Origin of the sequence: Streptomyces wedmorensis, assembly GCF_000716445.1 — a bacterium.
GTDB lineage: Bacteria > Actinomycetota > Actinomycetes > Streptomycetales > Streptomycetaceae > Streptomyces > Streptomyces wedmorensis.
This window is the reverse complement of sequence record NZ_JNWK01000022.1, coordinates 56,950-101,912: the sequence shown is the minus strand read 5'-3', so window position 1 is coordinate 101,912 and position 44,963 is coordinate 56,950. Positions and strand designations below refer to the sequence as shown.

Genomic DNA, 44,963 nt, shown 5'->3' with positions numbered 1-44,963 from the left:
GGGTGGGGGTCAGTGGGCGGCGGAGTCCCAGTCGGGGCCGATGCCGACGGAGACGTCGAGGGGGGCACGGAGGTCGGCGGCGGCGGACATCTGGTGGCGGACGAGGGTCTCGACCTGGTCGCGCTCGCCGGGGGCGAGTTCGAGGACGATTTCGTCGTGGACCTGGAGGAGCATCCGGGAGGTGAGGCCTGCCTCGGTCAGCGCGCGGTCGACGTTGAGCATGGCGACCTTCACGATGTCGGCCGCGGTGCCCTGGATCGGCGCGTTGAGCGCCATCCGCTCGGCGGCCTCGCGGCGCTGGCGGTTGTCGCTGTTGAGGTCGGGCAGGTAGCGGCGGCGGCCGAGCATCGTCTCCGTGTACCCCGTGGCGCGGGCCTCGTCGACGACCCGGCGGAGGTAGTCGCGCACCCCGCCGAAGCGCTCGAAGTAGGTGTCCATCAGACCGCGGGCCTCGCCCGGGTCGATGTTCAGCTGCTGGGAGAGGCCGAAGGCGGACAGGCCGTAGGCCAGGCCGTACGACATGGCCTTGATCTTGCGGCGCATCTCGGCGTCGACGGCGGACCGTTCGACGCCGAAGACCTGGGAGGCGACCGTGGTGTGGAGGTCCTCTCCGGAGGCGAAGGCCTCGATGAGCCCCTCGTCCTCGGAGAGGTGGGCCATGACGCGCAGCTCGATCTGGCTGTAGTCGGCGGTCATGAGGGCCTCGAAGCCCTCGCCGACGACGAAGCCGTGCCGGATGGCGCGACCCTCGTCGGTCCGCACCGGCACGTTCTGCAGGTTCGGGTCGGTGGAGGAGAGACGGCCGGTGGCGGCGACGGTCTGGCTGAAGGTGGTGTGGATGCGGCCGTCGGCGGCGACCGTCTTGATCAGGCCTTCGACGGTGGAACGGAGGCGGGCCTGCTCGCGGTGACGGAGCATGATCACGGGCAGTTCGTGCTCGGTCTGGCCGGCCAGCCAGGCGAGCGCGTCGGCGTCCGTCGTGTACCCGGTCTTGGTCTTCTTGGTCTTCGGCAGGTTGAGCTCGCCGAAGAAGACCTCCTGGAGCTGCTTGGGCGAGCCGAGGTTGAACTCGTGGCCGACGGAGGCGTGCGCCTCCTTCACTGCCTGCTGGACGGCTCCGGCGAACTGCTGCTCCATGGCCTCCAGGTGGTCGCGGTCGGCGGCGATGCCGTGCCGCTCCAGGCGGGCGAGGAGTGCGGAGGTGGGCAGTTCGACGTCGTGGAGGAGCCCGCGGGCGCCGACCTCGCCGAGCCGCTCGTCGAAGGCGTCGCCGAGGTCGAGGACGGCACGGGCCTGGGTCATGAGGGCTTCGGCCTCGGCGGTGTCGTCGGCGCCGAAGGCGAGCTGGCCGTCGGCGGCGGCGGCCGGGGCGAGCTCGCGGCCGAGGTACTCGACCGAGAGCGCGTCGAGGGCGAAGGAGCGCCGGCCGGGCTTGACGAGGTAGGCGGCGAGGGCGGTGTCCATGGTGACGCCCGCGATGCTCCAGCCGTGCTCGGGGAAGACCCGCATGGCGCCCTTGGCGTTGTGCATGACCTTGGGGCGGGCGGGGTCGGAGATCCACGCGGCCCAGGCCTGCTCGTCGGCTTCGTCGAGGGCGCTGGGCTCGAACCAGGCGGCGGCTCCGCCGGCGGCGGCGAGGGCGATCTCGCTGACGTTGCCCGTACCGAGGGACCAGCTGTCGACGGTGGCGATGCCGAGCGGCTCGGTGCCGTGCTCGGCGAGCCAGGGGGCGAGCTCGCCGGCGCCGAGGACGCTGCCGTCGAGCTCGACGCCCGCGGCGGGGGCGGGCGCGGTGTCCTCGGCGGCGCCCGGGTCGACGGCGAGGAGCCGCTCGCGCAGCGAGGGGTTGCGGATCTCCAGGGTGTCGAGGACGAGGGCGACGGCCGCGCGGTCGTACGGCTCGCGGGCGAGGTCCGTCACCGTCTTCGACAGTTCGACGTCCCGGACCATCTCGGTGAGGCGGCGGTTGAGCCGGACCGAGTCCAGGTGGTCGCGGAAGTTCTGCCCGGCCTTGCCCTTGACCTCGTCGGCGCGCTCGACGAGCTCGGCGAAGGAGCCGAACTGGTTGATCCACTTGGCGGCGGTCTTCTCGCCGACGCCGGGGATGCCGGGGAGGTTGTCGGACGGGTCGCCGCGCAGGGCCGCGAAGTCGGGGTACTGGGAGGGGCTCAGGCCGTACTTCTCCTGGACCTTCTCCGGGGTGAAGCGGGTGAGCTCGGAGACGCCCTTGGTGGGGTAGAGCACGGTGGTGCGGTCGGTGACCAGCTGGAAGGAGTCGCGGTCGCCGGTGACGATCAGGACGTCGAAGCCCTCGGCCTCGGCCTGGGTGGCGAGGGTCGCGATGACGTCGTCGGCCTCGAAGCCGTCGACGGCGAAGCGCGGGGCGTGCATGGCGTCGAGGAGCTCGCCGATCAGCTCGACCTGCCCCTTGAACTCGTCGGGGGTCTTGGAGCGGTTCGCCTTGTACTCGGGGAACTCCTCGGACCGCCAGGTCTTGCGGGACACGTCGAACGCGACGGCGAAGTGCGTGGGCGCCTCGTCGCGCAGGGTGTTCGCCAGCATCGAGGCGAACCCGTAGATGGCGTTCGTCGGCTGCCCGGTCGCGGTGGTGAAGTTCTCCGCGGGCAGCGCGAAGAACGCGCGGTACGCCAGGGAGTGCCCGTCCATGAGGAGGAGTCGCGGGCGGTCCGCTTCGGTCTTCTCGGTCTTCTTCGATGCTGTCTCGGCCACGGAACGATCCTCCCACGGCCCACTGACATTCCCGGTCGCCCCGGCTCCTCCGCGCCGCCCGGCCGACCACGCCGTCGGTGGGGCGTGACAGGATCGGAGACGTACTCCACAGGTCTACCGCTCAAGGGAGAGCGCGATGGTCAGCAAGCCGCCTGCCGGTGACCCGGTCCAGGACGCACCGCAGGTCACGCCGCCGCAGCACGCCGCAGCCGGCCTGCCCGCCATCGGGCACACCCTGCGGATCGCGCGCGAGCAGATGGGTCTCGGCCGCACCGCGCGGACCCTGCTCAAGGTCAACCAGAAGGACGGTTTCGACTGTCCGGGCTGCGCCTGGCCGGAGGAGGACAAGCGGCACGTCGCGGAGTTCTGCGAGAACGGCGCGAAGGCCGTCGCCGAGGAGGCGACGCTGCGCCGGGTGACCCCGGAGTTCTTCGCCGCGCACCCGGTGGCGGACCTGGCGACCCGCAGCGGGTACTGGCTGGGTCAGCAGGGCCGCATCACCGAGCCGATGCTCCTCGCGGAGGGCGGCGAGCGGTACGAGCCGGTGACCTGGGAGCGGGCCTTCGCGGTCATCGCCGAGGAGCTGCGGGCCCTGGCCTCCCCCGACGAGGCGCTCTTCTACACGTCGGGCCGGACCAGCAACGAGGCCGCGTTCCTGCTCCAGCTCTTCGCGCGCGAGTTCGGCACGAACAACCTGCCGGACTGCTCCAACATGTGCCACGAGTCCTCGGGTTCGGCGCTGACCGAGACGATCGGGATCGGCAAGGGCAGCGTCTCCCTCGAGGACCTGCACCGGGCCGACCTGATCATCGTGGCCGGGCAGAACCCGGGCACGAACCACCCGCGGATGCTGTCGGCCCTGGAGAAGGCCAAGGCGGCCGGGGCGCGGATCATCTCGGTGAACCCGCTGCCGGAGGCCGGTCTGGAGCGGTTCAAGAACCCGCAGACCCCGCAGGGCATGCTCAGGGGCGCGGCGCTCACGGACCTCTTCCTCCAGATCCGGATCGGCGGCGACCAGGCCCTCTTCCGGCTGCTGAACAGGCTGGTCCTGGAGACGGCCGGGGCGGTCGACGAGGAGTTCGTACGGGAGCACACGCACGGTTACGAGGAGTTCGCCGCGGCGGCCCGGGCGGCGGACTGGGACGAGACGCTCGCGGCGACCGGTCTCGACCGTTCGGAGATCGAGCGGGCCCTGGAGATGGTGCTCGCCTCGGAGCGGACGATCGTGTGCTGGGCGATGGGTCTCACCCAGCACAAGCACTCGGTGCCGACCATCCGCGAGGTGGTCAACCTGCTGCTGCTGCGCGGCAACATCGGGCGGCCGGGCGCGGGCGTGTGCCCGGTGCGCGGCCATTCGAACGTGCAGGGCGACCGGACGATGGGGATCTTCGAGCGGCCCGCTGCCGCCTTCCTTGACGCCCTGGACAAGGAGTTCGGGATCGTCTCGCCGCGCCACCACGGGTTCGACGTGGTCCGGTCGATCCAGGCGCTGCGCGACGGCGAGGCGAAGGTGTTCTTCGCGATGGGCGGCAACTTCGTGGGGGCGACGCCCGACACGGAGGTGACGGAGGCGGCCATGCGGAACGCGCGGCTGACGGTCCACGTGTCGACGAAGCTGAACCGCTCACACGCGGTGACGGGCCGGCGCGCGCTGATCCTGCCCACGCTCGGCCGCACCGACAAGGACGTGCAGAAGAGCGGCAGGCAGGTCGTGACCGTCGAGGACTCGATGAGTCTGGTGCACGCCTCGCGGGGCAACCTGTCGCCGGCGAGTCCGCACCTGCTGTCCGAGCCGGCGATCGTGGCCCGGATGGCGCGGGCCGTCCTGGGCGAGGAGTCGGCCACGCCCTGGGAGGCGTTCGAGGCCGACTACGCCACGATCCGTGACCGCATCGCGCGCGTGGTGCCCGGCTTCGAGGACTTCAACGCCCGGCTCGCGGCGAACCCCGGCGGTTTCGCGCTGCCGCACGGCCCGCGTGACGAGCGCCGCTTCCCCACGGCGACCGGCAAGGCCAACTTCACGGCCGCGCCCGTCGAGTACCCGAGGGTGCCGGAGGGCCGGCTGCTGCTCCAGACGCTCCGCTCGCACGACCAGTACAACACCACGATCTACGGTCTCGACGACCGCTACCGGGGCATCAAGGGCGGTCGCCGGGTCGTCCTCGTGCACCCGGAGGACGCGGCGGCGTTCGGCCTCGCCGACGGGGCGTACGCGGATCTGGTGAGCGAGTGGACGGACGGCACCGAGCGGCGTGCCCCCGGCTTCCGGGTGGTGCACTACCCGACGTCCCGCGGGTGCGCGGCGGCCTACTACCCGGAGACGAACGTCCTGGTGCCGCTGGAGTCGACGGCCGACGTCAGCAACACCCCCGCGAGCAAGTCCGTCATCGTCCGTCTGGAACAATCGCCTTCCGCCTAAGCGTTTGCTCAGGCGGAGTCGCGCGATCACGCGACGCGCGACCACGCGATCAGAGCCGTACGAAGACGAACGGAGCCGCACCATGGGTGAGCAGCAGCACGTGAAGTTCCCGCAGGAGGTCGTGGACGAGTACGCGGCGCTGGGCGTCGACCTCCCGGCGCTCTTCTCGGCCGGTCACCTCGGGAACCGGATGGGCGTCCAGATCGTGGAGGCCTCGGCCGAGCGGGTCGTCGGCACCATGCCCGTGGAGGGGAACACCCAGCCGTACGGCCTGCTGCACGGCGGCGCGTCGGCGGTCCTCGCCGAGACGCTGGGCTCCATCGGCTCGATGCTGCACGGCGGCGTCTCGAAGATCGCGGTCGGCGTCGACCTGAACTGCACGCACCACCGTGGCGCGCGCAGCGGTCTGGTGACCGGCGTGGCGACCCCGGTGCACCGCGGGCGGTCCACCGCCACGTACGAGATCGTGATCACCGACGAGCAGGGCAAGCGGGTCTGCTCCGCGCGCCTGACCTGCATGCTGCGCGACATCAACCCGCAGGACGCGGGCAACCTGCCGCACTCGGGTCGGCCGAACGGCGCCTGAGGTTGGGCGGACGGGCCCCGGGACGCCCGGGGAACGCACCACGAAGGGGGCGGAACGCGATCGCGTTCCGCCCCCTTCGTCCTCTTGTCGCACGCGGGCACAGCCGCTTCACTGGCGAGCCTCCCCCACAGGAGAACACCGATCTTCCGATCCGTTCACACACCGAGGGGTTCTTCGTGACCGCCGTTCGCACCACCACCGCGATGACCGCCGTCACCGCCGCCGCCTGCGCCGCCGTGCTCGCCACCGCGATCCCGTCGTCGGCGATCAACTCGTACAACGCGGCGCCCGCCCCGGAGCGCACCGAGGTCGGCGCGCTCGTCGCGACCTGGGACGCCGACGCCGACCCGGCGACGCCCGACCGGGTCGACTGGGTCTGCTCCGGCACCATGATCGACGCGGACACCTTCCTCACGGCCGCGCACTGCACCACGGACTGGTCGGAGAACGTGCGGTTCTACGTGTCGCTCGACCAGGACGTGCAGTCCGGTCTGGACCGGGCCGCCGCCGAGCACCCGGGCGACCCCGCCGCCGTTGCACGGAGCGTGGCCGTCGAGGGCACCGCGATCAGCCACCCCGCCTATCCCGGCCCGGCCTCCGACACCCATGACATCTCCGTGATCGAACTCCCGGCGAAGGCCGTGAAGGCCCGCTGGTCCTTCACCCCGGCGGCGCTCCCGAAGGCGGGCTCGCTGTCCGCCCTCGGTCCGCAGGGGCTGAACTCCACCTCGTTCCTCGTCGCCGGTTACGGCACCCAGGAGGCGGAGCGCGGACCGGGCGGCCACACCCACCCGGGCGGCGGGGTCCGCATGAAGGCACCGGTGTCGTTCGACGCGCTCAACGGCGCCTGGATCCGGCTCGCCATGACCGCGCCCCAGGGCAACGGCGGTGCCTGCTACGGCGATTCGGGCGGCCCCAACTTCGCGACGCTGGACGGCAGGCTGACCCTGGTCGCCACCACGATCACGGGTGACACCCCCTGCTACGCCACCAACGTCACGTACCGCCTGGACACCTCCGGCGCACGTGAATTCCTGAAGCCGTACGTCCGACTCCCGTGACCTCCAGGCGATTTCGCCCGGTCGGGGCCGCGCTCGCCGCGGTCCTGGCCGGGTGCGCCCTGGCGCTCGCCGCGGGCGACGGCCGGGCGCCGGGGCCTGCGCCCGCACCCCGCGCCAGTACACCCGCGGACGTCTGCACGAGCCTGGTGTCGTACTGGGTGAAGGAGGCCCTCAGGGGCAGTGTGTGGGCCGGGCTCGACTGGGAGCAGAAGGGGCTCTCCAACGAGCAGTACGAGATCCACGACGACGTGCTCACGGCGGCCCGGGCCGAGGAACGGCGCGCCGGCCGCGAGGCGGCGGTCGTGTTCGCCGACCGGGAGTCGCGGCGGCGCTGCGAGGCGGCGAAGGGGGCCACCGGGAGTTCGGAGAACTGGCGCCCACCGGAGGAACGGACGACTCCCCCGGCCTCTCCGAGTGGCTGATACCAGCCGCGCCGGTCATCACACTGCGTAACACCCGTGCAATGTTCCGGGCCGGGAGACGCCGCCGGGCGGTGTCGGATCTTCGTCCGCTCAGATCAGAGGCCTTGTCCGATATCCGGAGACCCTCACAGGGTCGCGGTCAGGACCGTGATCCACTCAAGCCCCTTAGCGGAACTGGGGATTCTCACGATGTGAACACTGCCCAACCGACCGGTGTGTCCGAGTTTGCCCACCCGCTGCACACCGTCTCCACCCGTCGGCATAACAAGACAGTCACATCCTGACCTCGGCGCTCCCCGACCCTCCCCACCTGCGCCTAGAGTCACGGCCAGTCACCGCGCCGCCGGGCGCTTCCACTGCACGGCCTGCTCGACCCAGTACGGCCCGGCATCGAAAACGGCACCTCTAGCTACACAGCTTCACGGCACCGCCTCAGCTTGAGGGGGCCGCGCCAGGGAAAGGATTCTTCGTGCGACACCGTTCTTTGCTCATCCTCACCAGCGTGCTCACCACGGGAGCGCTCACTCTCACCGCATGCGGTTCGCGTGACGACAAGGGCGGCAGCGACAACAACGCCGACGGTGGCGGCGTGACCGTCGTCATCGGCGTCGACGCACCGCTGACCGGCTCCCTCTCCGCGCTCGGCCAGGGCATCAAGAACTCCGTGGACCTGGCGGTCAAGACCGCCAACAAGAACAAGGAAGTCCCGGGCGTCACCTTCAAGATCGAGGGTCTGGACGACCAGGCCGTCCCCGCCTCGGGTCAGGCCAACGCCACCAAGCTCGTCGGCAACAAGGACGTCCTCGGCGTCGTCGGCCCGCTGAACTCCGGCGTCTCCCAGCAGATGCAGGGCGTCTTCGCCGCCGCCAACCTGGCCCAGGTCTCCCCGGCCAACACGAACCCGGCGCTGAGCCAGGGCGACAACTGGGGCAAGGGCGAGTTCAAGCGCCCCTTCCCGACCTACTTCCGCACCGCCGCCACCGACGTGGTCCAGGGCAAGTTCGCCGCCCAGTACCTCTTCAAGGACGCCGGCAAGAAGAAGGTCTTCGTCGTCGACGACAAGCAGACCTACGGTGCGGGCCTCGCCGCGATCTTCTCCGACGAGTTCAAGCGTCTCGGCGGCCAGGTCGTCGACACCGACCACGTCACCGTGAAGGAGACCGACTTCTCCTCCACCGCCGACAAGGTCAAGGCCTCCGGCGCCGACTCCGTCTACTTCGGCGGCCAGTACCCCGAGGGCGGTCTGCTCTCCGACCAGATCAAGAAGACCGGCGCCAAGATCCCCGTCATGGGTGGCGACGGCATCTACGACCCGGCCTTCATCAGCGCCTCCGCCGAGGCCAACGACGGTGACCTGGCCACCTCGATCGGCTACCCGGTCGAGAAGCTCGACACCGCCAAGAAGTTCATCGCGGACTACAACGCGGGCGGCTACAAGGACCCGTACGCGGCCTACGGCGGCTACTCCTACGACGCCGGCTGGGCCATCATCCAGGCCGTCAAGGCCGTCGTCGCCGCCAACAACGGCAAGCTGCCGTCCGACGCCCGCGCCAAGGTCACCGAGGCCCTGGGCAAGGTCTCCTTCGACGGCGTGACCGGCAAGGTCTCCTTCGACGAGTTCGGCGACACCACGAACAAGCAGCTCACGGTCTACAAGGTCGAGGGCGGCAAGTGGATCGACGTCAAGAGCGACACCTTCAACCAGTAGTCGCCATCCCGGTACCCCTCCGGGAACCCCGCACCACTTGAACCATGCCGCGCGAGGGCGCAAACAGCGCCCTCGCGCGGAGTCTTATCCGACAAGCTCATCGGAGGCCTGCGGTGAACGAACTGCCGCAACAGCTGGTCAACGGCCTGTCCATGGGAGCCCTTTACGGCCTCGTAGCCATCGGCTACACCATGGTGTACGGCATCGTCCAGCTCATCAACTTCGCCCACGGCGAGATCTTCATGATCGGCGGCTTCGGCGCCCTCACCACCTACCTGGCGCTCCCCGGCGGGACGCCTCTCTGGGTGGCGATACCGCTCATGATCATCGGTGGCGCGATCGCCTCCGTGGCCGTCGCGACCGCCGCCGAACGGTTCGCGTACCGCCCGCTGCGCAACGCCCCCAAGCTCGCTCCGCTGATCACGGCCATCGGCCTGTCGATCGCCCTCCAGCAGCTCGTCTGGGGCTTCTACCCGAACGCCAAGGACAAGCGCAGCTTCCCCGAGTTCACCGGCGAGGCCTTCAAGATCACCGAAAGCCTGCAGATCCAGCGCGCCGACCTCTTCATCCTGGTCCTCGCCCCGCTCTGCATGATGGCCCTGGGCGTCTTCGTCTCCAAGAGCCGCAGCGGCCGCGCCATGCAGGCCACCGCGCAGGACCCGGACACCGCCAAGCTGATGGGCATCAACACCGACCGCATCATCGTGATGGCCTTCGCCATCGGTGCCGCGTTCGCCGCCGTCGCCGCCGTCGCCTACGGCCTGGAGCGCGGCCAGATCGGCTTCGAGATGGGCTTCGTCCTCGGCCTCAAGGCCTTCACCGCGGCCGTCCTCGGCGGCATCGGCAACATCTACGGCGCCATGGTCGGCGGCGTGGTCCTCGGCCTCGCCGAGTCCCTGTCCATCGCCTACATCGAGGACATCCCCGGCATGCAGCAGCTCGGCGGCGGTGCCTGGTCCAACGTGTGGGCCTTCGTCCTCCTCATCCTCGTACTCCTCGTGCGGCCCCAGGGCCTGCTCGGCGAGCGCGTAGCGGACAGGGCGTGAGCACCATGACCGAGACCCTCACCAAGACCCAGGCCGCGCCGAAGCGCGCCGCGCTGCTCTGGGCGGCCGTCGGCGGCGCCGTCGCCACGGCCGCCAGCACCTTCCTCGCCTGGACGTGGACCACCGACTTCCCGGGCAACCTCACGATCTACGGCAACCCCGCGCCGCTCCAGCTCCTCACCCTGGTCGGAGCGGTCCTCACCGCTCTGCACGCGCTCTCCGCGCTCGGTGTGAAGGGCCTCGGCTGGCTGACCCCGGCCGGCGCCCGCAAGGCGCTGTGGATCATGGCCCTCGGCACCTTCGCCACCACCCTCTTCACCACGCTCGCGATCGTCGTGGAGCTCGGTGCCCTGGTGGACCTGGAGCCCGGTGCCGGTGTCGCCGTCGTCGCCGCCGCCGTCCCGGCGATCGCCGCGTACCTCCTGCCGGACGACACCCGCAAGGCCGCCCCGGCCAAGCAGCTGGCGTCCTGGGTCGAGATCCTGATCATCGTCGCGGTCTTCGCGCTCGGGCTGTTCGTCGTGACGTTCGGCATCGACACCGACGACTCGGAGCCGCAGCTCTTCATCGCGTACCTGATCATCGTCGGCTTCTCCGCCGTCGCGCTGATCAAGTCCGGTCTGACCCAGCGGCTCTCCGCGATCACCGCGCGGAACCGTCAGGTGGCCGTGACCTCGTCGCTGGTCGCCGCGATCGCCTTCCCGTTCCTCCAGCAGAGCGGCGACACGTACACGCTGATCGCGGTCAACATCCTGATCTTCGCGACGGTCGCGCTCGGCCTGAACATCGTCGTCGGCCTCGCCGGTCTGCTCGACCTCGGTTACGTCGCCTTCCTCGGCGTCGGCGCGTACACCGCGGCCCTCGTCTCCGGCGCCACCTCCTCCGCCTTCGGCGTGCAGTTCCCCTTCTGGGCGGCGGCGCTGACCGGCATGGCGGCCTCGCTGGTCTTCGGTGTCGTCATCGGCGCGCCGACCCTGCGGCTGCGCGGCGACTACCTCGCCATCGTGACCCTCGGCTTCGGAGAGATCTTCCGCATCGCCATGGGCAACCTCGACGGCACCTCGGGCCCGAAGATCACCAACGGCCCGAACGGCATCCCGAACATCCCGCACCTCGAGTTCTTCGGCTACAACTTCGGCAAGCCGCACACCGTCCTCGGTGTCGAGCTGGGCGCGTACGCCAACTACTACCTGCTCATGATCCTGATCATGGCGCTGGTCGTGCTGGTCTTCGCCCGCGCGAGCAACAGCCGCATCGGCCGCGCCTGGGTCGCGATCCGCGAGGACGAGACCGCCGCCACCGCCATGGGCATCAACGGCTTCCGGGTCAAGCTCATCGCCTTCGCTCTCGGCGCCGCCCTGGCGGGCCTCGCGGGCACGGTGCAGGCGCACGTCAACACGACGGTGGTCCCGGAGAACTACGTGTTCGCCGGCCCCGTCCCGCCGAACTCCGCGTTCCTGCTCGCGGCCGTCATCCTCGGCGGCATGGGCACGATCAGCGGCCCGATCGTCGGTTCCGCGCTGCTCTTCCTGATCCCGGCCAAGCTGCAGTTCATGCAGGACTACCAGCTGCTCGGCTTCGGCCTCGCGCTGATCCTGCTGATGCGCTTCCGCCCGGAGGGCCTCATCGCCAACAAGCGGGCGCAGCTGGAATTCCACGAGAACGACGACCAGGTCGACGTACCGGAACAGCGACAGTCCGAGGACGAGGGCGCGGGCGTCGGCACGGCGAAGGCAGGGGCGTGAAAGCCATGACGACCACCACCACGGAAACCGCCACCGGCACCATCACGGCCGCACCGGTCCTGGAAGCGAGCGGCGTCACCATGCGGTTCGGCGGCCTGACCGCCGTCCGCGATGTCGACCTGACCGTCCGCGAGGGCGAGATCGTCGGTCTGATCGGCCCGAACGGCGCCGGCAAGACGACCTTCTTCAACTGCCTGACCGGTCTGTACGTCCCGACCGAGGGCCAGGTCAGCTACAAGGGAACGGTTCTGCCGCCGAAGCCGCACCTGGTCACCCAGGCCGGCATCGCGCGTACCTTCCAGAACATCCGCCTCTTCTCCAACATGACGGTCCTGGAGAACGTCCTCGTCGGGCGTCACACCCGGACCAAGGAGGGCCTCTGGTCCGCGCTGCTGCGCGGTCCCGGCTTCAAGCGGGCGGAGGCCGCGTCCCGCGAACGGGCCATGGAGCTCCTGGAGTTCGTGGGTCTGGGCAAGAAGGCGGACCACCTGGCGCGCAACCTGCCGTACGGCGAGCAGCGCAAGCTGGAGATCGCACGCGCGCTCGCCAGCGACCCCGGTCTGCTGCTGCTCGACGAGCCGACGGCCGGCATGAACCAGAGCGAGACCCGCACCACCGAGGAGCTGGTCTTCGCGATCCGCGACCGCGGCATCGCGGTCCTGGTCATCGAGCACGACATGAAGTTCATCTTCAAGCTCTGTGACCGGGTGGCCGTCCTCGTCCAGGGCGAGAAGCTCGTCGAGGGCACCTCCGAGGTCGTCCAGGGCGACGAGCGCGTCGTCGCCGCGTACCTGGGCACCCCGTACGAGGGCGCGCCCGGCGCGGAGGAGGCGGCCGAGGTCGAGGCCGCCGAGGTGGCGGCGGAAGCCGAGGCCGCGGTGGCCGGGGCGGAGGAGTCCGCCACCGAGGACGCGGTGACCGAGACGGCCGACGAGGCCGCCGAAGAGGCTGCGGACGAGGCTCCGGAGGCGACCGACGAGGCCGCCGACGAGGCTCCCGAGGCGACCGACGAGGCCGCGGACGACGCCGCCGACGAGGCGCCCGAGGCCGACGACACCCCCGCGGACGCGGCTCCGGCCGCCGACGCGGACAGCACCACCGAAGGAGACTCCAAGTGACCGCACTTCTGGAGGTCGAGGACCTCAGGGTCGCCTACGGCAAGATCGAGGCCGTCAAGGGCATCTCCTTCTCCGTCGAGGCGGGCCAGGTCGTCGCCCTGATCGGCACCAACGGCGCCGGCAAGACCACGACCCTGCGCACCCTGTCGGGTCTGCTCAAGCCGACCGGCGGCACGGTAACCTTCGACGGCCAGGTGCTCAACGGCATCCCGGCCCACAAGGTGGTGTCGCTCGGTCTCGCGCACTCCCCCGAGGGCCGGCACATCTTCCCCCGGCTCTCCATCGAGGAGAACCTCCAGCTCGGCGCCTTCCTCCGCAGCGACAAGGCCGGCATCGAGAAGGACATCCAGAAGGCCTACGACCTCTTCCCGATCCTGGGCGAGCGTCGCAAGCAGGCCGCGGGCACCCTCTCCGGCGGTGAGCAGCAGATGCTGGCGATGGGCCGGGCGCTGATGTCCCAGCCCAAGCTGCTGATGCTGGACGAGCCCTCGATGGGCCTCTCCCCGATCATGATGCAGAAGATCATGGAGACCATCGCGGCGCTGAAGTCCGAGGGCATGACGATCCTGCTCATCGAGCAGAACGCGCAGGCCGCGCTCTCCCTCGCGGACTACGGGTACGTGATGGAGGTCGGCACGGTGAAGCTGTCCGGCACCGGTCAGGACCTGCTGGTCGACGACGAGGTGCGCAAGACGTACCTCGGCGAGGACTGATCCGCTCGGTCCGCTCGGTCCGCTCATGACGGAAGGCCCGCCCCACAGTGCTGTGGGGCGGGCCTTCTTCCGTGCGGCGGTACGAGGAGTGCGGCAGGTCTACTGCTGCTCGCGGGCCGCCTTCTTCTCCTCGGCGTCCTCGATGACGGCCTCGGCGACCTGCTGCATCGACATGCGGCGGTCCATCGAGGTCTTCTGGATCCAGCGGAACGCGGCCGGCTCGGTCAGGCCGTACTGGGTCTGGAGGACGGACTTGGCGCGGTCCACCAGCTTGCGGGTCTCCAGTCGCTGGGAGAGGTCGGCGACCTCCTTCTCCAGGGCGCGCAGCTCGGCGAAGCGGGAGACGGCCATCTCGATGGCCGGCACCACGTCGCTCTTGCTGAACGGCTTCACCAGGTACGCCATGGCGCCGGCGTCCCGGGCCCGCTCGACGAGCTCCCGCTGCGAGAAGGCGGTGAGCATGAGGACCGGGGCGATGGACTCGCCGGCGATCTTCTCGGCGGCCGAGATGCCGTCGAGGACGGGCATCTTGACGTCGAGGATGACGAGGTCGGGGCGGTGCTCGCGGGCGAGCTCGACGGCCGTGGCGCCGTCCCCGGCCTCACCGACGACCGTGTAGCCCTCTTCTTCCAGCATCTCTTTGAGGTCGAGGCGGATGAGGGCTTCGTCCTCGGCGATGACGACGCGGGTCGTCAGCGGCGGGACGTGCGACGCCTCGGCGTCGTCGGCGGGCTGGGGCGACTCGGGGGCGGTCACGCGGGCTCCTCGTTCGATGGCCTCGTTTCCGAGGCGGATACAGCTCCCCATGAGCCTACCTACCTCCTGTAAGGTAGGGACACGGCGGGTGATCACCGACCTTCGTTTCGAAGGATGCCCCGGTAGCCCAGCGGAAGAGGCAGTGGTCTCAAACACCATACAGCGTGGGTTCGAATCCCACCCGGGGCACTTTACCTTTCATTCCAAGGTTTGAGACGGAAGAGTTCACGCTCGGCCGGACGGCCTACGTCAGAGGGTCTCCGATGTGGTGGACCCGGACGAGGTTCGTCGAGCCGGCGACGCCCGGCGGGGAGCCCGCCGTGATGACCACGATGTCGCCCTTCCGGCAGCGCCCGATCCGCAGCAGCTCCTCGTCGACCTGGGCCACCATCGCGTCCGTGGAGTCGACGTGCGGGCCGAGGAAGGTCTCGACGCCCCAGGTGAGGTTGAGCTGGGAGCGGGTGGCCGGGTCCGGGGTGAAGGCCAGCAGCGGGATGGGCGAGCGGTAGCGGGAGAGCCGCTTGACCGTGTCGCCGGACTGGGTGAAGGCCACCAGGAACTTGGCCCCGAGGAAGTCGCCCATCTCGGCGGCGGCGCGGGCGACGGCGCCGCCCTGGGTCCGGGGCTTGTTGCGCTCGGTGAGCGGCGGCAGGCCCTTGGCGAGGACGTCCTCCTCCGCGGCCTCGACGATCCGGCTCATGGTGCGGACGGTCTCGATCGGGTAGCGGCCGACGCTGGTCTCGCCGGAGAGCATGACGGCGTCGGTGCCGTCGATGACGGCGTTGGCGACGTCGGAGGCCTCGGCGCGGGTCGGCCGGGAGCTGTCGATCATCGAGTCGAGCATCTGGGTCGCGACGATGACCGGCTTGGCGTTGCGCTTGGCCAGCTTGACCGCCCGCTTCTGGACGATCGGCACCTGCTCCAGGGGCATTTCGACGCCCAGGTCGCCGCGGGCGACCATGATCCCGTCGAAGGCCGCGACGATCTCCTCGATGTTCTCGACGGCCTGCGGCTTCTCGATCTTGGCGATGACGGGAAGCCGGCGACCCTCCTCGTCCATGATCCGGTGGACGTCCTCGATGTCCCGGGCGCTGCGGACGAAGGACAGGGCGATGACGTCGGCGCCGATGCGCAGCGCCCAGCGGAGGTCCTCGACGTCCTTCTCGGACAGGGCCGGGACCGAGACGGCGACGCCGGGCAGGTTGAGGCCCTTGTGGTCGGAGACCATGCCGCCCTCGACGACGACGGTGTTCACCCGGGGGCCGTCGACGGAGGTGACCTCCAGGGTGACGCGGCCGTCGTCGACGAGGATGCGCTCACCGGCGGTCACGTCCGCGGCGAGGCCCGGATAGGTCGTGCCGCAGCAGTGGCGGTCGCCCTCCGCCGGCTCGACGGTGATGGTGAACTCGTCGCCGCGTTCAAGCAGTACGGGACCTTCGCGGAACCGGCCGAGACGGATCTTCGGGCCTTGAAGGTCGGCGAGGACACCGACGCTGCGACCGGTCTCGTCGGCGGCCTCGCGAACGTGCTGGTAACGCTTCTCATGGTCGGCATAGCCGCCGTGGCTGAGGTTGAAGCGGGCCACGTCCATTCCGGCCTCGACCAACGCCTTGATCTGGTCGTATGTTTCGGTGGCGGGCCCAAGGGTACAAACGATTTTCGCTCGGCGCATGAGTCGAGCCTAGGGCCTACCCATCAGTAGGAAGTTGGCTGGGCATGACTACTCAACAACCTTTCCGTGAAAGCTTGTTGACAAGTCTTGAATCTGTGCACAGGGGTGCTCCGATGAGCGATTTCCGCATCCCCGGAGCCCTCGTCTCAGAGTGCGGGCGGTCGCATCGTGAAGCGCGCCACGACCTCGGCAGTGACCGTCTGCCGCTGCGGTTCGAGGTCCAGCGGCGGGGCCTCGTCGGCCCCTTCCGCGGCGAACGCGACCGGTGCGCCGGCGAAGCCTGCGGTCCTCGGCATCGCGGGCCCGGCGAGCCCGGCGTCCGACAGTTCGAGGAGTGAGGAGAGGGAGGTCCCCAGCGCCTCCGCGTACGCGCGGGCCCGCCGCACCGCCTCCGTCACGGCGAGCCGCCGCGCCTCCGCGTACGCCGGGGAGTCCGGCCGCAGCGCCCACCAGGGTCCGTCGACGCCCGTCATCTCCAGGTCGGCGAGGCGGGTCACCAGCTCCCCCAGCGCCGTGAAATCGGTCAGCTCGGCCGTGACGCGCACCCGGCCCGTGTAGGCGTGCACCCGCTCGCCGCGGCCGCGCCTGCCGAGCTCCGGCGCGATCGTCAGCCTCCCCGTCTCCAGCTTCTCGACCGCCTCCCCCGCCGCCTTGACCAGGTCGATCACCTGCGCGTTGCGGCGGGTCAGGTCCGCGAGCGTCGCCGCCCGGTCCGTACCGCGCGCGGAGACGGTCAGCCAGATCCTGGCGAGCTCCGGGTCGACGTCGAGGCGCCCCTCGCCGCGGACCGTCACCTGCGGGGCTTCCGGGGTCGCGTGTTCCTGCGTCACGTCCTGATCCTCCGTGTTCGGTCACGATCGTCCACCGAACACTTTCCCACTCCGTAACCCGAAAGGTCTGTTGTCGACGCAGGCGTCTGGGCCAGAATCTACGCGCGTTGTGCGCCGCGTTCGGCGCGGACGCCACAGAACCAAAGGGGAGAAACACATGCCGCTGAACCGCAGGACGTTCCTGGAGCGCTCGGCCGCCGCCGGGGCCGGAGTGGCCATCGCCGGAGCCGTCGCCGCCCCCGCCGAGGCCCACGGCACCGACCGCCCGCGTCCGCAGAAGCGGTACTCCTTCACCGTGATGGGCACCACCGACCTGCACGGCAACGTCTTCAACTGGGACTACTTCACGGACAAGGAGTTCGACGACAAGGCCCACAACGACGTCGGCCTCGCCAAGATCTCCACCCTCGTCGAGCAGGTCCGCGCCGCCAAGGGCCGCCGCAACACCCTCCTCATCGACGCCGGTGACACCATCCAGGGCACCCAGCTGTCCTACTACTACGCCAAGGTCGACCCGATCACCCAGACCGGCGGCCCGGTCCACCCCATGGCCCAGGCCATGAACGCCATCGGCTACGACGCCGCCGCGCTCGGCAACCACGAGTTCAACTACGGCATCCCGGTGCTGCGGAAGTTCGAGGAGCAGTGCGACTTCCCGCTGCTCGGCGCCAACGCGCTCGACGCCAAGACCCTGCGCCCCGCGTTCGCCCCGTACAGCATGCACCGCCTGCGCACCCCGCACGGCAAGGACGTCAAGGTCGCGATACTCGGCCTGACGAACCCGGGCATCGCCATCTGGGACAAGGCGAACGTCACCGGCAAGATGGTCTTCCCCGGCCTCGAGGAGCAGGCCGCGAAGTGGGTGCCGAAGCTGCGCTCGATGGGCGCCGACGTGGTCGTCGTCTCGGCGCACTCCGGCTCCAGCGGCACCTCCTCGTACGGTGACCAGCTGCCGTACATCGAGAACGCGGCCGGGCTCGTCGCCGAGCAGGTCCCGGGCATCGACGCCATCCTCGTCGGCCACGCGCACACCGAGATCCCCGAGTACCGCGTCACGAACAAGGAGACCGGCAAGCAGGTCGTGCTCTCCGAGCCGCTGAAGTGGGGCCAGCGCCTCACCCTCTTCGACTTCGACCTGGTGTGGGAGAAGGGCCGCTGGACCGTCGAGAAGGTCGGCGCGCAGGTCCTCAACTCCAACACGGTGGCGGAGGACCCGGAGATCACCGGGCTGCTCGCGGACGAGCACAAGAAGGTCGTCGCGTACGTCAACCAGGTCATCGGCACCTCGACCGCGGTCATGACCACGGCCGACGCGCCGTGGAAGGACGAGCCGATCATCGACCTGATCAACGTCGTCCAGGCCGACACCGTGAAGGCGGCCCTCGCCGGCGGCGCGTACGCCGGTCTGCCCGTCCTCTCGCAGGCCTCCTGCTTCTCCCGCACGGCCCGGATCCCGGCCGGTCGGATCAGCATCAAGGACGCCGCCGGCCTGTACCCCTTCGAGAACACCCTGGAGGCGCGTCTCCTGACGGGCGCCCAGCTGAAGGACTACCTGGAGTACTCGGCGAAGTACTACGTCCAGACCGCGGCCGGCGCGCCGGTGGACACCGCGGCCCTGACCAACGCGGGCGGGACGCCGGACTACAACTACGACGCCGTGTCGGGCCTGACGTACGAGATCGACATCGCCAAGCCGGCCGGCTCGCGGATCGTGAACCTGTCCTTCGAGGGCAAGCCGCTCGACCCGGCCGCGAAGTTCGTCCTCGCGGTCAACAACTACCGGGCGAGCGGCGGCGGCGCGTTCCCGCACATCGCCGGCTCCCAGCAGCTGTGGGCCAACTCGGACGAGATCCGCAACACCATCATCCAGTGGGTGAAGGCGAAGGGGACCGTCGACCCGGGCACCTTCGCGACGGTCGGCTGGAAGCTGACCCGGGACGGCGTGCCGGTGTTCTCGTAGCAGGCCCGCCCGACGACGGGTCCGCGTGCCGCGTCTTCGGAGACCGCTCCGACGACGCGGTCTTCCGCGCGGACCCGCCGCCGGGGCGGAACCGGCCCGGCACGTCACGGCCGCCGCCCCGCCCGGAAAGGTCGCCACATTCCCGACGGCGACCGCTCTGCCCCAGCCGGGCGGGATTCGACCGAGACCGGGTAGAGACCCGGGGTTCATACGCTCCAACTCGCTTGACCGGACATCACTCAGCGAGGAACGGAGACAAACCAGCCGTGTCCGAACCGGACGAATTCCGCAGTGACCCCACCGTCCTGATGTGTCACCAGGCGCTCGACGAGTTCCTCACCGTCGCCGTCGGCCAGTACCAGCTCATCACCCCCGACGCCCCCCTTCCCTGCTTCGCGCTCCTCCTCGGCAACGCCGAAGGGGCCACGCTCCACGTCGAGCAGGTCGCCTTCGGCCGCAACGCGCGCACCTCGGACCCGGCGGCCCGCAGCGAGTTCAGCGAGGCGATCGTGCCCCAGTTCGGGTCCGCCTACGAGAACGAGCACCGGGGCTGGTGGGTCGACTCCTCCGATCTGCTCAGGATCTCGAAGAAGGCCGACGCCCTGGGACTCGACTTACTCGGTTCCATCCACATGCACCCGGACTGGCACCGCATAGGCCCGCCCGGAGAGCGCGGCTGCGTCCTCAGCGAGCAGCCGACCCCCATGGACCAGTACGTCTTCGGCAACACCGCCTGGCCCATCAACATCATCTGCTACCTCGAACGCCGCGGCGACGAGTTCTACCACGCCCTCGCGGCCTGGGCCCCACCGGAAGCGGGGCACCGATGTACCGAGATACCGCTGCGTGTCCGCACCCGAACCCCCGTGGGGATGTGATCCACCATGACCACCCATGACGACGACTCCCGCATCCGGGCCCTGTGGGCCGACATGACCCGCGGCTGGGCGGCGGGCGACGCCGCGCTCTTCGCGGCGGGCTTCGCGGAGGACTGCGACTTCACCACCGTGCGAGGAGACAAGCCGGCCGGCCGCGCAGGCATCGAAGCCGGTCACGACCGGCTCTTCCGGACGTCGTACGCGGCGACCCTCCTCGACGCCCGGGTCCGCGCCATCCGGTACCTGCGGCCCGACGTGGCGACCGTCGAGGCCGAGTCCACGATCCTCGGCGCCGACGACGCGGTGCTCGCCACCACCCACGCCCTGGCCGTCGTCGAGCGGACCGACGAAGGCGACGGCCCCGCCTGGCGGATCATCGCCTTCCACAACATGATCCCGGCGGCCGCCAGATGAAGGTGGTGGGCGCCCTCCTGGAGGCGGCCTGGTAGCGCTCCAGGGGTGCCCTCCCCGTCCGGCACGGAGGTCCGTCGCCGGACGGAGTCGCGGTTCCCCCCGTCACACGTTCTGTGTGAGAGGCGTCAGCTTCCGGTCCTGGGCCGGGATGCTCGGCGCCTCTCGCGTCTCCAGGCCGAAGCTGGTGAAGGCGGTGCGGCGCGGCAGCGGGTACGGCTCCTTGCCGCTGACCGCGTTGAGGATCGTCGCGCTGCGCCAGGCCGCGAGGCCCAGGTCCGGGGCGCCGACGCCGTGCGTGTGCTTCTCGGCGTTCTGGACGAAGACGGAGCCGGTCACGGACGGGTCGAGGACCAGCCGGTACCGCTCGTCGACCCGGGCGCGCCCGGCCGAGTCGTGACGCAGGTACGGATCGAGGCCGGCGAGCATCCGGTCCACCGGGCGCTCCCGGTAGCCGGTCGCGAGGACGACGGCGTCGGTGGTGAGCCGGGAGCGGGTGCCCTGCTGGAGGTGCTCCAGGTGGAGTTCGACCTGGGTGGTGGCCACCCGGCCGGCCGTGCGGACCCGGACGCCGGGGGTGAGGACGGCGTCGGGCCATCCGCCGTGCAGGGTGCGGCGGTACAGCTCGTCGTGGATGGCGGCGATGGTGTCGGCGTCGATGCCCTTGTGCAGCTGCCACTGCCGGGGCACGAGGTCGCCGCGCACCGGCTCCGGCAGGGCGTGGAAGTAGCGGGTGTAGTCGGGGGTGAAGTGCTCCAGGCCGAGCTTGGAGTACTCCATCGGGGCGAAGGCCTCGGTACGGGCGAGCCAGTGGATGCGCTCCGCGCCGGCCGGCCGTGACCGCAGCAGGTCGAGGAAGACCTCGGCGCCGGACTGCCCCGAGCCGATGACGGTGACGTGCCCGGCGGCGAGGAGCGTCTCGCGGTGGGCGAGGTAGTCGGCGGAGTGGAAGACGGGGACGCCGGGCGCGTCGGCGAGCGGCTTGAGCGGCTCGGGGACATAGGGCTCGGTACCGACGCCGAGGACGACGTTCCGGGTGTAGGCGCGGCCCAGGGCCTCGGCCTCGCCGTCCGGGTCGACCTGGGTGAAGTCGACCTCGAACAGGCGGCGCTCGGGGTTCCAGCGGACCGAGTCGACCTGGTGGCCGAAGTGGAGGCCGGGGAGCCGTTCGCTGACCCAGCGGCAGTAGGCGTCGTACTCGGCGCGCTGGATGTGGAACTTCTCGGCGAAGTAGAAGGGGAAGAGGCGCTCGCGGCTCTTCAGGTAGTTGAGGAACGTCCAGGGGCTGGCCGGGTCGGCGAGGGTCACCAGGTCCGCGAGGAACGGGACCTGGAGGGTGGCGCCCTCGATGAGGAGGCCGGGGTGCCACTGGAAGGCCGGCTTCTGCTCGTAGAACGTGGCGGCGAGACCACCGGGTACGCCGTGCGCGAGGGCGGCGAGCGAGAGGTTGAAGGGGCCGATGCCGACGCCCACCAGGTCGTGGGGCTGGTCGAGGTCCTGCTGAGGGGTGCTGCCGGTCATCGGTGCGTGCTGCCTTCCACGAGAGTGATGAGTCGAGCCAGGTCGCCGGGGGTGGCGTGGGGGTTGAGCAGGGTGGCCTTCAGCCAGAGGCGGCCGTCCGCGCCGGCGCGGCCGAGGACGGCGTGGCCCTCGGCGAGGAGGGTGCGGCGGATCGCGGCGAGGTCCTCGTCCGTGGAGGTGGCGCCGTCGGTGGGTTCGGCGGAGGTGGCGCCGTCGGTGGGTTCGGCGACGGTGGCGCCGTCGGTGGGTTCGGCGGCGGTGACGGGTCGGAAGAGGACCGTGGTGAGGGTGGGGCGGGCGCGGAGTTGCAGGCCCGGGGACTTCTCCACGAGGTCGGCGAGGTCCTGGGCACGCTCCATGCAGGCGTCGACGAGCGCGCCGAGTCCGGCGCGGCCGAGCGCGCGGAGCGTGACGGCGGTCTTCAGGACGTCGGGGCGGCGGGTGGTGCGCAGGGAGCGGCCGAGGAGGTCGGGCAGGCCGGCCTCGGTGTCGTCGTCGGCGTTGAGGTAGTCGGCGGTGTGACCGAGCACGTTCAGGTCGGCCGCGTCCCGTACGGCGAGGAGTCCCGCGGCGGCCGGCTGCCAGCCGAGCTTGTGCAGGTCCACGGTGACGGTACGGGCCCGGTCGAGGCCGTCGAGGAGGTGGCGGTGCGTCCGGCTGAAGAGGACGGGGCCCCCGTAGGCGGCGTCGACGTGGAGTTCGGCTCCGTGGGCCGCGCACACGTCCGCGAGGGCCGGGATCGGGTCGATCAGCCCCTCGTCGGTGGTGCCGGCGGTGGCGGCGACGAGGACGGGGCCGTCCAGGCCCTTCAGGGCCCCGGCGAGGGCGGCGGGGTCCAGGGTGCCGTCCGGGGTGGGCACGGTGACCGGTTCGGGCAGGCCGAGGAGCCAGGCGGCGCGGTGGAAGGAGTGGTGGGCGTTGGCCCCGACGACGGTCCGGACCCGGCCGTGCCGCTCCCGGGCCAGGAGCAGGGCGAGTTGGTTGGACTCGGTGCCGCCGGTGGTGACCAGCGCGTCGGGGCGCCCGGCCGCCGGGTAGACCTCGGCGGCCAGCGCGGCCGTGACCTCCGCTTCGAGGGCGGAGGCCGCGGGTGCCTGGTCCCAGGAGTCCATCGACGGGTTGAGCGCGGACGCCGCCAGGTCGGCGGCGACGGCGAGCGCGAGGGGCGGGGTGTGCAGATGGGCGGCGCAGAGCGGGTGGGCGGGGTCGGCCGCGCCTTCCGCGACGGCGTGGACGAGGGTGCGCAGGGCCTCGTGCGGGTCGGTGCCGTGCTCGGGGAGTACGGCGCCGAGGGCCGCCACCCGTGCCGCGACGGCCTCCGGGCCGCCGGGCGGGAGGGGGCCGCCCCTGGCCCGCGCTCCGTCGTGGAGGGCGTCGAGGACGGTGTCCAGGAGGGGGCGGAGGGCCTCCGCGCCGGAGGTTCCTCCGGCGAGTGGTGGGGGTGCGGCACGCATGGACGACAGCGTGGCGGGCGCTGGTGGGGCCTGTCCGGGGAGTCGGCGGTTGTGACCCGAACGGGGGACACGGCGCCGGCGCGTGGAGCGCGTACCCCCTGGTCGGGGGTGGCGTGATCGTTCAAGACCGCTGAGGCGCGGGCCGGGCCGCCGAGGCGGTGCTCGACGGCGTCCGGGGTGACCGGCAGGAGGTCGGTGCCGGGAGGACGGAGCTCCTGCGGCTGCTCGTGCGGCTGTCCCCGGCGCTCGGCACCGTGCCGTGCGCCGGGGGTGAGGCGACCTCAGGCCGTGCGGACCGCCAGGGCCCGGCGCAGGTCGTCGAGCTGGTCGACGAGCTTGCGGTGCAGGGCGGGGATCACCGCGTCGTCGTCGAGGTGGGACTCGCCGAGGGCCAGGGACTCCGCGTCGACCGCGTGGAACGGGAAGGCGTAGCGGCCGGCCGCCTCGGCCATGGCGGGGCCACGGCGGGCGCCGAGCGCGGTGGCGTCGGCGTAGAAGCGGGGCACGTACTCGCGGACGAGTTCGGCCTGCTCGGGCTGCCAGAAGCCCTGGGCGGTGGCGGTGAAGAGGTAGTTGGACAGGTCGTCCGTGTCGAAGAGGGCCGACCAGGCCGCGGCCTTGGCCGCCGGGTCCGGGAGGGCGGCGCGGCAGCGGGCGGCGCCTTCCTCGCCGGTGGCGCTCGGGTCCCTCTCCAGTTCGGCGGCGATGGCGGCCTCGTCGGTGGCGCCGAGGACGGCGAGCCGGGAGAGGATGCGCCAGCGCAGCTCGGGGTCGAGCTCGGGCCCGCCGTGGACGGTGCCCTCTTCGAGCCAGGAGGCGATCTTCTCGGGGGTGGTGGCGCTGTCGATGAAGGTCCGCACGGCGGTGAGGCGGAGGCCGGGGGACTCGCCGTCCTCGGTGCGGCGCAGCAGGGCGCGGGCGATCTCGCCGATCTTCGCGAGGGCGGCGGGGCGCTCGTCCTCGGAGACGTACCGGTCGGCGATCTGGGTGCGCGCGAAGCCGAGGACGCCCTGGAGGAGGGCGAGTTCGGTCTCCTCGGGCAGGTGCGCGAGGGCGGTGTCCAGGTACGTGGCGGGGGCGAGGTCGCCGTCGCGGACCATGTCGCGCAGGGCGTTCCAGATGACGGCGCGGGTCAGCGCGTCGGGAATGCGGGAGAGGCCGCGCAGGGCGGACTCCTCGGACACGTCGTCGAAGCGGAGCTTGGCGTAGGTGAGGTCCTCGCCGTTGAGGACGACGAGGGCGGGGCGCGGGCCGGTCAGTTCGGCGGGCGCCTCCTGCGGTACGTCGATCTCGCGGCGCTCGCGCGGCACGAGGTCGCCGGAGGGGTCCCGGTCGTAGACGCCGACGGCGATGCGGTGCGGGCGGCTGCCGGTGCGGTCGACGGTGAGCTGCCAGCTGGTTCCGGCGCCGTCGAGGCGGGGGGTGAGGGTGTCGACGCCGGTGGTGCGGAGCCACTGCTCGGCCCAGCCGTGGACGTCGCGGTCGGTGGCGGCGGCGAGGTTGTCGATGAAGTCGGCGAGGGTGGCGTTGCCGAACTTGTGGCGCTTGAAGTGGATGTTGATGCCGGCGAGGAAGTCCTTCTCGCCGAGCCAGGTGACGAGCTGGCGGAGGGCGGAGGCGCCCTTGGCGTAGGAGATGCCGTCGAAGTTGAGGAGGGCGGAGGCGGTGTCGGGGACGGCCTCCGGGTCGGGGGCGACGGGGTGGGTGGAGGGCCGCTGGTCGGCCTCGTAGCCCCAGGCCTTGCGGGCGATGCCGAAGTCGACCCAGGTGTCGGGGAAGAGGTCGGAGCAGGCCTCGTTGACGGTCTGGAAGCCCATGTACTCGGCGAAGGACTCGTTCAGCCAGATGTCGTCCCACCAGCGGAGGGTGACGAGGTCGCCGAACCACATGTGGGCCATCTCGTGGGCGATGACCATGGCGCGGGTCTGCCGCTCGGTGACGGTGACGGCGGAGCGGAAGACGAACTCGTCGCGAAAGGTGACGAGTCCGGGGTTCTCCATGGCGCCCGCGTTGAACTCGGGGACGAAGGCCTGGTCGTACGAGTCGAACGGGTAGGGCTCGTCGAACTTCTCGTGGTAACGGTCGTAGCAGGCCTTGGTGACGGCGAGGATCTCGTCGGCGTCGGCGTCGAGGTGGGCGGCGAGGGAGCGCCGGCAGTGGATGCCGAACGGGAGCCCGGCGTGCTCGATGCGGACGCTGTGCCAGGGACCGGCCGCGACGCAGACGAAGTAGGTGGAGAGCAGCGGGGTGGCGGCGGCCTCCCAGCGGCCGTCGGCCTGCTGCTCGGTGATGCCGTTGGAGAGGACGGTCCAGCCCTCGGGGGCGGTGACGCCGATCTCGAAGACGGCCTTCAGGTCGGGCTGGTCGAAGGCGGCGAAGACGCGCTGGACGTCCTCCATGAAGAGCTGGGTGTAGACGTACGACTCGCCGTCCGTCGGGTCCTTGAAGCGGTGCATGCCCTCGCCGGTGCGGGAGTACCGCATGGTGGTGGCGACGCTCAGGGTGTGCTCGCCCTCGGTGAGGCTCAGCGGGAGCCGGTTTCCGTCGAGGGCGGCGACGTCGAGGGGCTCGCCGTCGAGGAGGGCGGAGTGGAGGGTTTCCGGCTTGAGCTCGACGAACGTGTCCCCCGCGGCGCGGGCCGTGAAGCGGATGAGGCTCTGTGACCCGAAGGTCTCGTCGCCGGTGGTGAGGTCGAGGTCCACCCGGTAGTGGTGGACGTCGAGGAGCTGGGCACGGGTCTGCGCTTCGTCGCGCGTCAGTACGGACATGGGCCCTATGCTGCCCGATGCCCAGCGCCCGGGGCAGGGGTGGTGCGCTATTCGGCCATCAGGCGCGTCACGGACCGTTGGTGCTGATGCGCGGTGGCGGCGCGACGGCGGCGGCAGGCCTCAGGCGAGCCCCGTGCCGTTCAGGTGGGTGAAGGCCGCGGTGATGCGCGGGCGGTCGTAGCCGGCGGGGCCGGCCGCGCCGCTGGAGAGCAGGGCGTGGAGCAGGATGCGGGCCTTGGCGGGGTCGAGGGGGCCGGCCGGGATCAGGCCGTGGTGCAGCAGGTCGTACTCGGAGCCGGGGCTGCGGTAGGTGTGCGACAGGGTCGTGCCGCCGCCCGTACGGGACGCGAGGACGACCGGGATGCGGCGGGCGATGTCGGCGAGCGGGTCGACGAGCCAGGCGGGGGCGTGGCCGGCGCCGAAGGCGGCGACGACGAGGCCCTGGAAGCGGTCGTCGACGGCTTCGAGGAGTTCGCCGCGGTCGCCCTGGGAGAGCGTCACGAGGGCCACCCGTACCGACGGGTCGAACCGCAGCGGGCAGAGCGCGGCGGGGACGGCGGGGCGGAGCAGGATGCGGGGCTCGCCCTCGACGACGGTGCCGACCGGTCCCGCTCCGGGCGAGGCGAACGTGGCGACGGAGGTGGTGTGGGTCTTGCGGGCGTGGCGGGCGGCGTGGATCTCGTCGGCGAGGACGACGAGGACGCCGAGGCCGCGGCAGGCGGGGTCGGCGGCGACGGCGAGCGCGGCGGCGAGGTTGGCGGGCCCGTCGGCACCGGGCAGGTCGGGACGGCGCATGGCGCCGGTGACGGCGATCGGCTGCTCGGTGGTGCAGAGCAGGTCGAGGAGGAAGGCGGTCTCCTCCAGGGTGTCGGTGCCCTGGACGACGACGACGCCGGAGCCGTCGGCGACGGTCTTGCGCACCTCCTCCGCGAGGGCGGCGAGGTCCTCGTGGGTGACGGAGGAGCTGGGGACGCGGCGGAAGTCACGGAGGACGACGTCCTCGGGCGCGCCGAGTTCGCCGAGGACCTCCTGGCCGGTCATCCGGGCCGCGTCACCGCCGCGTGCCGAGATGGTCCCGCCGAGGGTGAAGACCGTGACCCGGGCCATCAGCGTGCTCCGTCCGCAATCGTCTCGTGGTGGCGGATGACCTCGGCGATGATGAAGTTGAGGAGCTTCTCCGCGAAGGCCGGGTCCAGTTTGGCGCTCTCGGCGAGTTCCCGCAGCCGGGCGATCTGGCGGGCCTCGCGGGCGGGGTCGGCGGGCGGCAGCTGGTGCTCGGCCTTGAGGACGCCGACCTGCTGGGTGCACTTGAAGCGCTCGGCGAGCATGTGCACGACCGCCGCGTCGATGTTGTCGATGCTCTCGCGCAGCCGGGTCAGCTCGGCGGTGACGGTCGGGTCGATCTCGCTGGTGTCGCTCATGATCTGCGAGCTTAGACGGATCTCGGCAGGATCGTGGGCGGGTGTTCGGGATCCGGAACGCGGTCGCTCCAGCCGCCGTGCACGGAGCGCCCCTGCTGCTCGCGGAACCGGATGGGCGCGGTGCCGACCCGGCGGGTGAAGAGCCGGGAGAAGTAGGCGGGGTCGTCGTATCCGACGCGCCGGGCGACGGCGGCGACGGGCAGCTCGGTGGCGGCGAGGAGCTCCTTGGCGCGGCCGAGGCGGACGGTGAGCAGGTAGTCCTTGGGGCTGCATCCGGCGGCGCGGCGGACGGCGGTGCGCAGCTCGGCGGGGGTCATGCCGTGGCGGGCGGCGTGGCCGGCGACGGAGAGGGGCTGGAAGGCGTCGCGGGCGAGGGCGGCGAGGACGGGGTCGCCGTCGGCGTTGGTGTCGGCGCGGGCGCGCCGCAGGGCGACGAGGAGTTCGTGGACGGCGGCGCCGGTCTCGACCTCCAGGAGGGGGTTGCCGGGGCGGGCGGCGCGGGCGATCCGGCCGATGGCGGCGCGGGCGGGGGCGGCGTCGGAGAGGGGCACGACGGGCCGGTCGGGTTCGATGTAGCCGAGTTCGGTGTAGGTGGCGGCGGCGGGTCCCGAGAAGTCGACGAAGGCCTCGTCCCAGCCGGTGCCCGGGTCGGCGCCGTAGTGGTGGGGGACGCCGGGGGTGAGCCAGAGCAGGGCGGGGGCGGTGACGGTGGCGCGGCGGCCGTCGGAGCCCCGGTACCAGCCGCCGCCCGCGGAGACGACGACGGCGACGTGGTGGTCGAGGGTGCGCGGACCGACGGTGGGCAGGGTGCCGTGCTGGAGTCCGACGCCGAGGCAGACCAGGCCGAGCCGTTGGTGGACGGGGCCGGGCGTGAAGTAGCGCATCCAGGTGTGGTACATCGCCGTGCCTCCGTAACGTCCAAACTGCGACGATCTTTGTCCATGGACCGGCTCGCCGCCAGGGGGCGAGGGTGAGGCCATGAGCACGTTCGCTGTGGGTGACGAGGACTTTCTGCTCGACGGGCGGCCGGTGCGGCTGCTCTCGGGGGCGCTGCACTACTTCCGGGTCCACGAGGGGCACTGGGAGCACCGGCTCGGGATGCTGCGGGCGATGGGCCTCAACTGCGTCGAGACGTACGTCCCCTGGAACCTGTACGAGCCGGAGCCCGGCCGGTACGGGGACGTGGCGGAGCTCGGCCGGTTCCTGGACGCGGTGCGGCGGGCCGGGCTGTGGGCGATCGTGCGCCCGGGACCGTACATCTGCGCCGAGTGGGAGAACGGCGGTCTGCCGCACTGGCTGACCGGTCCGCTCGGGCGGCGGGTGCGGACCCTGGACCCGGAGTTCCTGGCGCCGGTGGAGTCCTGGTTCCGGCGGCTGCTCCCGCAGGTGGTGGAGCGGCAGGTCGACCGGGGCGGTCCGGTGATCCTGGTCCAGGTGGAGAACGAGTACGGGAGCTACGGCAGCGACCGGGACTATCTGGAGTGGGTGGCGCGGCTGCTGCGGGACTGCGGGGTCGGTGTGCCGCTGTTCACCTCGGACGGGCCCGAGGACCACATGCTGACGGGCGGCTCGGTGCCGGGGGTGCTCGCGACGGCGAACTTCGGTTCGGGGGCGCGGGAGGGCTTCGCGACGCTGCGGCGCCATCAGCCGTCGGGGCCGCTGATGTGCATGGAGTTCTGGTGCGGCTGGTTCGACCACTGGGGTACGGAGCACACGGTGCGGGACGCGGCGGACGCGGCGGCCGAGCTGCGGGAGATCCTGGAGTGCGGGGCCTCGGTCAACCTGTACATGGCGCACGGCGGCACGAACTTCGCCGGCTGGGCGGGCGCGAACCGGACCGGCGGGCTGCACGACGGGGTGCTGCGGCCGACGGTGACCTCGTACGACTACGACGCGCCGATCGACGAGGCGGGCCGGCCGACGGAGAAGTACCGCCGCTTCCGCGAGGTGCTCTCCGCGTACGCGGACGGGCCGCTGCCGGAGGTCCCGGAGCCGCCGGCCCGGCTGGCCGCCCCCGCGCTCGGCCGCTTCGACGACTGGGCGCCGCTGGACGGGGTCCTGGAGGTCCTCGGCGGCGAGGAGTCGCTCACCCCGGTGCCGCCGACCTTCGAGGAGCTGGGGGTGGACCGAGGTCTGGTCCGCTACCGGGTGTCCGTACCGGGGCCCCGGCAGCCGTATCCGCTGGGCGTCACCGGGCTGCGGGACCGGGCCGTCGTGTACGTCGACGGGGTCCCCGCCGGCGTGCTCGACAGCGAGGACGCGCGGCTGGCCGAACCGGTCGCGGGTCCGGCGGTCGTCGACCTGTGGGTGGAGTCCCTCGGCCGGGTCAACTACGGGCCCCGGCTCGCCGAACCGAAGGGGATCACGGGCGGCGTCCGGCACGAGCGGCAGTACCTGCACGGAGTACGGGCGCGGGGCCTGCGCCTCGACGCCTTCGAGGCGGCGGCGGTCGACAAGGTGCCCTTCGGGCCGCTGCCGGCCGCCCCGGGTCCCGGCCTGTACCGCGCGGCGCTCGGGGTCTCGGGCGCCGGGGACGCCGAGCTGCGGCTGCCGGGCGCCACCCGCGGCTTCGTCTGGGTGAACGGCTTCTGCCTGGGCCGCTACTGGTCGGCGGGCCCGCAGGACGCCCTGTTCGTACCGGGCCCGGTCCTTCGGGAGGGCGCGAACGAGGTGTGGGTCCTGGAGGTCGAGGGGACGGCCCCGTCGGTGGAGCTGTCGGCTGTGTCGGCTGTGTCGGCTGTGTCGGTCTGAGCGGGACGCGGGCCGGACGCGGGGAATGCCCGGGCCGGACGCGGGCCGGACGCGGGCCGGACGCGGGCCGGACGCGGGGAGTGCCCCGGGGCGGGGTCGCCCCGGGGCACTCCCGTGTCGGGCTACAGCGTGGCCGCGGCCGACTTGATCGCGGCGGCGAAGGTCGAGACCTCCGTGTAGACGCCGGGGTAGCCGGCCCGCGCGCAGCCCTCGCCCCAGCTCACGATGCCGACCTGGATCCAGGCACCGGTGTTGTCCTTGCGGAACATGGGGCCGCCGGAGTCACCCTGGCAGGTGTCGACGCCGCCCTCGTTGTAGCCGGCACAGATCTCCTCGCCGGGGACGAGGGAGCTGCCGTACGCGGCCTGGCACTCGGCGTCCGAGACGAACGGGACGGTCGCCTTGCGCAGGTAGCGCTGCTGGCTGCCGCCCTCGCGGGTGGCGCCCCAGCCGGCCACGGTGAACGTGCCGCTGTTGTACGCGGTCGTCTCGGCGATCTTCAGGTTGGGCAGCGAGGTGATCGGCGAGGCGAGCTTGATGAGGGCCCAGTCCTTGCCCGTGCCGTTGTAGCCGGGGGCCTGGTAGACCTTGGTGGACTTGACCTTGATGGCGCTGCTCGACTGGAGGTCGACGACCCCGGCGGTGGCGGTGATGCCGGTGTTGTTGCCCGATCCGCTCACGCAGTGGGCGGCGGTGAGGACGACCTGGGGGGTGATCAGGGAGCCGCCGCAGCCCATGGACAGCCTGACCATCCAGGGGAACTCGCCCTGGGCGGCGCGCGTGCCGCCGACGACGGGCGCGGGTGCGGCGGAGGCGGACGTGGTGGGCTGGAGGCTGACGGCCGCCAGGACGACGGCGCCGGCCGCGGCCAGCTTCTGGAGCGTGCGAACCACGCGGTTCTGCTTCATGTGCCTGCCTTCTCTCGTGGGGGGTTGCACCTGACGGGTAGTGACATGCGCCCGTCAAGGCACGTCCGGATTATGGACAGCGCCCAACTGCCGCCACAAGGAAGCCTTTTCGGCCAATACCGGTGGAGGGAACGTACAGTGGAAGGAAGGGGGAATCCGGTATGCCGAACCGTCACGAGGCCGACCGTGTCATCCGCGGCTTCCCGCACCGCGCCACCGTCCGCGCCTCGCTCACCGCGCTCTACCGCCGCCTCTCCCCCGACGGCGTACACCGCTACCCGACGAGCGTCCCCGCCGCCGCCGTCGCCCTCGGCGACGACGAGGACCTGCACCTCGGCACCCAGCGGGTGGCCCACGCCCTCGTCCGCCACCTGCGGCTGCCCGAGGCGCGCATGGTGGTGAGCTTCCGGCCCATGGAGCACGCGGCGACCGTCGAACTCACCGCCGGACCCGAGTACTTCGTGGAGCTCAACGACCGCTTCCGGACCCGCCGCCGGGACATCGGCGCAGCCCTCGCCCACGAGATCACCCACGTCCTGCTGCACCGCCTCGACCTCGGCTTCCCCGGCACCGCCGACAACGAGGTCCTCACCGACGTCGTCACCGCCTACCTCGGCGCCGGCTGGCTCCTGCTCGACGCCTACCGTCGCGACGGCGTCGAGAGCCAGAAGCTCGGCTACCTGACCCCGGAGGAGTTCGGCTACGTCATCGCCAAACGCGCCGAGGTCTTCACCGAGGACCCGTCCCCCTGGTTCACCAGCGCCGTCGCCTACGACGCGTGGGTACGGGGCCGGGCGGAGGCGCACCGCGAGCGCACCCCGCCCCCGCTCGCCGGCGCCCGCTGGGCCGACCGCCGGCGCTACGAGTGGGAGCGCCGGCGCGGCCGGGCCTCCCCGGACGCCCCCTACGCCTTCGACGGCGGCACCGCGCCCGCCACCGCCGTCTCCTTCCCCTGCCCGGTCTGCTGCCAGCGGCTGCGCATCCCGGCGGGCAGGACCCTGCGAGCCCGGTGCGGGGTGTGCCGCACCGTGCTCGACTGCGTGACATGACGCTTCGTCATGGTTATTGCCGTCATGGTCAGAACGGGTACAGCCGCTTCACCGCCTTCAGGAGGGTGTTCATCGTGGTGCGCGCGGCCGTCCGGCGGTAGGCGTGGCGCGACCAGATCGTCGGCAGCACCACCCCCACGAACACCAGCAGGGCCGCCACGAGCACCAGCAGGCCCACGGGCCCGAGGAGTGCGAGCACCTCGCTCAGCAGGGACACGCCCGTCTCGGTCCGGGTCTCGGTCGACATCGGGTACTCCATTCGTTCGTCCATCGCCGCGGATTACGGGGAGCACCCTGCGCCACACTCCGAAGCGGCGGTGAGAACCGGGGGAAAGCGGCGGACCCACCCCCGTCACCGCAGGCCACGGCATAGCCTGGGGCCGGAATCCGGGGTGATCCGGGGTGACTTGGGGTGCGCCGGGACACCGCGGCGCCCACTCGTCGTGTCGCCACCGGGAGGGCGCGTCTTGGACCAGGGGAACGAGGCTCGGCAGCGGTTCGCCGCATGGCTGCGCGAGGTGCACACCGCCGCGGGAGCCCCCAGCGCCGACGATCTGGAGAAGGCCAGCCTCCAGGCCGGCGACGGACGCCGCCCCCTCAGCAGCTCAGGAGTGCAGCGCCTGCTCAGGGCCAACTTCGTCCGACCGCCCGACTGGCGGCTCGTGACGGCCTTCCTGGACACCTGCGCCCACTGCGCCCCGCCCTCCGCACCCGTACCCCGCGCCCTGCTGGACAGGGACATGTGGCGGACCAGGTACGAGCAGCTCGTCACCCTCTGCGAAGCCGCGAAGGACCAGGCGCGGAACCAGACCGGGAAAGAGGACGAGCCCGCCGTCACCCACGCCCTGCAGACGTACGCCCGGCGGGTCCGCGAGTCGTACGGACGGCTGGACCTGGAGGTGCTGACCCCGGACAACGACCAGAACGTGCAGCAGAAGGTCGAACTGCGCGAGGTCTTCGTCGTCCCCACCGTGCGGGCCGACCCCCCGCCCGTGGAACTCTCCCGCGAACTCATGGTGAAGCTCCTGGAAGGCGAGGAGCTCATGTCGGACGGCGACCTGCCGCCCGGACTCGACCTGGAGATGCTCGACGCCCTCGTGGAGGCCTACCGGCAGCGCCCCGCGGAGCCCGTCCTCGACGTGCTCGCCCGGGAGGAGAGCCGCCGCGTCGTCCTCCTCGGCGACCCCGGAGCCGGCAAGTCGACCCTGGCGCACTACCTCGCCCTGAGCCTGGTCGGCAGCCCCGACCCCGGCGAGCACCTGGCCCGGCTCGCCGGCAGCGTGCCGCTCGTCGTCGAACTACGGCACTACGCCCAGCCCGCCTGGCGCCAGAAGACGTTCGAGGAGTTCCTCGACCACCTGAGCACCACCGAGGGCATGGCGCTGCCGAGACCCGTCCTGCAGCGACTGCTCGACGAAGGCCGCGCCCTCCTCGTCTTCGACGGACTCGACGAGATCTTCGACCCCGAGTTCCGCGCCGAGACCGCCCGCCGCATCGCCGGCTTCGCCGCCCGGCACGAGCGCTGCCGCGTCGTCGTCACGTCCCGCGTCGTCGGCTACCAGCGGCGGACCCTGGACGGCGCGGACTTCGCCCACTACATGATCCAGGACCTGGACACCCCGCGGATCCACGCCTTCGCACGGCGCTGGTTCGACACCGCGTGCCCCGGCCAACCGGCCCAGGCGGAACAACTCTTCACCCGCTTCAAGGACGCCATCGCCCACTCCGCGTCCGTCCGCGAACTCGCCGGCAACCCCCTCCTGCTGACCATCCTCGCCATCCTCGGCCGCCGCCAGACCCTCCCCCGCGACCGCCACAGCGTCTACCAGCACGCCGTCACCGTCCTCGTCGCCCGCTGGGACCGGGACGCCAAACACCTCACCACCCACTTGTCCGGCCCCGTCGCCGACGCCCTCGACGTCCTCGGCCAGGTCGAACGCCTGGAGATGCTCCGGCTCCTCGCCCGCCGCATGCAGGAAGGCGCGGGCGGCATCTCCGGCAACTACATCCCCGAACACGACATCGAGGACGTCTTCCGCCAGTACCTGCAACTCTGCGACATCCCCCCGGACGTCGCCCGCCGCACCGCCCGCGCCATGGTCCAGCAACTCCGCGAACGCAACTTCATCCTCGCCCGCTACGGCGGCGGCGCCTGGGGCTTCGTCCACCGCACCTTCCTCGAATACCTCGCCGCCGCCGACATCGTCCACCGCTACGAACACGAGCGCGAATGGTCCCCCGACGCGCTCGTCCACGACGTCCTCCTCCCCCGCGCCGAGGACACCACCTGGCACGAGGTGATCCTGCTGCTCGCCGGGCAGCTGCGCGAGCGGGACACGGGGACGCTGGTGGACGGGCTGGTGGGACCGGCCCCCACCCCGTACCGGCACGACAGGCTCACCCTGGCGCTGCGCGCACTGTCCGAGGTCAAGAAGATCGGCGTGCTCGCCGCGCAGAGCGTCGCGGTGGTGGAGGCGATCGCGCTGCTGCTCAGCGAGGGGATCGGGCAGTACCAGGGCTACTTCGACCGGCGTCCCTCCCCCATGGTGGTGGGCGCCGCCGCGGCGATGGCCTCCTTCAGCGAGCACTGGGCGGGGCGCGGCCGGTACCTGAGCTGGTTCCACGTCTGGGGCCAGTTCCTGGACGGCCGCACCGCCACCGAACTCGCCTGTGCGCTGCAGCGTGACGCCCCCGCCGTGATCGCGTACGCACGCTTCGCCTGGTCGGCCGACAGCCGGATCGCGGCCCTCGCCGTCCTGCGTGAGCGGTGGCAGGACGACCCCTCCGTCACCGAGGCGATCAAGACCAGTGCCGCGCATGACGAGCACGTGGCCGTACGCGAAGCCGCTCTGAACGCCTTGACGCTCCGGCCGACCGCAGACCTGCGCTCGTTCGCAGAGGACCGGGCCGTGCGCGATCCGGCGCCGGGTGTACGCAACGCAGCCTTGACGTTGCTGCTGCACGCCTACCGCGACGAACGGAGCCGTCGCTTCTTCGAGGAACGGGCGGTCCGTGACCGCTTCGAGGCTGTACGCGCCCGGGCGGAACAACTCGTGGACCAGATGGCCGCCGGCTTCGACCCCATCAACGAGGTGGGGCCGCTGCCCGACGGGCTCCTCGGCCCTTCCTCGACGTACATCGACGAAGAGGAACTCGTCGGTGTCGATGAAGACACCGGCCGCTTTGTGGCGGAGGCCCTCGCGGCCTGGCGATCCGAACGCTTCGCTCCCTTCCTCCTACTCCTGAACCGGTACCTCGTCCCGGTCGAGCAGGCGACGATCACTGCCTGGTTGCAGATCCACCCGGAAGACGTCCGGATGCTGATGCGCGATGTCCGACGCTTCTCGGACAGGACGTTGACGCTCGAGGCTTCCGACCCTCGCTATTCACGGCGATATTTGACCCCAGTCGGCGCTCAGCAGGCCGCGCTGAGGGCCATCGCGCGCGTCCCCACCGACGAGACGCGCGAGTTCCTCATCGGCTGTGCGCAGGACCTCCCCGATGACGCACCACGGGAGACCGCCGCGCTCCTCCTCGTCACGCTGTGGAGCAACGACCCCTCGGTGACGACGCTGCTGCTCGACATCGCGCAGCACGACTCCGCCCCTTCCCTCCGCCTGAGGGTCATCCGCGAGCTCTCCCTCGTCTGCGCCCGCGATCCCGCCGTCCGCGAGACCATCTACCGGATGGCCGCCGGCGACCCCGACACTGGCGTACGGCTCTTCGCCCTGCGCTGGATGGGGCAGTGGTGGCCGGACCACCCGGAACGGGCAAGCCTGTTCGACACGGAGCCCCAGGCCGACACCCCGCCCACCTCCCGGGAACGGCTCGTGAGGCTCCAGGCACTCGCTTCCGGCTCGGACCGCACGGAGTGGGAGCGGCAGTCAGCCGAGGAGACCGACGCGGAAGTCCGCGCGCAGATGCGCCGCGTCCGCCTCCTCCGGGGCTCTCCAGAGCGTGCGGCGCACGCGGTGTTCCACGACCGCCTGTCGTTCGGGCTCCGTCGGCTGCTCAAGGCGAGGAGGCGGGCGGGCTGCGGTCCCGCGGAGTGAGGGAAAGGATTTGCGTCGGGCGCCGACGGCGGGTCAGGGTCGGGGCATGAGCACGTTGTTCGACGCCATTCGGGACGGGGACGAGGACGGGGCGGTGCGGGCCCTGCGGGGCGGGGCCGATCCGGAGGGCAGGGAGGACGGGGAGACGGCGCTGTACCGGGCGGCGCTCGACGACGAGCCGGGGATCGTGCGGCTGTTGCTCGGCGCCGGGGCCGATCCGGGGCGGCACAGTGGCGAGGACGGCGGTGACCTGCCGTTGTGCGGGGCCGCGTGCGGTGGGCACACCGAGGTGGTGCGGGCACTGCTCGCGGCGGGGGCCGAGCCGGATCAGGAGGAGTCGTACGGGTTCACGGCCCTGACGTGGGCGCTGCGGCTCGGGCACGCGGACACGGCACGGGTGTTGCTGGAGCACGGGGCGGATCCCGATCGGCGCGGCCCCGACGGGCTGGTCCCGCTGGTGGCGGCGGCGAGGCGCGGCTCGTCCGGCTGTGTGCGGGCGCTCCTCGACCACGGGGCGCAGTCGCGGGAGGCGGCGCTGCGGGAGGCGCGGCGGTGGATCGGCGTCGACATGGCGGCCGAGTTGCGGCGGGGGCTGGTCGCGGGGAACGAGGGCGGGGAGACGTACGAGGCGGTCGTCCGGCGGGTGCGGGAGGACGGCGGGGTGACGGTTTGCGTGGAGTTGCTGCGGGAGGACGGCGCGCCGGGGCGGGGGGACGACCGGCAAACCGGGCATGCGGCGATCGCGACGCTGATCGAAGCGGCGCTGGGTCTGCGTACTCCGCACGAGGAGTTGGCGGCGCGGGCGCTGCGCTGTGGCGATCCGGAGCTGGACGACTGGACGACGGCGGTGGCGGAGCTGGCGGGGCGGGCCGACGAGGAGACGTTCGTGGCGGCGGCGGGCTGGTGCGCGTACCGCGATCCGTTGCGCCGGGCGCTCGGCGCGCGGGTGCTCGGTGCGCTGCCCGGCTTCGGTGCGAGCGCGGTCCCGGTGTTGCGGCGGCTCGCGGCGGAGGCCGTGCCGCCGGCCCGTGAGCCCGTGCTCTCGGCGGTCCTGTCGCTCGGCGCGTGTGGGGATCCGGCCGCCGTGCCGGAGCTGCTCGTGGCGGCCGGGCATCCCGGCGCCGCCGTGCGGCGGGCGGCCGCGGCGGGGCTCGCCGGGATCGTTCCCGCCGGGCATGTCGAGGCGGTCGGCGTGTTGCTCGCGCTGAGCCGGGACGACGACGCCCGCGTGCGGGACTGGGCGACGCTGGCGCTCGCGGAGTTGCCGGACGACACCCCGCTCGTACGGGAGGGGCTGGCGGAGCGGCTCGGCGACGACGATCCGGAGACGGCGGCGGAGGCGGCCCGGGGCCTGGCGATCCGTCAGGATCCGCGTGCCGTCGACGCGCTGTCGTCGATCCTCGCGGACGGCGCCTCCGACGGCGCGGCGCGCGAGACGGCCCTGGCCGCCCTGGAGTACGTCCACGATCCGCGGGTCAGGACGCGCCTGGAGTGGACCACGCCTCGGCGGGGATGACGGCTGGGCGGGGGTGACGGCTCGGCGGGGGGGGGTGACAACTCGGCGGGGGGGGTGACGACTCGGCGGGGATGCGCCTTGGCAAGGATGACGCCTCGGCGGGGACGGCCGGCGCGGTGCGCTTCGGTCGGAATAGCGCTGTTCGGCGACCGGTTGGACCGGTACATGCGACCTGATCCGGAACAGCCCGGCGGCCTCCATCCCCTTCTGGCGGAACGATTCAGCCCCTATCGGTTCGACCCGTCGGCCGCCGTCGACGACCGTGCCCTGGGTCTGCTGCTCGAAGCGGCGCGGTGGGCGCCGTCCGCGGGGAACTCCCAGCCGTGGGGCTTCTTCGCGAGTCGGCCCGGTGAGCCGGAGCATGAGCGGGTGGTGCCGCACCTCGCGCCGAGTTCGGCGCGGTGGGCGAGGGACGCGGGTCTGCTCGTCGTGACGCTGGCACGTCGTCATGTCGACGACACGGAGCTGCAGTACTCCGAGTTCGCCGACTACGACCTCGGCCAGGCGATGGCACACATGACGGTCCAGGCCCAGGCGATGGGGCTGGCCGCCCACCAGTTCCGGGCCTTCGACATGGAGGGACTCACCAAGGAGCTGGACCCGAACCCGGGATGGGCGATCGTCTCCATGATCGCCCTGGGCAGGGCCGCCGGGGAGCCGCCGGCGGGCCGTGAGCGGCGCAGCGTCGCCGATCTGCTGTCCGCCCCGTGGTCACCCTCGGTGTAGCCCGGGCCCGGGGCCGGGGTGGTCCGTCACTCCGCCTCGGTGACCGCCGTGCGAGGGAGCCGGAGGCTGAGTACGGCGGACAGGGCGTAGGCCGCGAGGACCCAGGGCATGGCGGCCTCGAGGGAGAGGTCGGCGAACCAGGCGGTGCCGATGGCGGCGGCGCCGAGGGCGCCGCCGAACTGCTGGGCGGTGGTGAAGACGCCCGAGGCGCCGCCGGCGAGTTCGGCGGGGGCGGCCGAGAGGACGATGCCGACGAGGGGGACGACGAGGAGGCCGAGGCCGGCGCCCGCGACGACGAGGCCGGGGGCCAGTGGCCAGGCGCCGGTGTGGAGGGGTGCGGCGGTCTCCATGGCGTACCAGACCCAGCCGTATCCGGCCGCCATGAGGAGGGCGCCCGCGGTCGGCACGTACCGGCCGAGTTTGACGGCGAGCGGCTCGGCGGCCGGTGCCGTGAGGAAGCCGCCGGCGGAGAAGGCGGCCATCAGGACGCCCGCCTGGGTCGGGGTGTAGCCCTGGCCGCCCTGGAGCCAGATCGCGAGGACCAGGAAGAAGCCCTGCATGCCGAAGGCGAAGAGGAGCTGGACGGCGAGGCCGTACGAGAAGGCCGGGACGGTGAGGATCCGCCGGGGCAGCACCGAGCCGCGTACGGCGACCCCGCTCACCGCGGCCGCTCCGGCGGCGAGGAGGGCCCAGCCCCAGAGCGGCCAGTCCCAGCTGCGGCCCTGGACGAGCGGCAGGACGACGGCGACGAGTCCGGCGGCGAGGACGAGGCTGCCGACCAGCGGGGGACGGGCGGCGGTGTGCTCGCGGGTGGCCGGGACGAGGACGACGGCGGCGGCCAGGGTGAGGAGCGAGACCGGCACGTTGACGAGGAAGACGCTGCGCCAGCCGAGCCCGAGGAGGTCGGCGTCGGTGAGGACGCCGCCGAGCAGCAGCCCGATCGCCGAGGCGAAGCCGGCCACGGCCCCGTACATCCCGAAGACCTTGCCGCGGTCCTTGCCGCGGAACAGGCTGTGGAAGGAGCCGAGCACCTGCGGCATGAGGACGGCGGCGGTCACGCCCTGCACGGCGCGGGCGGCGATCAGCTGGCCGGGGCTCTGCGCGAGGCCGCAGGCGAGGCTGGCGAGGCCGAAGCCGGCGGTGCCGGCGAGGAACAGCGCCTTGCGGCCGTACCGGTCACCGAGCCGGCCGGCGACGACGAGGGTCGCGGCGAAGCCCAGGAGGTAGGCGGAGACGGTCCACTGGAGGGCGCTCTCGGAGGCGCCGAGTCCGTGGCCGAGTGAGGGCAGGGCGACGTTGACGATGGTGACGTCCACGAGGTCCATCAGGGCGGCGACCATCATGACGACGGCGGCGGCCCAGCGGCGCGGGTGGGCGGTGTACGGGTCGCCGGTGGCGGTGGTGTCGGTCGCGGCGGTCGCGGACATCTCGACTCCTCCTTTTATTTCGTTCGGCCTAACGAAATAAAAAGTGGCATGCGGTCACCCTTGATCGCAAGTCTTTCGTTCGGCCGAACGAAACGAATTTTGCTAGGCTGCCGCCATGCCCACGAGCGAGCAGCCGACCGACCAGGACACCGCACGACGCGCCGAGGTCGTCGCCGCCCTCACTGCCGCCGGCCGGGACTCCAGCGCCGCCTCGGTCGCCTTCCACTCGGCGATCGCGGCACAGCAGGACCTGGGGGCCACCGAGACCAAGACGCTCGACCTGCTCGAACGGCACGGCCCCCTCACCGCCAAGGAGCTGGCCGAACACTCGGGCCTCGCCCCCGCCTCCGTCACCGGCCTCGTCGACCGCCTCGAACGCAAGGGCTTCGTCCGCCGGGTCAAGCACCCCACCGACAAGCGCCGGGTGCTCGTCGAGCCCCGCCCCGAGAAGCTGGCCGAACTCGCCCCCCTCTTCGACGACTGGGCCCGCGAAGTGCACGAGCTGTACGGCGAGTTCACGACCGACGAGCTGGCAACGGTCACCCGCTTCCTCACCGGCGCGACCGACCGCCAGCGGGCCGCGACCCGACGCCTCACCGAAGGGACGCCGGACGCGTCGTAGCGGGCGCCCCACCGAAGGGGCGCCGGACGGTCGTAGCGGGCACCTCACCGAAGGGACGCCGGACGCGCCGCAGCGGGCGCCTCACCGATCGGGTCGGGCTCGCGCCGTCCGGCCGGCCGGGCGCCCCCGGGCGCCCGGTCGCCTCGGGTCGCGCACGACCCTCCCCTCCGGCCCCGCGGGCTGCTACCTTCCTCCTCGAGTAGCCACCTAACAAACATTTGGTCGAAGGTCGGCTGCCCGTGCACCCGTGGGTCCCCGGCCTTCCCAGGCCGGTGGCCCCATAGCCTCCGCGGGCCCGTCCGCCCACGGCTGCCCCACCCGAGTCCGTCAGTCGTACGCCCTCAGTCCGTACGTCCGTCAGTCCGTAAAGGGAGTCCAGCCATGCCCCTGTCCCGACGCGCGCTGCTCACCGCCGGCGGCGCCGCCGCCCTGCTCGCGGCCGCCCCGGCCCCCGCGACCGCCCGCCCCGGCCCCCGGGCCGCGAACGCCATCCGGCACATCCCGCTCCAGGGCGCGGTCAACGTCCGCGACCTCGGCGGATACCTCACCTACGACGGGGCCCGGGTCCGGCACGGCCTCGCCTACCGCGGCGACCACCTCGGCAAGCTCACCGACGCCGACGTCGCCACGCTCGGCGGACTCGGCCTCGGGGCCGTGGTGGACCTGCGGATCCCGCTGGAGGTGGGGTACGACGGAGCGGACCGGCTGCCGGCCGGTACGGCCCCGGTGGCGCGGCCCGTCACCGACAACGGTCTGTTCGGGCAGCTGCTCGCCGCGATCGGCTCCCGCGACCCGGTGCGGCAGGAGGAGATGCTCGGCGGCGGGCGGGCCGCGGCGTTCATGACCGGCGTCTACCGGAGCTTCGTCACCGAGCCCGCGAACCGGGCGGCCCTCGCGACCACCCTGCGGGACTTCGCCGATCCCCGCCGGGGTCCGCTGCTCGTGCACTGCACGTCGGGCAAGGACCGCACCGGCTGGACGAGCTGGCTGCTGCTGACCCTGCTCGGGGTGCCGGCGAGCTCCGCCCGCGCGGACTACCTGGCCTCCAACACCTTCCGCGCCGCGCACGACGCACGGGTGCGGGAGGGCCTCAAGCAGGGCGGGCTCATGCAGAACCCGGAGCTGATCGTGCCGCTCCAGGAGGTGCGGACGGAGTATCTGGACGCCGCCCTCGACCAGGTCCGCACCTCCTACGGGAGCCTCTTCCGTTACGTGTCGGTCGGCCTCGGCCTGGACCCGCGCGAGCTGCCGGCGCTCCGCGAACGGCTCGTGCTCGGCGCCTGACGCCCACCACGCCCCGCACCGGCGCCGGAGGCGGCCGCCCGGCCGGCACCCGCGCCGGCGCCGGAGGCGGCACCGCGCCCGGTTCCCGCACCGGAGCCCCGGCCCGCGCCCGCGCCCGTACCCCGGCCGGAGCCGGCGGAGCGGCCCGCACCGGACGCGGCGCGCCCGGAGCCGCCCGTGGTGCCGGTGCCGCGGCCCGCGGCCGTACCGCCGGACCCGCCGCGGCGGCGACGGCCGCCACCGCTGCCGGACCCGGCCGCGCTGCGCGGCGGGGTCGGCTGCGGGGTCTCGATGACCACGGGGACGCCCGAGGGCTCCCGTGCGCCGGTCAGCTCGGCCAGCTGCTCGTCGCTGGACTTGATCTGCGCCGTGCGGGGGCTGATGCCCGCGTTCGACATCAGCCGGCCCATGTCCCGCTTCTGCTCGGGCAGGACCAGGGTGAAGACGCTGCCGGACTCGCCGGCACGGGCGGTGCGGCCGCCGCGGTGCAGGTAGTCCTTGTGGTCGATCGGCGGGTCGACGTTCACGACCATGTCGAGGTCGTCGACGTGGATGCCGCGCGCCGCCACGTTCGTCGCGACGAGCGTGGTGACCTGGCCGGTCTTGAACTGGTCAAGGGTCCGGTTGCGCTGCGGCTGCGAACGGCCGCCGTGCAGGCCCGAGGCGCGGACGCCGTTGGCGAGCAGCCGCTTGACCAGCCGGTCCACGGAACGCTTGGTGTCCATGAAGAGGATCGTCCGGCCGTCGCGGGCCGCGATCCGCAGCGTGACGGCCTTCTTGTCGGTCTCGTCGGCCACGTACAGGACGTGGTGCTCCATGGTGGTGACCGCACCGGCCGACGGGTCGACGGAGTGGACGACCGGGTCGTCGAGGAACATCTTGACGAGCTTGTCGATGTTCCGGTCGAGCGTGGCCGAGAACAGCAGCCGCTGGCCGTCCGGCTCGACCTGCTTCAGCAGCTTCGTGACCTGCGGCAGGAAGCCCATGTCGGCCATCTGGTCGGCCTCGTCCAGGACGGTGATCGCGACCTGGTCGAGCCGGCAGTCGCCCCGCTCGATCAGGTCGTGGAGCCGGCCGGGGGTGGCGATGAGGACCTCGGCGCCGCGCCGCAGCGCGGACGACTGCCGGGAGATCGACATGCCGCCGACGACGGTGGTGAGCCGCAGCCGCAGCGCCCCGGCGTACGGGGTGAGGGCGTCGGTCACCTGCTGGGCGAGCTCGCGGGTGGGCACCAGGACCAGCGCGAGGGGCGCGGTCGGCTCGGCGCGGCGGCCCGCGGTGCGGGCGAGGAGCGCGAGCCCGAAGGCGAGGGTCTTGCCGGAGCCGGTGCGCCCCCGGCCGAGCACGTCACGGCCGGCCAGTGAGTTCGGCAGCGTCGCCGCCTGGATCGGGAACGGCTCCGTCACGCCCTGCTCGCCGAGGATCCGCAGCAGGCCCTCGGGCATGTCGAGGTCGGCGAAGGAGGCCACCGCGGGCAGCGCGGGCGTCACCGTCTCCGGCGGCGTGAACTCGGCCGGCGGCGGGGGTGCCGTGGGACGGCGGCCGCCGCGGGAGCCCTTCGGCTGCGACGTGGACTTCGTCTGGGTGCTGCGGGGGCTGCGCTTGGGGCGTTCAGAGCGGGTCATGCGTGCCTTCCTGGCCGGTGCTCGCGGCACAGCCGGGGCCCGCACCTGCACGGTGCGGGCCCCGGCTGCTCTACCCGGAACACGCGATACGGGCCCCGGCTGTCTCTCCCGGGGCACTCGAAACGAGCCCCGGACGTCTCTACCGGAACAATAGTGCGCCTCAGGACCTTCCCGCCCCGCCCACCCGATGCCCGGACGGACCAGACCGGCCCAGACCCGACCGACACGTGGCCCACTTCACAGCCCCACCGTCCGCTCGCGCCCCTTCGGGAGACACCCCTCAGGGCTCCTCAGGACTGTACGGCGATCCCGTCCAGGACCATCGACAAGTACTGGCGGGCGATCTCCTCGGGGCTGTGCCGGCCGCCCGGCCGGTACCAGGAGGCGGCGACCCAGACGGTGTCGCGGACGAACCGGTAGGTGAGGCGGACGTCCAGGTCGGCGCGGAAGACGCCGGCGGAGACACCGCGCTCCAGCGTGCCGAGCCAGGCCTTCTCGAACCTGCGCTGCGAGTCGGCGAGGTACTGGAAGCGGGGCTGGTCGGTGAGGTGCCGGGACTCCTTCTGGTAGATGGCGACGGCGGCGCGGTGCCGGTCGATCTCGCGGAAGGACTCTGTGACGAGGGCCTCGATGGTCTCGCGGGGTCCGAGGTCGGCGGCGAGGACGGCGTCGTATCCCTCCCACAGCTCGTTCAGGAAACTGGAGAGGATCTCGTCGAGCATCGACTCCTTGGAGTCGAAGTGGTAGTAGAGGCTGCCGGCTAGCATCCCGGCGGCGTCCGCGATCTTGCGGACGGTGGTGGCGTTGTACCCCTGGGCGGCGAACACCTCGGCCGCCGTGTCGAGGAGTTCACGGCGCCGCTCGGGCCCGCCGCTCACCTGAGTCTTCTTCTTGCTGGCAGTGTTCGGCACGTGCCCATTCTGGTCCCCCGCGCGCCCACCGCGGAGCAGACCGTCGCACCGGCCGAGCGGACCGTCGCCCCGGCCGTGCGGCCCGGGCTCCCGGACGCCCGGCCATGCGGCCCGGACGCACGGTCGCTCGACCCGGCCGCACGGTCGCTCGACCCGGCCGCCCGATCGCGCCTCAGACGTCCTCGCGCGGTGGGCTGTCGTCGTTGCCGCGCCGGATCGTCCGGGCCGGACGGCCCGGGGCCCAGGTGCGGAAGACGATCTCCTCGCCGTCCACCCAGGTCCGTACGACCTCGGTCGGTTCCACCCGGAAGAGGTGGAAGGGCTGGGGCCCGCCCACCTCGGCCGCGTACCGCCCGACGGTCTCCGGGTCGGTGACCTCGACCGCGCGCCCTGAGACGCGCACGTCCCCGCCGCCCATGTCGGTGCCGGGGCCCAGGTTGGCGAGGAGCGCGAAACGGGGGTCGCGGCGCAGGTCGAGGGCCTTGCGGGAGTTCGGCATCATGCCGAGCCACAGCTCGCCGAAGCGGAAGCCCGCCTCGACGCCGCTGAGCCGGGGCGCACCGTCCTTCCGTACGGTGGCGAGGGCGTGGTGCGTGTACTGCCCGAAGCGCTCCCGCACGGTCGCGGCGAACTCGGGTTCCGCGGCCTCGAAGGCCGACCAGGTGGTTCCGGTGTCTCCCATGACTCCAGGAAACACCGGATACCCGACACCTTCTGTCCGGATTACTCCGGAGGGCCTGCGGCCGGTCGCGTCAGGAGGTCGCGGCGCGCTCGGCCTCGCTGCGCTCGACGCAGAACTCGTTGCCCTCGGGGTCGGCCATGGTCGCCCAGCCGGTGCCGTCCGGGTTCCTGCGGTCGTCGATCAGCGTCGCG

The 44,963-nt window shown here is 72.1% G+C and carries 36 protein-coding genes and 1 tRNA gene (1 of these 37 running past the window's edge); 20 read left to right on the top strand and 17 right to left on the bottom strand.

What is annotated here, in order from left to right:
- Positions 1-9: 9 nt before the first annotated feature.
- Complete coding sequence (gene polA / locus OO54_RS19235; protein WP_033204705.1) at positions 10-2,730, bottom strand: DNA polymerase I; 2,721 nt, start codon at positions 2,728-2,730, stop codon at positions 10-12.
- 136 nt (positions 2,731-2,866) lie between these two features.
- Between polA and OO54_RS19230 the strand changes: the two genes are divergently transcribed.
- The 9 genes from OO54_RS19230 (at position 2,867) to OO54_RS19190 (ending at position 13,548) form a co-directional block, all read left to right on the top strand.
- Positions 2,867-5,149 carry an FdhF/YdeP family oxidoreductase gene (locus tag OO54_RS19230; RefSeq protein ID WP_033204704.1) on the top strand — a complete coding sequence of 761 codons (2,283 nt, stop codon included), beginning with the start codon at positions 2,867-2,869 and terminating at the stop codon, positions 5,147-5,149.
- Between the two features lie 82 nt (positions 5,150-5,231).
- On the top strand, positions 5,232-5,735 hold the full coding sequence (locus OO54_RS19225) for a PaaI family thioesterase (protein WP_033204703.1): 504 nt from the start codon (positions 5,232-5,234) through the stop codon (positions 5,733-5,735).
- 176 nt (positions 5,736-5,911) lie between these two features.
- Positions 5,912-6,796 (top strand): trypsin-like serine protease, encoded by an 885-nt coding sequence (locus OO54_RS19220; protein WP_200146790.1) that lies wholly within the window; start codon positions 5,912-5,914, stop codon positions 6,794-6,796.
- The gene (locus OO54_RS19215; RefSeq protein ID WP_033204702.1) at positions 6,793-7,218 is read left to right on the top strand and encodes a hypothetical protein; all 426 of its coding nucleotides are present in this window, start codon (positions 6,793-6,795) and stop codon (positions 7,216-7,218) included. The genes OO54_RS19220 and OO54_RS19215 overlap by 4 nt, the downstream gene beginning before the upstream one ends.
- A 469-nt stretch (positions 7,219-7,687) precedes the next feature.
- A complete protein-coding gene (locus OO54_RS19210; protein WP_017238700.1) occupies positions 7,688-8,926 on the top strand; it encodes a branched-chain amino acid ABC transporter substrate-binding protein in 1,239 nt (412 codons plus the stop codon).
- 113 nt (positions 8,927-9,039) lie between these two features.
- Positions 9,040-9,972, top strand: coding sequence for a branched-chain amino acid ABC transporter permease (locus OO54_RS19205; protein WP_033204701.1), 933 nt, complete (start codon positions 9,040-9,042; stop codon positions 9,970-9,972).
- A 5-nt stretch (positions 9,973-9,977) separates the two neighbouring features.
- Positions 9,978-11,717, top strand: a complete 1,740-nt coding sequence (locus OO54_RS19200) for a branched-chain amino acid ABC transporter permease (RefSeq protein WP_234439632.1) — start codon at positions 9,978-9,980, stop codon at positions 11,715-11,717.
- Between the two features lie 5 nt (positions 11,718-11,722).
- Positions 11,723-12,835 carry an ABC transporter ATP-binding protein gene (locus tag OO54_RS19195; RefSeq protein ID WP_033204699.1) on the top strand — a complete coding sequence of 371 codons (1,113 nt, stop codon included), beginning with the start codon at positions 11,723-11,725 and terminating at the stop codon, positions 12,833-12,835.
- A complete protein-coding gene (locus OO54_RS19190; RefSeq protein ID WP_033204698.1) occupies positions 12,832-13,548 on the top strand; it encodes an ABC transporter ATP-binding protein in 717 nt (238 codons plus the stop codon). The genes OO54_RS19195 and OO54_RS19190 overlap by 4 nt, the downstream gene beginning before the upstream one ends.
- 99 nt (positions 13,549-13,647) lie before the next feature.
- Here the strand turns inward: OO54_RS19190 and OO54_RS19185 are convergent, their stop codons facing one another.
- Entirely contained in the window at positions 13,648-14,304 is a 657-nt protein-coding gene (locus OO54_RS19185; protein WP_017238705.1) for an ANTAR domain-containing response regulator, read from the bottom strand.
- Positions 14,305-14,420: 116 nt separating this feature from the next.
- Here OO54_RS19185 and OO54_RS19180 point away from each other — a divergent pair.
- Positions 14,421-14,493: transfer RNA gene (locus OO54_RS19180), tRNA-Leu, on the top strand.
- A gap of 55 nt (positions 14,494-14,548) precedes the next feature.
- On the opposite strand, the gene pyk is transcribed toward OO54_RS19180, so the two are convergent.
- Together pyk and OO54_RS19170 are read right to left on the bottom strand one after the other, a co-directional pair.
- On the bottom strand, positions 14,549-15,976 hold the full coding sequence (gene pyk, locus OO54_RS19175) for a pyruvate kinase (RefSeq protein ID WP_033204697.1): 1,428 nt from the start codon (positions 15,974-15,976) through the stop codon (positions 14,549-14,551).
- 146 nt (positions 15,977-16,122) lie between these two features.
- Positions 16,123-16,806 (bottom strand): SIMPL domain-containing protein, encoded by a 684-nt coding sequence (locus OO54_RS19170; protein ID WP_033204695.1) that lies wholly within the window; start codon positions 16,804-16,806, stop codon positions 16,123-16,125.
- Between the two features lie 157 nt (positions 16,807-16,963).
- Between OO54_RS19170 and OO54_RS19165 the strand changes: the two genes are divergently transcribed.
- The 3 genes from OO54_RS19165 to OO54_RS19155 all read left to right on the top strand — a co-directional run bounded on the left by OO54_RS19165 (position 16,964) and on the right by OO54_RS19155 (position 20,058).
- Positions 16,964-18,766, top strand: coding sequence for a bifunctional metallophosphatase/5'-nucleotidase (locus OO54_RS19165; protein ID WP_033204694.1), 1,803 nt, complete (start codon positions 16,964-16,966; stop codon positions 18,764-18,766).
- Between the two features lie 266 nt (positions 18,767-19,032).
- Entirely contained in the window at positions 19,033-19,644 is a 612-nt protein-coding gene (locus tag OO54_RS19160; RefSeq protein WP_017238709.1) for a hypothetical protein, read from the top strand.
- 6 nt (positions 19,645-19,650) lie between these two features.
- Entirely contained in the window at positions 19,651-20,058 is a 408-nt protein-coding gene (locus OO54_RS19155) for an SgcJ/EcaC family oxidoreductase (RefSeq protein WP_033204715.1), read from the top strand.
- Positions 20,059-20,160: 102 nt separating this feature from the next.
- On the opposite strand, the gene OO54_RS19150 is transcribed toward OO54_RS19155, so the two are convergent.
- The 6 genes from OO54_RS19150 to OO54_RS19125 form a co-directional block, all read right to left on the bottom strand.
- Positions 20,161-21,576, bottom strand: coding sequence for a lysine N(6)-hydroxylase/L-ornithine N(5)-oxygenase family protein (locus OO54_RS19150; protein ID WP_033204693.1), 1,416 nt, complete (start codon positions 21,574-21,576; stop codon positions 20,161-20,163).
- A complete protein-coding gene (locus OO54_RS19145) occupies positions 21,573-23,030 on the bottom strand; it encodes a pyridoxal phosphate-dependent decarboxylase family protein (RefSeq protein WP_033204692.1) in 1,458 nt (485 codons plus the stop codon). The genes OO54_RS19150 and OO54_RS19145 overlap by 4 nt, the downstream gene beginning before the upstream one ends.
- 281 nt (positions 23,031-23,311) lie before the next feature.
- Positions 23,312-25,798 (bottom strand): aminopeptidase N, encoded by a 2,487-nt coding sequence (gene pepN, locus OO54_RS19140; protein ID WP_033204690.1) that lies wholly within the window; start codon positions 25,796-25,798, stop codon positions 23,312-23,314.
- 120 nt (positions 25,799-25,918) lie between these two features.
- A complete protein-coding gene (locus tag OO54_RS19135; RefSeq protein ID WP_033204688.1) occupies positions 25,919-26,905 on the bottom strand; it encodes an asparaginase in 987 nt (328 codons plus the stop codon).
- Positions 26,905-27,219 (bottom strand): chorismate mutase, encoded by a 315-nt coding sequence (locus OO54_RS19130; protein WP_017238715.1) that lies wholly within the window; start codon positions 27,217-27,219, stop codon positions 26,905-26,907. The genes OO54_RS19135 and OO54_RS19130 overlap by 1 nt, the downstream gene beginning before the upstream one ends.
- Before the next feature lie 11 nt (positions 27,220-27,230).
- A complete protein-coding gene (locus OO54_RS19125) occupies positions 27,231-28,118 on the bottom strand; it encodes a helix-turn-helix transcriptional regulator (protein WP_033204686.1) in 888 nt (295 codons plus the stop codon).
- A gap of 79 nt (positions 28,119-28,197) precedes the next feature.
- On the opposite strand from OO54_RS19125, the gene OO54_RS19120 reads away from it, so the two are divergent.
- Positions 28,198-29,970, top strand: coding sequence for a glycoside hydrolase family 35 protein (locus OO54_RS19120; RefSeq protein WP_033204684.1), 1,773 nt, complete (start codon positions 28,198-28,200; stop codon positions 29,968-29,970).
- A 122-nt stretch (positions 29,971-30,092) separates the two neighbouring features.
- Here OO54_RS19120 and OO54_RS19115 read toward each other — a convergent pair whose 3' ends face one another.
- Complete coding sequence (locus OO54_RS19115) at positions 30,093-30,878, bottom strand: S1 family peptidase (protein WP_033204683.1); 786 nt, start codon at positions 30,876-30,878, stop codon at positions 30,093-30,095.
- 161 nt (positions 30,879-31,039) lie between these two features.
- On the opposite strand from OO54_RS19115, the gene OO54_RS19110 reads away from it, so the two are divergent.
- Positions 31,040-31,927 carry a hypothetical protein gene (locus tag OO54_RS19110; protein ID WP_033204681.1) on the top strand — a complete coding sequence of 296 codons (888 nt, stop codon included), beginning with the start codon at positions 31,040-31,042 and terminating at the stop codon, positions 31,925-31,927.
- Between the two features lie 28 nt (positions 31,928-31,955).
- Here the strand turns inward: OO54_RS19110 and OO54_RS19105 are convergent, their stop codons facing one another.
- A complete protein-coding gene (locus OO54_RS19105) occupies positions 31,956-32,174 on the bottom strand; it encodes a hypothetical protein (RefSeq protein ID WP_157856492.1) in 219 nt (72 codons plus the stop codon).
- A 220-nt stretch (positions 32,175-32,394) separates the two neighbouring features.
- On the opposite strand from OO54_RS19105, the gene OO54_RS42455 reads away from it, so the two are divergent.
- The 3 genes from OO54_RS42455 to OO54_RS19085 all read left to right on the top strand — a co-directional run bounded on the left by OO54_RS42455 (position 32,395) and on the right by OO54_RS19085 (position 38,221).
- Positions 32,395-35,979, top strand: coding sequence for an NACHT domain-containing protein (locus tag OO54_RS42455; RefSeq protein ID WP_051787040.1), 3,585 nt, complete (start codon positions 32,395-32,397; stop codon positions 35,977-35,979).
- Positions 35,980-36,025: 46 nt separating this feature from the next.
- Positions 36,026-37,495 (top strand): ankyrin repeat domain-containing protein, encoded by a 1,470-nt coding sequence (locus OO54_RS19090; protein ID WP_033204677.1) that lies wholly within the window; start codon positions 36,026-36,028, stop codon positions 37,493-37,495.
- A gap of 165 nt (positions 37,496-37,660) precedes the next feature.
- Positions 37,661-38,221 (top strand): nitroreductase family protein, encoded by a 561-nt coding sequence (locus OO54_RS19085; RefSeq protein WP_033204675.1) that lies wholly within the window; start codon positions 37,661-37,663, stop codon positions 38,219-38,221.
- Between the two features lie 26 nt (positions 38,222-38,247).
- Here the strand turns inward: OO54_RS19085 and OO54_RS19080 are convergent, their stop codons facing one another.
- A complete protein-coding gene (locus tag OO54_RS19080; protein ID WP_033204673.1) occupies positions 38,248-39,648 on the bottom strand; it encodes an MFS transporter in 1,401 nt (466 codons plus the stop codon).
- 115 nt (positions 39,649-39,763) lie between these two features.
- Between OO54_RS19080 and OO54_RS19075 the strand changes: the two genes are divergently transcribed.
- Positions 39,764-40,270, top strand: a complete 507-nt coding sequence (locus OO54_RS19075; RefSeq protein ID WP_033204671.1) for a MarR family winged helix-turn-helix transcriptional regulator — start codon at positions 39,764-39,766, stop codon at positions 40,268-40,270.
- A gap of 381 nt (positions 40,271-40,651) precedes the next feature.
- Entirely contained in the window at positions 40,652-41,554 is a 903-nt protein-coding gene (locus OO54_RS19070) for a tyrosine-protein phosphatase (RefSeq protein ID WP_033204669.1), read from the top strand.
- Here the strand turns inward: OO54_RS19070 and OO54_RS19065 are convergent.
- The 4 genes from OO54_RS19065 to OO54_RS45890 all read right to left on the bottom strand — a co-directional run.
- Positions 41,479-43,179 (bottom strand): DEAD/DEAH box helicase, encoded by a 1,701-nt coding sequence (locus OO54_RS19065; protein WP_033204667.1) that lies wholly within the window; start codon positions 43,177-43,179, stop codon positions 41,479-41,481. The genes OO54_RS19070 and OO54_RS19065 overlap by 76 nt on opposite strands.
- A 290-nt stretch (positions 43,180-43,469) precedes the next feature.
- Positions 43,470-44,090, bottom strand: a complete 621-nt coding sequence (locus tag OO54_RS19060) for a TetR/AcrR family transcriptional regulator (protein ID WP_033204665.1) — start codon at positions 44,088-44,090, stop codon at positions 43,470-43,472.
- Between the two features lie 172 nt (positions 44,091-44,262).
- Positions 44,263-44,772: a pyridoxamine 5'-phosphate oxidase family protein gene (locus OO54_RS19055; protein ID WP_033204664.1), complete on the bottom strand. Its 510-nt coding sequence runs from the start codon at positions 44,770-44,772 to the stop codon at positions 44,263-44,265.
- A 70-nt stretch (positions 44,773-44,842) separates the two neighbouring features.
- Positions 44,843-44,963, bottom strand: partial view of a VOC family protein gene (locus tag OO54_RS45890; protein ID WP_017238730.1) — the end only. The gene runs 260 nt beyond the window's last position; only the last 121 of its 381 coding nucleotides appear in the window; the start codon falls outside the window, past its right edge — the gene reads right to left on this strand; it ends in the stop codon at positions 44,843-44,845.

Excerpts from the sequence above, each read along its gene's own strand:
- OO54_RS19230 (WP_033204704.1), top strand. The coding sequence starts at position 2,867 with ATGGTCAGCAAGCCGCCTGCCGGTGACCCGGTCCAGGACGCACCGCAG.
- OO54_RS19225 (WP_033204703.1), top strand. The coding sequence starts at position 5,232 with ATGGGTGAGCAGCAGCACGTGAAGTTCCCGCAGGAGGTCGTGGACGAG.
- OO54_RS19200 (WP_234439632.1), top strand. The coding sequence starts at position 9,978 with ATGACCGAGACCCTCACCAAGACCCAGGCCGCGCCGAAGCGCGCCGCG.
- OO54_RS19195 (WP_033204699.1), top strand. The coding sequence starts at position 11,723 with ATGACGACCACCACCACGGAAACCGCCACCGGCACCATCACGGCCGCA.
- pyk (WP_033204697.1), bottom strand. The coding sequence starts at position 15,976 with ATGCGCCGAGCGAAAATCGTTTGTACCCTTGGGCCCGCCACCGAAACA.
- OO54_RS19165 (WP_033204694.1), top strand. The coding sequence starts at position 16,964 with ATGCCGCTGAACCGCAGGACGTTCCTGGAGCGCTCGGCCGCCGCCGGG.
- OO54_RS19155 (WP_033204715.1), top strand. The coding sequence starts at position 19,651 with ATGACCACCCATGACGACGACTCCCGCATCCGGGCCCTGTGGGCCGAC.
- OO54_RS19150 (WP_033204693.1), bottom strand. The coding sequence starts at position 21,576 with ATGACCGGCAGCACCCCTCAGCAGGACCTCGACCAGCCCCACGACCTG.
- OO54_RS19145 (WP_033204692.1), bottom strand. The coding sequence starts at position 23,030 with ATGCGTGCCGCACCCCCACCACTCGCCGGAGGAACCTCCGGCGCGGAG.
- pepN (WP_033204690.1), bottom strand. The coding sequence starts at position 25,798 with ATGTCCGTACTGACGCGCGACGAAGCGCAGACCCGTGCCCAGCTCCTC.
- OO54_RS19135 (WP_033204688.1), bottom strand. The coding sequence starts at position 26,905 with ATGGCCCGGGTCACGGTCTTCACCCTCGGCGGGACCATCTCGGCACGC.
- OO54_RS19130 (WP_017238715.1), bottom strand. The coding sequence starts at position 27,219 with ATGAGCGACACCAGCGAGATCGACCCGACCGTCACCGCCGAGCTGACC.
- OO54_RS19125 (WP_033204686.1), bottom strand. The coding sequence starts at position 28,118 with ATGTACCACACCTGGATGCGCTACTTCACGCCCGGCCCCGTCCACCAA.
- OO54_RS19120 (WP_033204684.1), top strand. The coding sequence starts at position 28,198 with ATGAGCACGTTCGCTGTGGGTGACGAGGACTTTCTGCTCGACGGGCGG.
- OO54_RS19115 (WP_033204683.1), bottom strand. The coding sequence starts at position 30,878 with ATGAAGCAGAACCGCGTGGTTCGCACGCTCCAGAAGCTGGCCGCGGCC.
- OO54_RS19110 (WP_033204681.1), top strand. The coding sequence starts at position 31,040 with ATGCCGAACCGTCACGAGGCCGACCGTGTCATCCGCGGCTTCCCGCAC.
- OO54_RS19105 (WP_157856492.1), bottom strand. The coding sequence starts at position 32,174 with ATGTCGACCGAGACCCGGACCGAGACGGGCGTGTCCCTGCTGAGCGAG.
- OO54_RS19090 (WP_033204677.1), top strand. The coding sequence starts at position 36,026 with ATGAGCACGTTGTTCGACGCCATTCGGGACGGGGACGAGGACGGGGCG.
- OO54_RS19085 (WP_033204675.1), top strand. The coding sequence starts at position 37,661 with ATGCGACCTGATCCGGAACAGCCCGGCGGCCTCCATCCCCTTCTGGCG.
- OO54_RS19080 (WP_033204673.1), bottom strand. The coding sequence starts at position 39,648 with ATGTCCGCGACCGCCGCGACCGACACCACCGCCACCGGCGACCCGTAC.
- OO54_RS19075 (WP_033204671.1), top strand. The coding sequence starts at position 39,764 with ATGCCCACGAGCGAGCAGCCGACCGACCAGGACACCGCACGACGCGCC.
- OO54_RS19070 (WP_033204669.1), top strand. The coding sequence starts at position 40,652 with ATGCCCCTGTCCCGACGCGCGCTGCTCACCGCCGGCGGCGCCGCCGCC.
- OO54_RS19065 (WP_033204667.1), bottom strand. The coding sequence starts at position 43,179 with ATGACCCGCTCTGAACGCCCCAAGCGCAGCCCCCGCAGCACCCAGACG.
- OO54_RS19055 (WP_033204664.1), bottom strand. The coding sequence starts at position 44,772 with ATGGGAGACACCGGAACCACCTGGTCGGCCTTCGAGGCCGCGGAACCC.